The sequence below is a fragment of the Laspinema palackyanum D2c genome, assembly GCF_025370875.1.
Taxonomy (GTDB): Bacteria; Cyanobacteriota; Cyanobacteriia; order Cyanobacteriales; family Laspinemataceae; genus Laspinema; species Laspinema palackyanum.
This window is the reverse complement of sequence record NZ_JAMXFD010000014.1, coordinates 57,672-115,342: the sequence shown is the minus strand read 5'-3', so window position 1 is coordinate 115,342 and position 57,671 is coordinate 57,672. Positions and strand designations below refer to the sequence as shown.

The 57,671-nt window shown below is 47.8% G+C and carries 43 protein-coding genes and 1 pseudogene (1 of these 44 only partly in view); 25 read left to right on the top strand and 19 right to left on the bottom strand.

Annotated elements, in window-relative coordinates; all coding sequences use genetic code 11:
• Nucleotides 1–221 precede the first annotated feature (221 nt).
• The 5 genes from nuoH (at nt 222) to NG795_RS16975 (ending at nt 4,474) form a co-directional block, all read left to right on the top strand.
• Nucleotides 222–1,340: an NADH-quinone oxidoreductase subunit NuoH gene (gene nuoH / locus NG795_RS16995; protein WP_367289835.1), complete on the top strand. Its 1,119-nt coding sequence runs from the start codon at nt 222–224 to the stop codon at nt 1,338–1,340.
• A 110-nt stretch (nt 1,341–1,450) separates the two neighbouring features.
• A complete protein-coding gene (gene ndhI, locus NG795_RS16990; protein WP_367289834.1) occupies nt 1,451–2,062 on the top strand; it encodes an NAD(P)H-quinone oxidoreductase subunit I in 612 nt (203 codons plus the stop codon).
• A gap of 123 nt (nt 2,063–2,185) precedes the next feature.
• Nucleotides 2,186–2,812 (top strand): NADH-quinone oxidoreductase subunit J, encoded by a 627-nt coding sequence (locus tag NG795_RS16985; protein ID WP_367289833.1) that lies wholly within the window; start codon nt 2,186–2,188, stop codon nt 2,810–2,812.
• Between the two features lie 110 nt (nt 2,813–2,922).
• Nucleotides 2,923–3,228, top strand: coding sequence for an NADH-quinone oxidoreductase subunit NuoK (nuoK, locus tag NG795_RS16980; RefSeq protein ID WP_198017903.1), 306 nt, complete (start codon nt 2,923–2,925; stop codon nt 3,226–3,228).
• Nucleotides 3,229–3,553: 325 nt separating this feature from the next.
• Nucleotides 3,554–4,474: an NAD(+) kinase gene (locus NG795_RS16975; protein WP_261204739.1), complete on the top strand. Its 921-nt coding sequence runs from the start codon at nt 3,554–3,556 to the stop codon at nt 4,472–4,474.
• Between the two features lie 420 nt (nt 4,475–4,894).
• Here the strand turns inward: NG795_RS16975 and NG795_RS16970 are convergent, their stop codons facing one another.
• The gene (locus NG795_RS16970) at nt 4,895–5,086 is read right to left on the bottom strand and encodes a hypothetical protein (protein WP_367289832.1); all 192 of its coding nucleotides are present in this window, start codon (nt 5,084–5,086) and stop codon (nt 4,895–4,897) included.
• A 1,202-nt stretch (nt 5,087–6,288) separates the two neighbouring features.
• On the opposite strand from NG795_RS16970, the gene NG795_RS16965 reads away from it, so the two are divergent.
• On the top strand, nt 6,289–6,870 hold the full coding sequence (locus NG795_RS16965; protein WP_367289831.1) for a slr1658 family protein: 582 nt from the start codon (nt 6,289–6,291) through the stop codon (nt 6,868–6,870).
• 183 nt (nt 6,871–7,053) lie between these two features.
• On the opposite strand, the gene NG795_RS16960 is transcribed toward NG795_RS16965, so the two are convergent.
• Both NG795_RS16960 and psb27 read right to left on the bottom strand, forming a co-directional pair.
• Nucleotides 7,054–8,568 carry a glycoside hydrolase family protein gene (locus tag NG795_RS16960; protein WP_367289830.1) on the bottom strand — a complete coding sequence of 505 codons (1,515 nt, stop codon included), beginning with the start codon at nt 8,566–8,568 and terminating at the stop codon, nt 7,054–7,056.
• A gap of 318 nt (nt 8,569–8,886) precedes the next feature.
• The gene (gene psb27 / locus NG795_RS16955; RefSeq protein WP_367289829.1) at nt 8,887–9,291 is read right to left on the bottom strand and encodes a photosystem II protein Psb27; all 405 of its coding nucleotides are present in this window, start codon (nt 9,289–9,291) and stop codon (nt 8,887–8,889) included.
• 641 nt (nt 9,292–9,932) lie between these two features.
• On the opposite strand from psb27, the gene gpmI reads away from it, so the two are divergent.
• From gpmI to NG795_RS16935, 4 genes are all read left to right on the top strand, one after another.
• A complete protein-coding gene (gpmI, locus tag NG795_RS16950; RefSeq protein WP_367289828.1) occupies nt 9,933–11,531 on the top strand; it encodes a 2,3-bisphosphoglycerate-independent phosphoglycerate mutase in 1,599 nt (532 codons plus the stop codon).
• Between the two features lie 129 nt (nt 11,532–11,660).
• On the top strand, nt 11,661–11,894 hold the full coding sequence (gene secG / locus NG795_RS16945) for a preprotein translocase subunit SecG (protein WP_367289827.1): 234 nt from the start codon (nt 11,661–11,663) through the stop codon (nt 11,892–11,894).
• A gap of 327 nt (nt 11,895–12,221) precedes the next feature.
• Nucleotides 12,222–13,592 carry an MATE family efflux transporter gene (locus NG795_RS16940; protein ID WP_367289826.1) on the top strand — a complete coding sequence of 457 codons (1,371 nt, stop codon included), beginning with the start codon at nt 12,222–12,224 and terminating at the stop codon, nt 13,590–13,592.
• A 117-nt stretch (nt 13,593–13,709) separates the two neighbouring features.
• Entirely contained in the window at nt 13,710–14,180 is a 471-nt protein-coding gene (locus NG795_RS16935) for a tetratricopeptide repeat protein (protein ID WP_367289825.1), read from the top strand.
• A 240-nt stretch (nt 14,181–14,420) separates the two neighbouring features.
• On the opposite strand, the gene NG795_RS16930 is transcribed toward NG795_RS16935, so the two are convergent.
• Nucleotides 14,421–14,621 carry a hypothetical protein gene (locus NG795_RS16930; protein WP_367289824.1) on the bottom strand — a complete coding sequence of 67 codons (201 nt, stop codon included), beginning with the start codon at nt 14,619–14,621 and terminating at the stop codon, nt 14,421–14,423.
• Between the two features lie 312 nt (nt 14,622–14,933).
• Here NG795_RS16930 and NG795_RS16925 point away from each other — a divergent pair, with 312 nt between their 5' ends.
• Together NG795_RS16925 and NG795_RS16920 are read left to right on the top strand one after the other, a co-directional pair.
• Nucleotides 14,934–15,080, top strand: a complete 147-nt coding sequence (locus tag NG795_RS16925; protein ID WP_367289823.1) for a hypothetical protein — start codon at nt 14,934–14,936, stop codon at nt 15,078–15,080.
• A gap of 90 nt (nt 15,081–15,170) precedes the next feature.
• A complete protein-coding gene (locus tag NG795_RS16920) occupies nt 15,171–16,904 on the top strand; it encodes a glycoside hydrolase family 10-like protein (RefSeq protein ID WP_367289822.1) in 1,734 nt (577 codons plus the stop codon).
• 70 nt (nt 16,905–16,974) lie between these two features.
• On the opposite strand, the gene NG795_RS16915 is transcribed toward NG795_RS16920, so the two are convergent.
• From NG795_RS16915 to NG795_RS16905, 3 genes are read right to left on the bottom strand one after another with little or no spacing between them, the layout of a single operon-like run.
• On the bottom strand, nt 16,975–18,492 hold the full coding sequence (locus tag NG795_RS16915) for a hypothetical protein (RefSeq protein ID WP_367289821.1): 1,518 nt from the start codon (nt 18,490–18,492) through the stop codon (nt 16,975–16,977).
• A complete protein-coding gene (locus tag NG795_RS16910) occupies nt 18,470–18,925 on the bottom strand; it encodes a hypothetical protein (protein ID WP_367289820.1) in 456 nt (151 codons plus the stop codon). Before NG795_RS16910 ends, NG795_RS16915 begins: the two co-directional genes overlap by 23 nt.
• A 3-nt stretch (nt 18,926–18,928) precedes the next feature.
• Nucleotides 18,929–23,446 (bottom strand): HEAT repeat domain-containing protein, encoded by a 4,518-nt coding sequence (locus NG795_RS16905; RefSeq protein WP_367289819.1) that lies wholly within the window; start codon nt 23,444–23,446, stop codon nt 18,929–18,931.
• 208 nt (nt 23,447–23,654) lie between these two features.
• Here NG795_RS16905 and NG795_RS16900 point away from each other — a divergent pair, with 208 nt between their 5' ends.
• On the top strand, nt 23,655–24,158 hold the full coding sequence (locus tag NG795_RS16900) for a tetratricopeptide repeat protein (protein ID WP_367289818.1): 504 nt from the start codon (nt 23,655–23,657) through the stop codon (nt 24,156–24,158).
• A 71-nt stretch (nt 24,159–24,229) separates the two neighbouring features.
• Here NG795_RS16900 and NG795_RS16895 read toward each other — a convergent pair whose 3' ends face one another.
• Nucleotides 24,230–25,696, bottom strand: coding sequence for a DUF3370 domain-containing protein (locus NG795_RS16895; RefSeq protein ID WP_367289817.1), 1,467 nt, complete (start codon nt 25,694–25,696; stop codon nt 24,230–24,232).
• Between the two features lie 341 nt (nt 25,697–26,037).
• Nucleotides 26,038–26,403, bottom strand: coding sequence for a hypothetical protein (locus NG795_RS16890; RefSeq protein ID WP_367289816.1), 366 nt, complete (start codon nt 26,401–26,403; stop codon nt 26,038–26,040).
• Nucleotides 26,404–26,934: 531 nt separating this feature from the next.
• On the opposite strand from NG795_RS16890, the gene NG795_RS16885 reads away from it, so the two are divergent.
• From NG795_RS16885 to ftsZ, 3 genes are all read left to right on the top strand, one after another.
• A complete protein-coding gene (locus NG795_RS16885; RefSeq protein WP_367289815.1) occupies nt 26,935–27,573 on the top strand; it encodes an HAD-IA family hydrolase in 639 nt (212 codons plus the stop codon).
• A 292-nt stretch (nt 27,574–27,865) separates the two neighbouring features.
• On the top strand, nt 27,866–30,385 hold the full coding sequence (locus tag NG795_RS16880) for an AAA-type ATPase lid domain-containing protein (protein ID WP_367289814.1): 2,520 nt from the start codon (nt 27,866–27,868) through the stop codon (nt 30,383–30,385).
• Between the two features lie 45 nt (nt 30,386–30,430).
• Nucleotides 30,431–31,546 carry a cell division protein FtsZ gene (ftsZ, locus tag NG795_RS16875; protein WP_367289868.1) on the top strand — a complete coding sequence of 372 codons (1,116 nt, stop codon included), beginning with the start codon at nt 30,431–30,433 and terminating at the stop codon, nt 31,544–31,546.
• A gap of 570 nt (nt 31,547–32,116) precedes the next feature.
• Here ftsZ and NG795_RS16870 read toward each other — a convergent pair.
• A complete protein-coding gene (locus NG795_RS16870) occupies nt 32,117–32,842 on the bottom strand; it encodes a DUF928 domain-containing protein (RefSeq protein ID WP_367289813.1) in 726 nt (241 codons plus the stop codon).
• Between the two features lie 442 nt (nt 32,843–33,284).
• Between NG795_RS16870 and NG795_RS16865 the strand changes: the two genes are divergently transcribed.
• The gene (locus NG795_RS16865) at nt 33,285–34,595 is read left to right on the top strand and encodes an efflux RND transporter periplasmic adaptor subunit (protein ID WP_367289812.1); all 1,311 of its coding nucleotides are present in this window, start codon (nt 33,285–33,287) and stop codon (nt 34,593–34,595) included.
• Between the two features lie 153 nt (nt 34,596–34,748).
• Nucleotides 34,749–37,991 carry an efflux RND transporter permease subunit gene (locus NG795_RS16860; RefSeq protein ID WP_367289811.1) on the top strand — a complete coding sequence of 1,081 codons (3,243 nt, stop codon included), beginning with the start codon at nt 34,749–34,751 and terminating at the stop codon, nt 37,989–37,991.
• 264 nt (nt 37,992–38,255) lie between these two features.
• Here the strand turns inward: NG795_RS16860 and NG795_RS16855 are convergent, their stop codons facing one another.
• Nucleotides 38,256–38,957, bottom strand: coding sequence for a pirin family protein (locus tag NG795_RS16855; RefSeq protein ID WP_367289810.1), 702 nt, complete (start codon nt 38,955–38,957; stop codon nt 38,256–38,258).
• Nucleotides 38,958–39,086: 129 nt separating this feature from the next.
• Here NG795_RS16855 and NG795_RS16850 point away from each other — a divergent pair, with 129 nt between their 5' ends.
• Entirely contained in the window at nt 39,087–39,422 is a 336-nt protein-coding gene (locus NG795_RS16850; protein WP_367289809.1) for a winged helix-turn-helix transcriptional regulator, read from the top strand.
• On the opposite strand, the gene NG795_RS16845 is transcribed toward NG795_RS16850, so the two are convergent.
• Nucleotides 39,423–41,885: a diguanylate cyclase domain-containing protein gene (locus tag NG795_RS16845; protein ID WP_367289808.1), complete on the bottom strand. Its 2,463-nt coding sequence runs from the start codon at nt 41,883–41,885 to the stop codon at nt 39,423–39,425.
• A 388-nt stretch (nt 41,886–42,273) separates the two neighbouring features.
• On the opposite strand from NG795_RS16845, the gene NG795_RS16840 reads away from it, so the two are divergent.
• The 3 genes from NG795_RS16840 (at nt 42,274) to NG795_RS16830 (ending at nt 46,263) form a co-directional block, all read left to right on the top strand.
• Nucleotides 42,274–43,191: a hypothetical protein gene (locus NG795_RS16840; protein ID WP_367289807.1), complete on the top strand. Its 918-nt coding sequence runs from the start codon at nt 42,274–42,276 to the stop codon at nt 43,189–43,191.
• Between the two features lie 85 nt (nt 43,192–43,276).
• Nucleotides 43,277–43,735 carry a hypothetical protein gene (locus tag NG795_RS16835; protein WP_367289806.1) on the top strand — a complete coding sequence of 153 codons (459 nt, stop codon included), beginning with the start codon at nt 43,277–43,279 and terminating at the stop codon, nt 43,733–43,735.
• A 305-nt stretch (nt 43,736–44,040) separates the two neighbouring features.
• Nucleotides 44,041–46,263, top strand: a complete 2,223-nt coding sequence (locus NG795_RS16830) for an AAA family ATPase (RefSeq protein ID WP_367289805.1) — start codon at nt 44,041–44,043, stop codon at nt 46,261–46,263.
• A gap of 50 nt (nt 46,264–46,313) precedes the next feature.
• Here the strand turns inward: NG795_RS16830 and NG795_RS16825 are convergent, their stop codons facing one another.
• The 4 genes and pseudogenes from NG795_RS16825 to NG795_RS16810 all read right to left on the bottom strand — a co-directional run.
• A complete protein-coding gene (locus NG795_RS16825) occupies nt 46,314–47,252 on the bottom strand; it encodes a glycosyltransferase family 2 protein (protein ID WP_367289804.1) in 939 nt (312 codons plus the stop codon).
• A gap of 63 nt (nt 47,253–47,315) precedes the next feature.
• Complete coding sequence (locus NG795_RS16820) at nt 47,316–48,257, bottom strand: glycosyltransferase family 2 protein (protein ID WP_367289803.1); 942 nt, start codon at nt 48,255–48,257, stop codon at nt 47,316–47,318.
• A gap of 36 nt (nt 48,258–48,293) precedes the next feature.
• Nucleotides 48,294–49,568, bottom strand: a complete 1,275-nt coding sequence (locus NG795_RS16815; RefSeq protein WP_367289802.1) for a lipopolysaccharide biosynthesis protein — start codon at nt 49,566–49,568, stop codon at nt 48,294–48,296.
• An 89-nt stretch (nt 49,569–49,657) separates the two neighbouring features.
• A pseudogene (locus tag NG795_RS16810) lies at nt 49,658–50,557 on the bottom strand (glycosyltransferase); the annotation flags it as partial.
• A 539-nt stretch (nt 50,558–51,096) separates the two neighbouring features.
• Between NG795_RS16810 and NG795_RS16805 the strand changes: the two are divergent.
• Nucleotides 51,097–52,662: a metallophosphoesterase family protein gene (locus NG795_RS16805; protein ID WP_367289801.1), complete on the top strand. Its 1,566-nt coding sequence runs from the start codon at nt 51,097–51,099 to the stop codon at nt 52,660–52,662.
• Here NG795_RS16805 and NG795_RS16800 read toward each other — a convergent pair.
• The 3 genes from NG795_RS16800 to NG795_RS16790 form a co-directional block, all read right to left on the bottom strand.
• A complete protein-coding gene (locus NG795_RS16800; protein WP_367289800.1) occupies nt 52,659–53,567 on the bottom strand; it encodes a DsbA family protein in 909 nt (302 codons plus the stop codon). The two genes, NG795_RS16805 and NG795_RS16800, sit on opposite strands and share 4 nt — an antisense overlap.
• Before the next feature lie 640 nt (nt 53,568–54,207).
• Nucleotides 54,208–55,188: a manganese catalase family protein gene (locus NG795_RS16795; protein WP_367289799.1), complete on the bottom strand. Its 981-nt coding sequence runs from the start codon at nt 55,186–55,188 to the stop codon at nt 54,208–54,210.
• An 821-nt stretch (nt 55,189–56,009) separates the two neighbouring features.
• Complete coding sequence (locus NG795_RS16790; RefSeq protein ID WP_367289798.1) at nt 56,010–56,201, bottom strand: hypothetical protein; 192 nt, start codon at nt 56,199–56,201, stop codon at nt 56,010–56,012.
• Between the two features lie 185 nt (nt 56,202–56,386).
• Here NG795_RS16790 and NG795_RS16785 point away from each other — a divergent pair, with 185 nt between their 5' ends.
• Together NG795_RS16785 and NG795_RS16780 are read left to right on the top strand one after the other, a co-directional pair.
• Nucleotides 56,387–57,070, top strand: coding sequence for a Crp/Fnr family transcriptional regulator (locus NG795_RS16785; protein WP_367289797.1), 684 nt, complete (start codon nt 56,387–56,389; stop codon nt 57,068–57,070).
• Nucleotides 57,071–57,244: 174 nt separating this feature from the next.
• Nucleotides 57,245–57,671, top strand: the start of a protein-coding gene (locus NG795_RS16780; RefSeq protein WP_367289796.1) for a M61 family metallopeptidase. Its footprint extends 1,367 nt past the window's final position; the window shows 427 of its 1,794 coding nt (coding positions 1–427); the start codon lies at nt 57,245–57,247; the stop codon falls past the right edge of the window.

The following is a 57,671-nucleotide window of genomic DNA, read 5'->3' as shown; positions in this document are numbered from 1 at the left end:
TCCGTGAAAAGACATTCATTCCTTATACCTCCCTCTCCTTGTAGGAGAGGGCCTGATCAGAGGTGGTAAGGGGGCTGGGGAGTTAGGTCTCTTCAAAAAATGGAGATGCTCCCTAAACACTGAAACTCAAGCCTCTCCCAGAGTTCTGGCGTCCATCGAGCGTTATACTGTTATTGCATTTAACCGAGTCGTAAGAAATCTTCACACTCTCAATAGGAAGCATGAACCCAGGTATAGACCTACAAGGAAGTTTTATAAAAGCGCTCGCAGATTTGGGCCTTCCGGCGGGAGCAGCAAAAGCCATCTGGATGCCAATTCCTATGGTGCTCATGCTAGTTGTTGCCACAATTGGCGTGCTTGTAACCGTCTGGCTAGAGCGAAAAATTTCTGCTGCGGTCCAACAGCGCATCGGCCCAGAATACATCGGCCCCTTGGGAATCTTAGCCCCTGCCGCCGATGGTCTCAAACTCTTGTTCAAAGAGGATATCCTCCCAGCGAAAGCTGACCCCATCCTCTTTACCCTCGGGCCCGTCCTGGTGGTAGTCCCCGTGTTCGCCTCCTTCCTGATCGTCCCCTTTGGACAAAATCTCATCATTAGCGATGTCGGGGTGGCCATCTTTTTATGGATTTCCCTTTCTAGCATTCAGCCGATCGGCTTACTGATGGCAGGTTATGCCTCCAATAACAAATACTCTCTGATCGGTGGCTTGCGCGCTGCCGCCCAGTCCATCAGTTATGAAATTCCCCTGGCCCTCAGTGTGCTGGCAGTCGTGATGATGTCCAACAGCCTGAGCACCCTCGACATTGTGGAACAGCAATCCAGCTATGGCATTTTCGGTTGGAACATCTGGCGGCAACCCCTAGGCTTTATCATCTTCTGGATTGCGGCCCTCGCGGAATGCGAACGCTTACCCTTTGACCTCCCTGAAGCAGAAGAAGAAATCGTCGCCGGATATCAAACCGAATATTCTGGCATGAAATTCGCCCTGTTCTACTTGGGTTCCTACGTCAACCTCGTCCTCTCGGCACTCCTAATCGCCGTGCTCTATCTGGGTGGCTGGGAATCTCCGATCCCCGTAGAACTCCTAGGACAGTGGCTGGGTGTCAGCGAAACCACCCCTTGGCTGCAAGTGATTACCGGAACCCTCGGCATCACCATGACCCTGCTCAAGGCTTACTTCTTTGTTTTCCTCGCCATTCTGATGCGCTGGACCTTACCCCGCGTTCGCATTGACCAACTCCTCGATTTAGGGTGGAAATTCCTCCTGCCCGTTTCTCTGGTCAATCTGCTCTTAACTGCCGCCTTAAAGTTGGCCTTTCCCGTTGCCTTTGGTGGGTAAGCGGGCTTTTCTTTCGTTCAAAAACTGCCCAGTGATTGAGCGATCGCTTAACTTCATCTTGACTTCAGGTCACCACTCCCTATCACCTAGCAGTCATCGCCGAGAACACTATGCTCAAATTCCTTAACCAAGTTAGCAACTACGCCAAAGAAACCGTTCAAGCGGCCAAATATATCGGTCAAGGACTCTCCGTGACCTTTGACCATATGCGCCGCCGTCCGGTGACCGTGCAATATCCCTACGAAAAACTAATTCCTTCCGAACGCTATCGGGGTCGGATTCACTTTGAATTTGATAAGTGCATTTCCTGCGAAGTGTGCGTCCGTGTTTGTCCGATTAACCTGCCCGTGGTGGATTGGGAATTCAACAAAGAAACCAAAAAGAAACAGCTCAAACACTACAGTATTGACTTCGGCGTTTGTATTTTCTGCGCCAACTGTGTAGAATACTGTCCGACCAATTGTCTCTCCGCGACGGAAGAATACGAACTTTCCACTTACGATCGCCACGAATTGAATTTTGATAACGTGGCAATGGGACGCTTACCGTACAAGGTCACTGACGATCCAATGGTGACCCCCCTCAGAGAACTCGCCTATCTACCCAAAGGCGTGATCTCTCCCCATGATTTGCCCCCAAACTCTCGTCGTGCGGGTCTACGTCCCGAAGAAATTCGGGAACAAATGGAACAAGAACAATCCACAGAAAAAACAGAAAAATAGGGGAAATTTGTCAAAGAATCCTAGGGGATAGTTTCACTTAAAATGAAGAATGGTCCAAACCAATGACCCCAGACAAATGACCCCCGACAAAGCACAAAGGACAAAGAACAAAGGACAAATACAGTGAATTTAGCGGAAGGCGTTCAGATAGTTTCGTTTGGCCTGCTGGCCGTGATGATGATAGGAGCAGCCTTGGGTGTCGTCCTCCTGTCTCAGGTCGTTTATTCGGCCTTTCTATTAGGCGGTGTGTTTATCAGCATGGCCGGTTTGTATCTGTTGCTCAATGCTGATTTTGTAGCAGCGGCCCAGATTTTGATTTATGTCGGTGCCGTTAATGTGCTGATTTTGTTTGCCATCATGCTGGTCAACAAACAGGAGGATTTTACAAACCTTCCCAATTACTGGATCCGGCGGGGAGCAACAGCCCTCGTCGCTTTGGGATTATTCGCGTTGTTAAGCACGATGGTCCTCTCAACTCCTTGGGCCGTGACACCGACTGCGGCAACGGCAGAAAATACCGTTGTGCAGATTGGAGAACATTTATTCAGCGATTTTTTACTGCCGTTTGAATTAGCTTCTGTACTGTTGTTGATGGCAATGGTCGGCGCAATTATTTTGGCCCGTCGGGAGTTGATTCCGCCAGAGCGAAAAGCTCAAATCGATTCAGCGGAACTGGATTTGAAACTGCCGGAACGTCCCCGCACACCTGTCCCGGCTCTCCGGGGAAATCGGGTGGAAACCCAAGAATGAACGGGGTAAAAGGACATCCAAGGTTTTGAACTTTTACCGTTTTAAGGGGTGAATTTCATCGCCCCTTAATCATTCAAACGCTAGTAAGATACTGATGAGGATTAATGGAACTGCAACTCGAATACTTTTTAGTTTTGGCAGCCGCCTTGTTCTGCATTGGCATTTATGGCTTGATTACCAGTCGCAACGCTGTCCGGGTGTTGATGTCGATTGAGCTCTTGTTAAATGCCGTGAATTTGAATTTAATCGCCTTTTCTAATTTCCTGGACTCCGCTACAATTAAGGGTCAGGTTTTTGGGGTGTTTGTGATTACTGTGGCGGCGGCGGAAGCGGCAGTGGGTTTGGCGATCGTCCTGGCGATCTATCGGAACCGGGATACGGTGGATATGGAACAGTTCAATCTCCTGAAATGGTAAGAAGAGTCTGCTTCGCGAGGCTATGACTCTATTAAACCGGGTTTTTTAAAAGAGACCCGGTTTCTAATTTTTGGGTGAGGCTGTTTGGGACTGCCATTCAGTTTCGGTGGAATGGTGCAATCAGCATCCTCAAGGAGGATATTTTGAGGAGATTTAGAGGTGAGGGGTTCCGACAACCAGAGTCAGGAAGAGATCACCTGAATGGAGGATAAATCGATCGCTCCAGGGTGATAAACCGTAGGAATTCGTACAATAGCTCATGGGCTGACTGGATAAACTAATGAATGCCCAGAAAAAAATAAAACGGTTAGGGGGTTAGTCTCAAGTGCAGCTAAAAAATGCAATTATTGCTCATAAAGCCGGAGATGACCTATCTCGACGGTGGGCCGATCGATGCGCTCGGGAGTTGGAAAATCGCGGGTGTCATGTTTTAGTAGGACCCAGTGGGTCTAAGGATAATCCCTATCCCGTTTTTTTGGCTTCCTCGACCAGTCCAATTGATTTGGCTGTGGTGTTTGGGGGGGATGGGACGGCCCTAGCAGCGGCTCGACAACTGGCTCCGGAGGGAATTCCGATGTTGGCGGTTAATGTGGGCGGGCATCTGGGGTTTATTACGGAACACTTTGAGGAGTTTAAAGATACGGAACGAGTTTGGGATCGCTTGTTAGAAGACCGCTATGCGATTCAACGCCGAATGATGCTCCAAGGACGGGTTTATGAGGGTCATCATACGAATATGAAACCGGCGAGCGATCGCTTTTTGGCCTTAAATGAAATGTGTGTTAAACCGGCAGCAGCAGACCGGATGATCACCTCGATTCTGGAAATGGAAATTGATGGGGAGGTGGTGGATCAGTATCAGGGAGATGGTCTGATTGTGGCAACCCCTACGGGTTCAACCTGTTATACGGTTTCGGCAAATGGCCCGATTATGCATGATGGGATGGAGGCGATCGCCGTGACTCCCATTTGTCCCCTGAGTTTGTCCAGTCGTCCGATTGTGTTGCCCCCAGGAGCCGTGGTCAGTATTTGGCCTTTAGCAGACCCGGATTTGAGTACAAAATTGTGGATGGATGGGGTAATGGCTACTTCAATTTGGCCGGGACATCGGGTGGATGTCCGAATGGCAGATTGTCGGGCAAAGTTTATTATTTTACAGGAAAATTATTCCTATTATCAGACCTTACGGGAAAAGTTACAATGGGCAGGGGCGAGAATTAAATATAATAATAATCACCGCCATTAAAGGATTAAAGGATGCAAAAACCTAGGCGATCGCCTCAATAACCCTGGGAATGTAGGGGTTTTTCAAGAGGCGATCGCCTAGGTTTTTGAATAATCCAGATTCAGTTTTTCCAAAAGTTTGGACCGCCGGGAACTCTCAACCCAGAATCCTCAAAATGACTCGGGTTTATTACTCCGACGGGTTCTACAGCTTTCCAGCAGAATTTAGGGCCGAACTTGCAACGTTAAGGATGAAGCATCACCCCAAATTTCCATTCCCTCTAAGTGGGAGTCACTGTACCCAATTTATTGATCGTGCTTTTGACGTGCTTTGGCCGATGTAGAGGAGACTCCCCACTGGGGCGATCGCATTCGGTGATGGTCCTTTTTGGCTCACAACCCGGAAACCCTTGTTAAATCTAGCACTGAGCATTGGAACCCCCTAATTTTTCCGCGCCGAAGCGATCGCCTCGGACAACGGTGAGCAGACGAGTTCCGGGTGGCATCCGCTGGGGTCACTACAGACTGGAGGCACCTCATAATCACATAAAATTAAGGGTTGAGATTTAATTTGTACCGCCGCTATGAGGGTTGCAGATAAACCCATGATGCTAATCCAAAACAGCCGTTTCATAAACAGTTCACTCCATCGCAGATGACTCCCTGTTTATTCGGCTGCTGTAGATCCATTTCCGAAGGAAGCGATCGCCTTGATTTCAACAATCTACTCAGACTGTCCTCACCCTGGATCCAAACCGGGCTGTGCCAAAAAAACTGAATTTTGTATTTTAAGCTACAGCACCTCTTGGCAAGGTTAATTATATTCAACTTTTAAGATACTTAATAGAATTAGATAGGCCAGTAGGTCTTTTTAGTAAAGGGATATAAAACGCAATCCCGCCAGACTTGTGCTGGCGGGATTGTTGTTTTTGGCTGGGGAGGGTTAAATTCAGGAACCCAGTTTTTCCAAAAGTCCTGGATTCAGAGATGCTTTGTTCTGGACTCTAACAGAATTTTGGCGCATTTTCTGTAAAAAAGGAACCCCTGCATGGAGAAAGTGAGTGAGGCGTAGCAAAATATCCTTAACCCTATTCTTTCCGGGGTGAAACACGAGCGATCGCTTATTTTCTAGCACCCACTCCGAGTCTGTTAGATCCGAAGGACTCCGAGGTACTCTCTATAAAAGAAATATCGATAGCTAAGAGATCGTTACAGATGAAAGAGATTTCCCAGGCTCACCCCTCATCAGCACAACCCGCACCTCTTGAAATCAAGCATAGATTAGCCTCTTTAGTGAGTCTTAATCCTGCTGACAAGACCATTAATCCGTAGGAGCATCTTGCCTCCTATTGCTCATCGGTTGCCAGATCCTCCCCCGGATCAAAAGAGGGTCCAATTCCGTCAAGACTCGCTCTATCATAGCGGGTAGGCGCAACCCCGAATCTTCAGACAAGTGTTATAACAAAGGGTAGATTAATTTTTCCAATTGGGGAACTTTTCAAAGATAAATTGTATCAATGATTAGCTGCTAACTGGGAATCCTGTCAAAGGGAAAGGATGCAGATCCCATCAGGAGGTCGTTACAGGTAGATAATAGAATGTAGGGCATCAATAGATTCTATTATCGGAAGGGGAATCCGCCGGAACAGCAGGACCAAGGGAGATTTAAGTCTCAGGGGTCCGATCACAATGGAACCCACCCCTACACTTTGAGGGCAGCAGATGAATAATCGGCTCCCTGACCAGGGTAATTTAGAGTTTAGAGTTGTCGAGTAGCAATGGGTATGTTTTTTTCTATATTGTCCCATCCCCTCAATGAACACAGACCCCCATACTATGATTGAGATATTCGGAGATTTCATTCCAAATCCGCCTCTGGGCACCGAGTATTTAATTCTGGGATTCTCCCCCAGTTCGGCTTCTATTAAAAAGCGATGGCGAAATAATGGCTTATCAGCGGACTTTGTAGCTAATTACTTATCTACATTTTTTGGAGAAAATGGAAACCCGGAGAATCCCTGTCATAAAAAAGCAGAAAGCGCTGAGAGCGTGAACTATATCGCCAATGAATTGTTAGAAAACGCTATGAAATTTAGTGATTCTACATTGCCCCATCCCACCACCCTTCAAATTCATTTATATGAAGATTCGATTATCCTAATGACCAAGAATGGTATAAATGGACAACAGGCGGCTGATTTGCGGGCCTTCATTGAACGATTAAGTGTCGGCGACCCTGAACAGTTGTATCTGGAACAGTTGGAAAAGAATGCAGAGGCTGACGACCGGAGCAATTCAAGCTTGGGTTATTTAACGATTCTCAATGATTATCAAGGAAAAATCGGGTGGCAATTGGAGAGATTTACGGATGAATCTCAAGGCACCTCTTTGACCACGATGGTGAAATTATTTTTATAGATATAAATTATTAGGTAATAGGCTCGTAGTTTCCTTTGGGGAGAGGGGAGGAAGGTGAAGTGGAGTCATGGGAGCGGCTTGATTTTATTTGATGCACTTAAAACATAAAAACCCGGAGCTAAACAACCGGGTTTTTATGTTTTGAGGGAGTCAGGCGGGGATTGCCAAGAAGTTCGTTACAACTTAATTGAGTTGACAGAACTTGCGATCGCGGTCCGATTCTGGTTCTTGCCAAGAATAGGCAAAGTGACTGACGGAGTTAATCCGGGAAGAATAGCGCCGTAAGGCATACATTTGGTCTTCTAAAGGCGGGCGATTGGTGACGGAAACGCCCCAATCGCCCGCTAAAGCTGGGATGACCTGAGTGCCTTCAGGAGCCATGCTTAAAACCCGCTCAACTTCTTCCATAATACAATCAGGTTTTTGGCAATTGGCATAAGACATTGGATGCCATTCCATCTCTGGCAAAAAGCGATCCCAAGCTTGTAACCTCGAATCAAATCCCCCTTGACCAACAGGACGGTTACCCCCGGGGAAAAATACCGCACCGGAAGGGATCCCTTGAGGTCGAACTTGGTCTACTGCCAGGTGCACAAAATCAATAATTCCTTGCACAGCATGAGCGACACTAAGATACCAGAGTTGCCATTGCAGGAGGGGCAGACGTTCCCCAGGGGTTCCCATTGTTTTAGCGCCAGGGGGGACATTCCGCCCTTGCCACATGGGTTCTGCCTCATTGGGATAGAGTGCATCGACCGCAGCAATATCGTTCGCTGTAATTGAGCCTTGGGTAACGTAGCGCCGGATTAATTCCTGACCTTTCTGGTTAAGACCCCGTTGCACGAGGGTTTGCTGGGATGCTTCACTGTAGATCCAGAGGTCCGAGGGCTTGGTGACGACGGAAGCAGGGCCGACGCCGCGTAGATAGCGGACATAATCAAATAACATCCCGTCCGGTTTGCGCTTGAGGATTTCCCGGATTACCCCCGCATAGTCTTGACGCGCTTGAGGACTGTAGGGGTCGATAAAAGCGTGATTGGCAAAGCTTTGACCAGCCTGTTCATGCAAACTGGGGTCCTGCATGGCGGTGAGGGTGGTCTGCCCTTGCCCATTTCGGGCGAGGGCCCCTTGGCGGTCCGGCAGTTGGGCGTAGCTATAGCCAAAATTTATGGTGAATAACCAGGCATAGACCTTGAGCCCGCGTTCTTGGCCTTTTTGGATGCCTTGGGCTAGGAGATCGGCATTTTCATAGCCAGGGACCCGGACGACGGAAGGCCAAACGGTGTTATTTTCGGCCTGGGGTAGAAGGGCTTGGCCGTCATAAAAGGCTTCGAGATAGACTTGGTTGTAGCCCTTGTTAACGATTCTATCCATGAGAGCATCTAAGGCTCCGGGTTGAAGATCGCAGGGATACAGTCGTAACCAGAGGGCTTGATTTTGGGGCCAAGTTTGGTTGCGACAGTCCTGTAAGCGTTCGGCTTCTTTGACGAGAAAGGCTTGATAGCGATCGCGAGCAGCCTGATCACCTTCTAGGGTGGCTTGGCGCAGTTGTTCTTTTTCGGCAATATCTGCTGGAGAAGCCAGACAAGACCCTTGAACTTGGGAGTGGGCCGCTTGGCTCCAGAATGTGGGACTCACGATCGCGGTGAGAAGCGCTGCCAGGAAACCGCGATAAAAATGCTGCCAGTCAAGCGTCATCGCTGTTTTAGGTTTAAAAATTTTTTTGAGACGATTAGACATCAGGTACCCGTACAGAATCCACGCAGAAGTTTCTCAGCACTGTTCAGTTCTATCTGAGTTTTTCAGCATGATTGCCAGCCTTTGATTAGATTGGAGTTGGCAACGACCTCTAAGCGCCAAGCCTTCCATATCATACATTTACCCCTCAACAGGGGGGACTAATAGATTGACTCATTGTTTTGGGCGAGGGCAATGTTGCGATCGCCCAAAAAAGACCCGCACAAGAGGATCTCACTCTAAACTGAGCAATCTTTACCCGGATGGGAAATTACTGGGTTAAGTTCCTCGACTTAGAGCTGATTCTACCTGTTTAAACTCCTGTTCAAGACGGTCTTTCAACTTTTTGGGGACCGGACGGTTGGGATAGGAATTATAATGTCCAGCTAACCCATTCAATGCGGTTTGCATGGTGGTAAATGAGGCCAGCTTCGCCACGGACTCGTCCCGACGATAGCGGGCAAAAAATTCGTTGATTCTTAGACGAGCATCGGCTTGGGCCGAGGATTTCTCTGGGGAATCTTCCGGCAGTTCGATCGCCGTTCTCATACTATTAACCAAGGACAGGGTATCTTGGCGATAATCGCCGGTGAGCAGTCCATTACCTGAACAGCCCACCAAGGCGATCGTCATCACCAAAACTAGGGCCAGGAGGCGGGACCAATATTGTTTTAGGGAGATCATACAAACCAATCGTGCTATCAAAATTAACGTCTATCGTATCTTGAATCGTATCTTGAATTGAGGAGTGGCGATCCCATCTAGGATTAGAATTTTTTGGGGCATTCATCAACTCAACCCCGGTCATAAGGATCCACCTTGGGTGCGATCGCCAGCCAGAACAATCCCCTCAATTCTTCTGGCTTCATCCTTCCCACCCGTAAGCGTTTGAGAAAGTTGTCCTCGATTGTAACAGATTGTTAAGAACAGTCCTCACTGGACTCCCGATGACCGGGGAACGAAAATGGGGAGCAGATGGCCAAGACAATGCCCTGAACACCCGGTCAAACGTTGCCTGACAGATTAAGCGTTACAATAGAACCATTAACTGAACGTGGCTCGCCCAAATCCACCAGACATTGCCAGAGTTCCAATCAAAGGGTGATCTGCGATGGCAGAATTTTTAGTACCCTGGGTTACAGGGGAATAGAAAATACCTGTAGAGTCGAAGCGACAAGGATGCCGGTAACGGAATCGAGTCCACAGGCTATGAAGCAGGAACTCCGGCTCAGAAATCCGGAGAATCTCCATCTCCATTGCATAGCAGTGGGAAGGAGAGCAGTCAAATGATTAAACAGAAATAACGAATCAAAGGGTCAATGAATATGGCACAAGAGCCTGTTTCTCCAGTGGTGCTAGTCATTTTAGATGGTTGGGGAGTCAGCGAATTAACCACAGGAAATGCTATTGCTGCTGCCAAAACACCCGTGATGGACAGCCTTCAATCTGCCTATCCGAATACAACCATTCGCACATCCGGGAAAGCAGTGGGGCTGCCGGAAGGTCAAATGGGCAATTCTGAAGTCGGTCACATGAATATCGGTGCCGGTCGAATTGTCAAACAAGAACTCCTGCGGATCACCGATGCAGTAGAAGATGGCTCCATCTTAAGTAACCCGGCACTGGTTAAAGTTTGCCAAGAAATTAAAGCAAGAGGTGGAAAACTCCATCTCATGGGGCTTTGCTCCGAGGGAGGGGTCCACTCCCACCAAAATCATTTAATTGGACTACTCAGCCTCGCCAAAGCCCAAGGTCTGACGAATGTTTGTATTCACGCTATCACCGATGGCCGGGATACCTCTCCCAGAGACGGAGCAGAAGCCCTGAGAAAAATAGAAGCAGCCGCCCAGGAAATTGGCGTGGGTCGCATCGTTACTCTCAGCGGTCGGTATTATGCAATGGATCGCGATAACCGCTGGAATCGGGTAGAAATGGCCTATAAAGTCATGACCACCGATGGACCCGGTGACGGTCGTTCGGTCATCGAACATTTACAAGAATCTTACCTCCAGGACCTAAGCGATGAATTTGTCCTGCCGGTTCGGATTGCACCGGGAGCCGTAGAATCGGGAGATGGGGTGATCTTTTTTAACTTCCGGCCCGATCGCTCCAGACAACTCACCAGCGCCTTTGTAGACCCCAATTTTCGAGGATTTGAGCGGGAGAAAATTGAACCGCTCTCCTTTGCCACCTTTACTCAGTACGATTCAGAACTCCCCGTTTTGGTGGCCTTTGAACCCCAAAACCTCAGCAATATTTTCGGAGAAGTCGTCTCCAATCACGGGTTGCGGCAGTTGAGAGCGGCAGAAACCGAAAAGTATGCTCATGTCACCTATTTCTTTAACGGGGGGTTAGAGGAACCCTTCGAGGGGGAGGACCGGGAATTAGTGCAGTCCCCGATGGTGGCAACCTATGACAAAGCGCCGGAAATGTCTGCCGAAGCGGTCACCGATGTGGTGGTTGCCGCTGTCAAAAAACGGATTTACTCCCTGGTGGTGGTTAACTACGCTAATCCGGATATGGTCGGTCATACGGGCAATATTGACGCCACCATTACCGCGATCCAAACCGTAGACCGCTGTTTGGGGCGCTTGCTGGATGCGATCGGTCGAGCCGGAGGCACCACCTTAATCATCGCCGATCACGGCAATGCCGAATATATGATCGATGAACAAGGTAACCCCTGGACTGCTCATACCACCAATCCAGTTCCCTTAATCCTCGTAGAAGGAGAAGGTCGGAAAATTCCCGGACATGGGACTGAAGTCAAACTGCGGACTGATGCCTGTTTAGCCGATATCGCTCCCACGCTCCTAGAAATTTTACAACTGCCTCAACCGGAGGAAATGACCGGACGTTCTGCCATTGAGTCTCCCGTCTTCAACCTTCAGTCCTCTCGTGAACCCCTGCGAATTCCGGTCTAGGAAGCGCCGGGTTATCCACTGCGGTTTGTTCAAAGTCATTTTTTAATTAAATTGACAAATGACCTAGAACAAATCAGAGTAAATAAACAAGCCTTCAATTTCAACGATTTACCCAGGTATCGCTGTCCCATGAATATCTCAACCCTCGTCCAACTCATTTGGCTATTTTCCGCCATCAGTTTAATTATTTTAGTCCTACTCCATAGCCCGAAAGGAGATGGAATTGGTGGGATTGGAGGACAAGCTCAACTGTTTACCAGTGCTAAAAGTGCAGAAACCACTCTCAATCGCATTACTTGGGCATTGACGATTATTTTTATGGGCCTAACGGTCATTTTAAGTGCCGGATGGCTTCCTCGTTAAAACCCGATCGCCCCTTGCACAATTCACTCCAATTTAACCCGGTTTCCCCTCAGAAGCCGGGTAATTTTTCACGGATTTTCCACCGTTCCCAGCACTCTAGTCCGGTGAGGTCGTCTGTAGTCGTTATCGTTCTCTTAAGTTAGTAGTAACGACTTCAGTCGTTCTCTTAAGTTCGTAGTAACGACTTCAGTCGTTCTTAATTGTTCGTAGTAACGACTTCAGTCGTTCTCTTAAGTTCGTAGTAACGACTTGCTGTTGTTATCCCCCACCCCAACATTCCTACCTCATAACAACATCTTTTACTTGTTGTTCCTCCTCATCCCATCCATGAAATTCTTCAAACCGAGTCTAACCAATGCTCAGACCCTAACAGAATCGATCGCCATTGGACGTGCCGTTCTCCAATTAGCCACCCCAGCGATCGCTCAACTGCTGCTACAAGCCTTAGTTTTCCTCGCCGATCGCGCCATGTTGGGTCACTACAGCAGCACCGCCTTAGCCTCCATGCGAATTAGTGGTCCCCTGCATTGGTGTCTCTATAGCACCCTTTCCGCCTTTTCCGTCGGCACGATCGCCCTCGTCGGACGCGCCGTAGGTGCCCAAGACAAATCCCTCAGTAACGCCACCCTGCGCGCCAGTCTGCTGCTGGCATTAGGGACCGGACTGGCGATCGCCCTCGGTAGCACCCTCGGTTTAAATCCCCTCCTGGCGCATCTTCCCTTCGGAACCCCACAAGTGCAACAATCTGCCCAAGATTACCTCCAGATTATCTTCCTGGGAATGCCGCTGCAATTGCTCTCCATTGTTGCTGCTGCCGCATTGCAAGCATCAGGCAATACTAAAATTCCCTTTCTTGTGGGACTGGTTGCCAATGGGGTCAATATTTTCCTCAACTACTGCCTGATTTTCGGCAATTGGGGGGCACCTCAGTTGGGAATAGCCGGTGCAGCGATCGCCAGTGTGACGGCAATGGCAATTAACACCCTGATTTTAGGGATAATTTTGTATCGGGGAACTCAGCGCTTAACCTTACGCGATCGCGGGGGGGAACTTAAAGCCTTGCGGCGATTATTCCGCGTCTCAGTCCCTACTTTCAACGAACGCCTGTTTCGGAGTTTAGGGTATTTGGGGTTTAGTGCAGCGATCGCCACCTTGGGAACCGAGGCAATGGCAGCTTATGAGATTACCTTGGGAATTGAGGAAATCTGCTACTACATTGCCGAAGGATTTGGCATTGCCACAGCGGCGATCGTTGCCCAACAATTAGGGGCAAATCGAGGGGATCAAGCCACCACCAGCAGCATTATTGCCACCGGATTAGCCGTGTGCTGTTTGAGTCTGGGTAGCCTGTTATTTTTGGGAATTCCCGAGGTATTGTTGGGAATTTTTTCCAAAGATAGGGAGATTATTGCGGCTGCTGTGCCTTGTTTATATATAGCGGCAGTGGCGCAACCGTTTATGGCGATGAGTATGGCGATCGAACAAGCACTCCGAGGTGCTGGAAATACGAAAACCGCTTTTTATGTCTCAGCGATCGGTTGGCTTGGGGTGCGGTTGGTGGCGACTTATCTCTTTGCATTTGTGTTGAATTGGGGATTAGTTGGGGTGTGGATCGGTTCTACCTGTGATTGGATGATCCGGGCGCTGATCCTGGCGACGGTGTTTTGGCGCGGCAACTGGCGTGAGGTGACAGTGTAGGGGAAGCATCCTGGCGATCGCCCCCATCGATTTCTGGCCTCCTAGACGGTAACCCGAGGCGGCATAATAGAAATGAGCCTCTGCTAGTCCACCTTCAGTGCTTTGAGCGCAGCTTTTATGGATAGATCCTCAATAGAACCGTTACTGGAAGACCTGAAAAACCCAACGGAGAGAGTCCGCGAGCGCGCCACTCAAGAGCTTTGGCGAATCTGGTTCCACCAAAAAGGCGTCTATGGGTTGGACTTTCTCCAGCGAGCTCAAGTGCTGCTCGATCGCGGCAGTTTGAAAGAGGCAGAGGGGGTGCTAACGGAACTGATTGAAGATCAGCCGGATTTTGCCGAAGCTTGGAATCGACGGGCGGTTTTGTATTACAGTATGGGCGATTATTACAAAGCTATAGAGGATTGCCGCGTGGCGATCGAACTCAATCCGGTTCATTTTGGAGCGCTACATGGACTGGGATTATGTTATGCCACCCTAGGAAAGTACCGAGAAGCAATTCAGGCATTCCAACAAGCCCTCGCTATTCAGCCTTTTGCCCTGATTAATCAACGCTTAATCCTGGAATGCACGGCCCGATTGAGCTAGGGTCATGGGTCATGGATCATTGGTCCTTTGTCGCTTGAACCCTGAACTCTAAAAAAAAACTACACGAAAATCGTGTAGTTTGAACCCAAATATCTCACTAAATTGTTAATTTAAGAAGGAATTTAAAGTTGAATTGATGAGTGAATTTAATGTTTGAATCGAGAGATAAGACGGTCAGAGTTTAAATTTTGAGTTGTTTTTAGAAAGTATCAGGGGAGCAAAGGTTGAGGGTTCGGTTGATTACTCGGTGACTTTAATCCATCCCCGGCGCACGGCGTGCTGCAGACGGTCGATCGCCGCATAGTCTTCAGAATTGAGGGTATGTTCTACAAGGGCAGCCATCAAACCTTCCCGTTGATTGACCGTTAGGGAACCGGCATTCCAGGCTTGACCGAAGACTTCAGCAATCAGGGAGGTGGAGTAAAGGGTAGGTACTTGCATGGCGAGGTGTGGTTGAACTCTACCCTTTTAATATCGCCTGAAACTCAAGCTTTTACAGCGATCGCAAGGGTGGGTAGCTCGTGATAATCGTCAAAGTGGGCGGTGATTTAAAGCCCAGGGCAACAGGGGATCGGATCAGATGTCGGTTGTGATCTGCATCACCGGAAACCGAGAAGCCGCCCCCGAATGAGAGCCCGTTATCATCCCCCAGAGGCCAAACAGCGGGAAACGCTTTAAATTCTCAAGGGAGTCAATTCTAGGAAAAGATCGGGATAGACTGACTGTTCTGGCGTATTGCTAATCCAGACGAGAATGCCACCGAACCTAGAGAATCGCGATCGCCAGGGAGAATCACTGGATTTTTTCTGGCGATCGCAATCCCGACAGGGGAACGGTAAGCAACACCTGGAACTGCTGCCCAGTGGGTTCGGTCAGCGTCTCGAATCTCTCAGAATTTAGAGTAGATCCCGGGATGATAGAATTCCCAATCTACGCTAACGTTATTAAGATTGTTGATGCAACGCGGGGTATCCAGCGGGATAGATAAAGATGAAATTGATGCGCTTAGTATTCCGAATTTTCCAGCCCAGACAACCAATGCGCCGAAGCGGTGCGACAGGCAATCTATCAACAGACCTGTGGTCCCTATATCGGCGCATCGTGCGGACTTTTTTCACGGGAAATCCACTCAAAATCCAGTTTGCAGTCTGGGGTTGTTTACTCTTGTTATTGCTCAACATTCCACCGGGGACCGCACAGTATCCCCGCCCGGTGATGCCCCCTGCGGTTGCACCCCCCACTGCAGTCCCTGCACCCATCAACAACCCTGGAGTTGAGCGGAACTCCCCTGAAATGACCCAACTGCAATTTCCACTGCAAGGGGATGATCGCGTTCAAAAACTCGTCAGCGTCGGCCATCAGCATGAGTTTCGAGGGGTCTGGGTGGCATCGGTAGCGAACATTGACTGGCCCTCCGCCAGTAATCTGTCCGTAGACCAACAAAAAGCGGAACTGGTGCAAATCCTGGACCAGATGCAATCTTTAAATTTGAATGCTCTGGTCCTCCAAATTCGCCCCAATGGAGACGCCTTTTATGCGTCGCAAATTGAACCTTGGAGTGGATGGCTGACGGGAACTCAGGGACAAGCGCCCCAACCTTTTTATGACCCCTTGGAGTTTGCGATCGCTGAAAGTCACAAGCGCAATATCGAGCTTCATGCCTGGTTTAACCCTTACCGCGCTAAAATGCCCGGAGAAAAATATGGCCTGAGTTCCAACCACATGGCTTCCATGTTTCCCCAATATGCCTACCAATATGGGGATTTACTGTGGATGGACCCCGGGGCTAAAGAAGTCCAAGACCGGGCTTATAACGTGATTATGGATGTAGTCCGTCGCTATGATGTCGATGGCATTCATATTGATGACTATTTCTACCCCTATCCACAAGAAGGGGTGCGCTTCCCCGATAACGCCACTTATGCCGCCTATCAAAGCAGTGGCGGAACGCTTTCTCTAGCCGATTGGCGTAGAAAAAACGTCAATGATGCGATCGAACGGATTTGGAATGGGATTAAAACCGAAAAACCCTACGTTAAATTTGGGATTAGCCCCTTTGGTATTTATCGTCCTGGAAAAGTTCAGGGAATTGTTGGGTTTGACCAATTTGATGGACTCTATGCCGACGTTAAAAAATGGCTAGATGAAGGGTGGCTCGATTATCTGGCTCCTCAACTCTATTGGCGGATTGACCCCCCCCAACAAAGCTATCCGGTGTTATTAAACTGGTGGAGTGAAAATAATCCCCTGCGTCGTCATATTTATGCCGGAAACTATCTGAGCAAACTCGATGGCAGTGGTTGGCCGATTTCTGAGTTTGAAAGACAGGTAGAAATTTCTCGCCAAGAAGTGGATAAACTGTCCTTGGGCAATATTTTCTTTAGCATGAAAGTGTTTAAGGAAAATTGGTTAGGAATTAACGAGCGTTTCAGAGCAGCAGTTTATCCAACCCAAGCACTGCCTCCGACGATGCCTTGGTTAGATGCAGTTCCACCGGCAGTCCCAACAGGTGTGCGTGCCAGTGATAATGCGATCGCCTGGAATTCGGGTAATAATGACGTTCGCTACTGGACGGTTTATCGTCGCAACGGCAATCAATGGCAACTGGTCAAAGTGCTGAATTCCGGAACCAATTCCATCACCGGATTGCAACCCGGAAGCTATGCCGTTTGTAGCGTAGACCGCATGGCGAATGAAAGCCCTGGAGTGGTCGTTTCTTTGTAACTTACAATTAGCATAAAAAAAGCCCCACCCCTTAAACGGTGGGGCTTTTTCATTGTTCTTAGTAACGACTTCAGTCGTTTCTTCCATCCCGCTGTAAGATAATTGTTCGTAGTAACGACTTCAGTCGTTTCTTCCATCGCCGTTGGGTAGTTTCATCTGATTTTGGCTGGGTAAACCATCGGTAAACGAATCGACTCACCACCCAACCGGATGAGATGCTTAAAAAAATTGTCACAAACGCTCCCACCCATAAGCTAGTCACGGAGGGGTCCTGGGATGGATCTTTGTCGATATACTGGGAAAGGCTGAGGGTGATAGCTGGAGTCAGGATTTGTCCGACGGCGATCGCTGCACAAGACCCGGTGAGCAACTGACCTAACTTTTGTTGCTGGTCACTCTGTTGTTTTTGGATTCTTTCATCATCAATACTCACTTGAGTTTGCACACTCAACATCAGTTTATCATACAATTGCAAACCCGGACTCATAAATCCGATAGTGGTTTGAATCTGCTCTAAATAATGCTCCGCATCCTTGACAAACTCAGCCATAAATCCCGATAATTTCTCTCCCGTCTCTTTTTCGATTTGTTCAAGATATCCTCGATAATTATGTAAATTTACCCGGATAGTTTTCTTTTGGTCGGAGAGGAAAGAGAGTTTTTTATAGTATTCTAAGGACTCGTGGGGTAGCTGTTTGAGAGATTCTTTATCCCATTTGGTTTCTGCGTATTTTTTAGTTAGCTGTTCAATGTCTTGATATTGATGACTGATTAGCTGTTTCAAAGCACGACTTTGGGAGTAGAAAAAATTGATTTTATGATAGCTGAGGAGCATATATTGCAGAATATTATAAAACTTATTCGCTTTTTTTTCGGCTTCAACATCTGGGTAGAGAATCACTCCCATGAGATGGGTGGATTGAACCGGAAAATCATTCAAGGTCTTGGCTGCCACCGGAAGGGGATAAAGATAGAAAGGACTCCCCAGAAAATTATTCTTAATTAAATGAGGCGAGATGATTTCTGCGTCTTGTCCGCAGTATTGGCTTAAGCATTGAGCAGCAATGTCACTACTTAGTTTGTCTTGATCCTTATTTAGTGGTAGAATTCCCGCTAGAATTGCCGTCTGTCCCAGTTCAATCGGCATATTACAAAGATGGTCGCGGAGATCGAGATAGTCAAAAGTTTCTATGTCTTGAGGACCTTTTTCGGATGGAATATACCTGGTAAAGCGCAGTAAATAGGTATCATTCAAGCGCCAGACTCCAAGGCGACTGGTATAATTCCCGGTTGGTAAATATAGCTTATCATTTTCTTTTTTACATTCCTCGGGAATTTCCTCCAACGTCAAATCCAGCAAACTTCCCTCCGGGTGCCCATCTTCTTCCGGGGGAATTAAGCGGACGAACTCCCCCGCATTTTTCTTATTTTTGCTAATTAGACGAGAGGTGATTTCATACAAATTTTTAGTAAAAAAATCACGACGAGCTTTTAATTGCTCATCAGAATCATTCAGGCCATTTCGCAGCACATAATGATAAAAGTGGAGGGTGGGACAGGTAATTTTAGGAAGCTGGCTTGTTGTCATCTTCAGTTGCTCTCTTTGTTTTTTGCTTCATCTCAGTTTCCCACTTTTGCAGGTCTTGGCAAGCATCTCTACCTTCGTTCTCTAACATTTGTTTCGTGATAGAGGGGCCATCCGCTTCATCGTCAGGGTCGCCAGTTTTTTTGACTACATATTGAATATGTTCGGAATTTATGGTTTTATAAGTTTGCAAATAAAACTCTTTGAAAACTTCATGACCTTCTTGATAAACATAGGAACTTATATGCTGAAACATTGCCATCGGATTTAACTTGTCTTCTGGAGGAATATTGCTTAAAAAATTGGCAATCTCCAAAAAACCTTCCTCTCCAATCCGGTTAGAGAAATCGTTAGGAGGATTTTTGAGCAGTTCTTTAAATGCCCGTAAACTTAAAAATTGTCGAAGGTTGATTTCCTGATTATTTTCATGATTCATGGTTTAACATCCCGTTAGAATAAATGGACTCCAAAAATAAGGATTCTCAAACGGAGTATCCGGTAATTCTCGGAGACTGGCATCCAAAGCAATTCTGTCTTCCCGTTCTAGTTTGTTTTCCCGTTCTAGTTTACTCAAATCCCACTCATTTGACCGCTGTATCAACTCATCTGCCGTGCGAGTTCGCAACCAGTTTTGAGCATTTTGCAGCGCCACGGCTTTATCTGGGGTCTGTTCTAGCTGACGGTAGAATTCATCCAGGAGAAAGGCAGTGGCGATGGAATTGACTTTCCACAGACTGCTGACAACCGCTTTCGCACCCGCCAGGAGGAACCCGGTAGCAATCCCCAAACACTCATCCGTGGGTTGAAAGGCATCCACCACCCCGGTACAGCAGGCGGAAAGGGTCACTAAGTCAGCGTCGGGGAGGTGCAAGTCGGCAAACAGGTTACTCAGGGTGAGGTCCTCCTGGTGGTCTTTGCGGTCTTTCGATAGCATCAGATAGGAGTCTAGGGGATTCTTAAAATTGTACTCTGCATGACCGGAAAAGTGGAAACAATGGTAATTTTTTGCCTCCTCCAGAATTTCAGATTTTTTGACTTGGGCATTGGGGCGGGGTAAAACCTTGTACTTTCCCCTAAAGTTGGGACGCTGGCAAATACTAGCAATTTCCGCTTTAGCAAAGATTAAATCCTTGTCCTGCGTGGGGTTTTCAATACCCAGAAACGAATCGCGAGACCTTTGGCGGTTTTGACAAATTTTCCAGATTTGCAGGTTGGGGAAATAGCGAACTGAAAAACGGTCAATCAGGCGCTGAGTTGGATTCAAGGGGACCGCGTGAATGGGAAACAGATGTAAACTGTTATTGGGAACGATGATTAACTGCTGAATCTGGCGCGGGAGGTATTTCTCTAACTCACTGAAATTGAGCAATTCTCCCAGATGGTCAATGCGCCTGGGTAACTCTTCCAGAGTCGTCTGGATTGCGTCGTTTTTAGATTTGCTTTTGTCCTTTAAATCTTCCTCCCAGGCTCGCGCCAACCGTTCTAAAGGATTCTGGGGTTTGAGATTGACTCGCAGTTGTTCAGGAATTAAGGGGGATTCGTGTCCGGGGAGAATCAGCAGAGTGATGAGTTCGTTTTCCGTGAAGAAAAACTCAATAATTGCTGTGTCTGAGGGCAGGAAATCTTGAACTTCCTGGAAAGAAATGGGGTAAACTTTGGTTTTTGCGATAAATTCCGGTTCAATTTCCGCAACTTGGTGGTAAAGGTTTTCTAAGATTTCTTTAGCATTTTCCCAGACCAGACTGAGGGCTGCTAATTCCAATTCTGAGAGATGCTTATTCATGCCGTCCGTATAGGCTTGTAAGGTTTGGCGTTCTCTTTGTTTGGCGATGTTGATGTTTTGGGCGAGTTGCTTGGAGATAGTAGCAGGGAAGGGGGTATCTTGTTGGGCGATGCGTTCTACCAAATAGCGGTTTCTGAAGATTTCTGTGTAGAAAAATGCTCGATTAAAGTCTTTGTTCTGTAAAGCAAATTTTACTAAACTTTGATGAATTTCCAAGCAGGAGTTTATCAAAATTCGACGACTTTTAATGTCTTGCCCTTGCTGCATTTTATCAATATAATTGAAAATACTATCGCCAAATATAGTTTTCACAGAATATTCTGAACGTAATCCTTTGACTAATCTTTGATTAAAAGGTTTTAAAATTAGCCTTTCTAGGGGATCAAGTTTCTTTTGAAGATTCAAAATTGCCGATTGAATCGATGGAACTCTATTACTTTTTAATTTTTGGCGAATTTGGATGACGTTTGAAAAATAAAGAACCTTAAAATTCTCCAACTCTTCTAAAGACTGCCATCGGATAAATTCATTAGATGTAGTCTCGATAAATTTGATAATGGCCGTGAGTGCCTTTCTGTTATTGTTTCCAATATTTCCTAAACTTTTGATGGCCTGCCACTGGATAAATTCATTTTTGTTGGCTCTCAAAGTCTTAATCAATGCTACAATTGCAGGTTTGCTGCCATTGGCAACTAATTTCAAATTTTTTATTGCTTGCAATTGTACAAATTCATCTTGGCTATGGGTGAGTATCTGAGTATAATAAATAATAATTTTCCTCTTAATTTTTTGTTGATTAAGCCACGGGAAAAATGTCTTTTCTAGATAAACATAAGTTTTTCTTATTGACCAAGACTTGGAAATTAAAAAAACTAGACACAAAAAATGTATATAAACAAGAAGCCACCCACTTGTATTGATTAATAACAGAACGAAATAGTTTTGCCATATAGGAAAAATATAGTATGTCCCCATAAGCGAGCCAAGGAAGCCAAAGATTATGGCGCATATTGGCCAGATAAAGTGTAGCCACTGTCTTTTATCGATAACAGACGATGCAATCTGATCTGGCCTGAACAAAAGATGAGACGAGATACCTACAATTTCACCTAAGCTGTATGTTGCGTGTCTGCCGATATTCTTATCGGTAGTTGTTACTAGAAGATTGACTAAGGCCGAAATAGCGGTTTCGTTACCTTTGCCGATTTGAACTAAGCTGTAGGCCGCGTGTCTACGGGTATTCTCATGGATAGTAGTTTCTAGAAGATTGACTAACGCTGAAATTGCCGTTTCGTTACCTTTGCCAATTTGAACCAAACTTTCTGCCGCTTGTCTGCGGGGAAAATCATCATAATAGTTAGTAGTTTCCAGAAGATTGACTAACGCCGAAATTGCCGTTTTGTTACCCGGATCGATTTGACCTAAGCTGTATGCCGCTTGTATGCGTGTGAACTCATCATTAGTAGTTTTCAGAAGATTGGCTAACGCCGAAATTACCGTTTCGTTACATGGGTCGATTTGACCTAAGCTGTGTGCCGCTAGTATGCTGGTCCGCTCATCGGTAGTAGTTTCTAGAAGATTGACTAACGCCGAAATTGCCGTTTTGTTACCCGGATCGATTTGACCTAAGCTTTCTGCCGCGTGTCTACGGGTATTCTCATCAGTAGAGGTTTCTAGAAGATTGACTAATGCCGAAATTGCCGTTTCGTTACCTTTGCCAATTTGAACTAAGCTTTCTGCCGCGTGTCTACGGGTATTCTCATGGATAGTAGCTTCTAGAAGATTGACTAATGCCGAAATTGCCGTTTCGTTACCTTTGCCAATTTGAACTAAGCTTTCTGCCGCGTGTCTACGGGTATTCTCCTCGGTAGTAGTTTCTAGAAGATTGACTAATGCCGAAATTGCCGTTTCGTTACCTTTGCCAATTTGACCTAAGCTTTCTGCTGCTCGTCTGTGGGTATCCTCATCAGTAGTAGTTTCCAGAAGCTTGACTAAAGCCGAAATTGCCGTTTCGTTACCTTTGCCAATTTGAACTAAGCTTTCTGCCGCTTGTCTACGGGTATTCTCCTCGGTAGTAGTTTCCAGAAGATTGACGAACGCCGAAATTGCCGTTTCGTTACCTTTGCCAATTTGAACTAAGCTTTCTACCGCTTGTCTGCGGGTAGTCTCATCAGTAGAGGTTTCCAGAAGATTGACTAACGCCGAAATTACCGTTTCTTTATCTTTGACGAACGTAGAAATTGCCGTTTCGTTACCTTTGCCAATTTGAACTAAGCTTTCTGCCGCTTGTCTGCGGATATCCTCATTGTGAGTAGTTTCCAGAAGATTGACTAACGCCGAAATTGCCGTTTCGTTACCTTTGCCAATTTGAACTAAGCTTTCTGCCGCTTGTCTGCGAGGAAACTCATATTTAGTAGTTTCCAGAAGATTGACTAACACCGAAATTACCCTTTTGTTACCTGGGTCTATTTGAGCTAAGCTTTCTGCCGCTTGTATGCGGGTAAAGTCATAGATAGTAGTTTCCAGAAGATTGGCTAACGCCGAAATTGCGGTTTCGTTACCTTGGCCGATTTTACCTAAGCTATATGCTGCGTATCTGCGGGTATTCTCAGGGATAGTAGTTTCTAGAAGATTGACTAACGCCGAAATTGCCGTTTTGTTACCTTGGCCGATTTGAACTAAGCTTTCTGCCGCGTGTCTACGGGTATTCTCATGGATAGTAGTTTCTAGAAGATTGACTAACGCCGAAATTGCCGTTTCGTTACCTTTACCGATTTGAACTAAGCTGTATGTCGCTTGGATGCGGGTAGACTCATAGTTAGTAGTTTTCAGAAGATTGACTAACGCTGAAATTGCCGTTTCGTTACCTTTGCCAATTTGAACCAAACTTTCTGCCGCTTGTCTGCGGGGAAACTCATAGTTAGTAGTTTCCAGAAGATTGACTAAGGCCGAAATTGCCGTTTTGTTACCCGGATCGATTTGACCTAAGCTGTATGCCGCTTGTATGCGTGTGAGCTCATCATTAGTAGTTTTTAGAAGATGGACTAACGCTGAAATTGCCGTTTCGTTACCTTTGCCGATTTGACCTAATCTTTCTGCCGCTAGTCTGCGGATAAACTCATCACTAAAGGTTTCCAGAATATCAATTAACTCATCAATGCTCTTATTTTTCATCTGGATTCAAACAAGTTGAAGGTAGACACTAAGATACGGGAAAACATCAAAAAGCTGTCAGCAGTCGGGTTAGGGGACTCCTCGGGCAATATCTCTGTTAACTTGCGGTATGCTGATTATACCCTGGACAACGACTTTAGGCAGGACTTCCCCCTGGGGATGTGTTGGTAGAACCGCAGACAAAAGACTTGGCAGGAGTTAAAGAATTATGACAAAAGCCCCCGACTGCGAAATCTGGTTTGAGCAAGGGATGGTATGCCAAGAGCAGGAGAACTATGCTCAGGCTTTGGATTGTTTTCAAAAAGCGATTGGCTGTAACCCTAATTTTATTCCCGCTTGGGTGTACAAAGGCATTATTTTGGAGCAATTAGAAGACTATGAAGCGGCAATCCGTTGTTATGAAGAAGCGATAAAAATTAATCCGGATGTGGCAGATTTATGGTATAATAAAGGGGCTTGTTTCTGTCATTCCTATCGGTATGAAGAGGGGCTGGCTTGTTTCAATCGCGTCTTGGAACTTGAACCAAACCATGCCCTCTGTAAGACGACTCGCGCTCTCACCCTGGCGGCAATTCCGAACCCGATAAAGTTGCCGAAAATGCGGACAATTGAGGCTGAAAAACCACCCCTAGAAGCAGAGGCAACGGTCCAAATCTGCTTAACCCGGGAACGGGAAATGGGTGGGGAAGTGGGGGAGATGGAATTGGATTAGGAATCACGACGCCGGGGTAGGGCTGTTTCATTCTCATCCCGAATCCGGTTGTGAAAGACTTACTTTATGCTTCAGTCTGGGTCGGGGTTTATAGCCTGTGTCCGGATTGTCAAGACTTGAGGCGGGACGGAATCCGGAGGATAGAGAAAATCAACCTGGACTTGGCGCACCTCATTCGGGGCTAAATTTAAGGTCACCAAGGGATCGAGAAGCTGTCCCCGGCGATGCCATAAATGCAGGTAACGGGTGATGGATTCTCCGTTATCGTCGGTGTATTGTAAGCGGACCGTTGAGCGGAAAAAGGGATAATCCCAAGGGGGTTGACGAAAGATTAATCCGCCTTTGGATAAGCGTTCCTCTTTCATGGGAGTTTCCAGGGTAACGGCTACCTGTTGCGCGCGATCGCTCTCGTTTCGCAGGGGTAAAGTTAAATCATAATGCACCCCATAATTCGCATGGGATTCATAGGCAGTATCCGGATAGCGAACTAACAGTTTGGCCGCTTGACTTTGACCTGTTCCTAATGTCCCGGCGCGTAAGGTACTAATCACATAAGAAACGGCTTTTTCCGGTTGAGGAAGCGCTAAATACTCACTCCCTTCATCCACTAAATTTGCCTGCCATTTCGACCCTTCCTGAACTCCCGCCACCCGACTATAAATCAGTTGACCACTGGTTTGTTCCGGTGGACTGGGGGTTTTGTCTCGGGGTAACGCTAAATTTCCGGTGGTTAGAAGTTGCTGCCATTCTGTCAAATTGGGGGCGCGTTCGGTGCCATTGGCATCGGTTTTAGCATAGAGGGCTAAAGAGGCTAAATATACCGGCCCATTACTCTGTAATCGCAGAAAGGTGGAACGACCATTAATCGGTTTTTCTAAGTCTTTGACTGGAATCGGATGATTCATCAACATCCGATTTTCTCCCGGAGGAATGACTAAGGTTTCCGGTAAATCTGCTTGTCTGATTCCCCGCAATACGTTATCGACGGCGCGAATTCCCGGACCTGAATAAATTTCCCCATTGGGATTTTCACTCATGGTGGGTTTTTCTTTGAAGGGAGCATCGGGTTCTAATAAATAACTTGCGCCTTCGGGGACGGTTATTGTAACAGGTTCCGCGCCGGGATTATTGACTAGAATTCCGATATAAAGGGTTTGTAAATTGGGGGGAGTATGGGTAAAATGGTGAGCAAATAGCTCAAATTTATCGTTAAACGCAAAGTTGAGATGGGCGGCTGGGACTTGTTTGCCTTCTGGGGGGAAGGTGGAGAGTAAAATGCCTTCAACTTTGACCCATTCGGGGCTGTTACTATTAAACATGGGGACTTGATCTAATCCCCCGGGAAGCGATCGCACGACGTTGGATTGGACAATTTCTTGAGGGGATGCCGCTTGTGCAGAGTTGGGGGGTTTGCCATCGGGAATTCCTGCATCAATTCCCGGTGGGTTGGGGTCAACCTTCGTCTCACAGCCGCCTGTAAATAGCACTAACAGCCCACAGAACCCTATAGCACTCAACCGGCTGACCGCAGTCTGCATAAAATTTTACGCTTAGTATTAGTCTTTCTATTATAGAGGATTAAAAAAATAAAATTCCTCTGACAATGAACCCATTGTAGGCCCTTCGACTCTTCGCCCAGCTCAGAGCTCAGGAGGCAATGCCCACCTGCACAGAAAGGTGGGCAATGCCCACCCTACTCTGACCGAAGTATTAGTCTTTCTATTAGAGAGTATTAAAAAAATAAAATTCGTCTGATAATGAAGAAGGTTACACCAATGACATTTAATGATGCAGTTTTATGTAACCGGGTTGACTCATCAAACTGATGAGGAATCCAAATAGATAGAGCAGTTTCAAGGACAACCCGGTTGGGATGGTATTAGCGGACTAAGGTTAGCTCTTTTTCTTCCGCCACCGATGCCTGGGGTTCAGTGACTTCCGTGGGGAACACTTCCGATGCCAGAATCAACTCATCCGTTGAGGAAAATTCGGGATGTTCGGGACTGCGATCGCCTGCCAGACGACGGATTGCCAAAATACTAGCACCGGCTGCTAATACTGCACCGCCTAGAAAAGCGGCTTTCGTCGTTCCGGTAGGATGGGAGAGATTTTGAGTCGATTGACCTAATCCTTTAGATCCTTTAGCAAAGGGACAGCCAACTGCCTGCGCCTCTGAGGTAATTAAGATGCCGCTGGCAACAGCCGCAGTAGAAAGAATTCCGGCTAAAACGTGCTTAAGTTTCATCAGCAATTTTTTAAAAGAAAGGACAACGCTTTTCCCTATTATGTACAAAATTTTTAAAATGGCAAGGGCGGTCAGGGAACCCCTGATTTCTGAGTTTTACACAGTGGGCTAACTCCCGTTCAGAGCTGCTTGCGGTGACCCCTCATTAAGTTACCTCGGGTAGCAGCAACGAGATGGATCTCGTGTCATTTTAAGAATGCCTCTGTCTATAGGTAGATTTTAGGATAAGTTTCCCCAGTTGTCAGTGGGGGGCATTATCTAACGTAAAATTAAAATCACGGGAGAAAACCCGGTGGTGTTCCATGTCCGTTAGGATGCCACCCCTGATGATTTTATTCCGTGGGGGGGATGTTTCGGGAGTGGATAGACAGGGGTTGGATCTTCCCGATGAGCGATGGGGCGCTTTAAGAGGTGAAAAAGTCAGTATTTAAGGGTTTTCATCACTGCAATTGCCCAAGTTTTGCCTGATTCGAGAGTTTTACCTCGTCAAGTAGAGTTAGATAGAGTGTAGAAAAATGATAGAGGAAGTCGATGAGAGCGAGAATAATTTTGTTTGATTTTGATGGGACCATTGCGGATAGCCTAGATTCTATTGTAAAAATCACTAATCGCTTGTCGGGAGAATTTGGATATAAAAAAACTACCCAAGAAGATGTGGAAAACCTGAGAAACATGAATTCATTGCAAATCATTAAAACTTCAGGAGTACCGATTTTTAAAATTCCTTTTTTGTTGCAAATGGTTAAACTAGAGTTAAATCATGAAATTCAAAATTTAAAACCCACTGCGGGAATTTTAGAATCCTTGCATACCCTGAAGCAGAAAGAGCATAAACTCGGAATCGTCACTTCTAATTCCCTGGAAAATGTTAAGGCATTTTTGGAAAGGAATGAAATGACTAAATTGTTTAGCTTTATTCATGCCGGTTCTACCTTGTTCGGCAAGAACAAAGCGATTAGAAGGTTTTTAAAAAAAGAAGGGGTTTCTCCAGAATCCGTCATTTATGTCGGAGATGAAACCCGCGATATAGAAGCGGCTAAAAAAGCTCGAATTAAAGTGATTGCCGTGACTTGGGGATTTAATTCTAAAATGGTTTTGGCTCAACATAACCCAGACTTAGCAATTGACAAACCCCAAGACTTGATTGCGGCGATCGAACGCTTGCAGTAACCCAGCCAACTCTATAATTTAGACTCTTATAGAATGCCTTTTAAAAATCCAAATTTTGGCGCAATTCCCCAATCCAACTGGCCCCCCTGATGGAGACCGGAGGGGAAGTCTAAAAAATTAACTTTTCTCTTCAATACCCCTCAAGACAAGGGAAGGTCTGGTCCCGACGGTTAACGGAACAACTTTTGTTCGGGAAATCCCTAGCAGTCCTTGGGTTCCGTTGTGTCAGAGTTACAAGGGGGATAGGGAGATTGCTAAAATTAAGACAGATGGTGCAGAAAACGGAGAATTTATGACAGAAATCAATCCGGTGACCTGGTTGCAGGAAAGAACGGCGTTGAGTCGTTTATCCGAGGCATCCTTAAGGGCGATCGCCTCCGTCATCCAAGAACAAATCTTACCGGCAAACCAGGCGATCGCCGAACCGGGAAAATCCCCCACCGGATTCTACATCCTTCTTCAAGGACAGTTACAAACTTCCTTGAAAAATGCCCCCCGTTCCTCTGGTGAATTGGGTCCGGGTTGCACGATTAACCTCCGAGAATTACTCTTAGACCAACCGTCAGAACAGCGGATTTCTACCGTCACCGAATCTAAATTCTGGTTTGTCCCCGGGGACCAAGTTCAAGAATTAGTCCGGCAATACCCAGAAATCACCCAAACTCTGAACCGACAACTCGCCCAAGAACTTGCCGAGGTGTCGAGTGCGCTAACTTATGAACAAGAACGACAAGATGCTTTACGCCCCTATCTTGTTACCAAAGCAAAACGGGGAATTGTGGGCAGAAGTCGCTATGCCAAACGTCTCAGGCAGCAGATTAGAGAGGCGGGTTCTGATAGGCGATCGGTCTATATTTTCGGGGAACCCGGATTAGAAAAAGATAATATTGCCGCCCTGATTCACTATGGTTCCCCTCACCGTCGGCAACCAATTGTCAAAATCAACTGTGGAATTCTCCAAAAAGGGGGGGCCGAACTTTTTGGACGGGTGGGCGGGAAACCGGGACTGATCGAATGGTTGGGGGAAGGAACCCTCGTTTTAAACAACATTGACGAACTGCCGGAGGAACTGGTTGAGGCGATCGCCACCCTGTTAAAAACCTCCACTTATACACCCGTCACCCGAGAAGGGGACAGTCCCGCCCCGCCTAAATCCACCCCCGCCAAAATTCTAGCGATCGCAGAAAAACAGCTTCCGGCGATCGCCCCTCATCTGGACCAAACCCTCAAAGTTCCTCCCCTGCGAGTCCGAAAAGCCGACATTAGCGCTCAAGTCGAGTATTATATTAGCTTGTACTGTCGCGCCAAAGGTCTGAGCAAACCCCAACTCACCCCAGAAGCTCTCCGTCGTCTGCAATCTTATGATTTCCCCGGGAATATTCGGGAGTTGGAAAGCTTAGTAGAACGCGCGATCGTCCAGTCGGATTGCGCCCGAGAATTAACGGAAGAAATTTTCTGGCCCGCCCAAGGGAAGAAAAAGCAATTTCGCTTCAATTTACTGAATGCTTACCCCAAATTACGCCATTTTCTGCGTAGTCCTTGGTGGCCCGATCGCATTAATTATGGCTTTACCGTCGTTGCCTTTGCCCTGGTGATTGCCATCTTATTTCTCGGTCCGCAAACCCGCGATCAAAACTTTGCCCTCAACTTCTTTTGGGCCTGGTGGTGGCCATTAGTCTTATTCGCCTTTCCCTTTGTCGGTCGCTTGTGGTGTGCAGTGTGTCCTTTCATGATTTATGGAGAAATTACCCAAAAAATCTCCGAAAAGTTATTAAAACATAACCTCAAACCCTGGCCCCGACAGCAAGCGGAAAAATGGGGAGGCTGGTTTCTGTTTGGCTTATTTACCCTAATTTTCCTCTGGGAAGAACTCTGGAAATTGGAAAATACTGCCTATCTTTCCGCCTGGTTACTCCTCTTAATCACCGCCGGAGCAATGATTTGTTCCGCCATCTTTGAACGGCGGTTTTGGTGTCGATATCTCTGTCCCATTGGCGGCATGAATGGGCTGTTTGCCAAACTCTCCATGACCGAATTAAGAGCACAACAGGGAACCTGTTCTGCCGAATGCACCACCTATCAATGTTATAAAGGAGGTCCGCAAAAAGGGGAAGGAATGGCAACCAATGGCTGTCCTCTCTATTCTCATCCTGCCCAATTAGAAGATAACCGGGATTGTGTCTTATGCATGACCTGTTTAAAAGCCTGTCCCCATCGGTCCGTAGAATTCAACTTACGACCGCCGGGAATTGATTTGTGGACCACTCATCAGCCTCGTAGCTATGAAGTCGCCTTGTTGCTGTTACTTTTAGGGGGAATCTTTCTGCATCGGTTGCCCGAGATTAATGCCGTCTTAGGATTAGGGATTGATTTAAGCCAATTTTGGACCCATTTGGGATTCTCCCTGGCGGCATTAGGGGTTCCTGCCGCTGTTGTGTTACTTGCCGGGGTGGCGATCGCCCAACTGAACCGCACCTTCAAATCCAAACCCTTTGTCCAATTAGCCTATGGATATTTACCCTTAGTTTTAGGGGGAAGTTTGGCTCATTATTTGCGCTTGGGATTGGGAGAAGCGGGACGGATTTTACCTGTTACCTTTGCCACCTTTGGGTTGAGTGGGGAAGGGTTGCCGGTGTGGATTGCCCATCCAGCAGTGATTGCCTTTTTGCAGGGAACCACCCTCATTGCTGCCGTAGGGTTCAGCATTCTGTTAACCCAAAAAATTGCCAAAGAGTCCCTGCGATCGCTGATTCCCCAACATTTAGCCACCCTCGGATTAGCTTTGGGGATGTGGGTTATTATCGTTGGGTAAAAAAGATGGAGATGCGTTCGCACCCCCCTCTGGAATCAGAATCAAATCAGGAGTAACGAGATCGTGCTCGATAGTCTCATTAAAATTACCGTGATCGGCGTCGGGGGTGGCGGGTGTAATGCCATCAACCGGATGATTGCCAGCGATCTGTCTGGGGTAGAATTTGTCGGGATCAACACCGATGCTAGAGCGTTAGCCCAATGCCGTGCCGATCGCCGCATTCAAATCGGGCAGAAACTCACCCAAGGGTTAGGAACCGGGGGCAATCCTATCATCGGACAAAAAGCGGCAGAAGATGCGCGCAGTCAAATTGCCGCAGCGATGGAAGGGAGTGATTTAGTCTTTATTACCGCAGGCATGGGCGGGGGAACCGGCACTGGGGCCACTCCAATTGTCGCGGAAATTGCCAAACAACAAGGGGCACTCACCATTGGGGTCTTGACTCGTCCCTTTGCCTTCGAGGGGAAACGGCGCAGTCATCTTGCCGAGGAAGCGATTACAGCATTACAGACTCGCTTGGATACAGCGATCGCCGTTCCCAATGAGAAATTGTTGTCCGTGATTTCTGACAATATGCCGGTTCAGGATGCCTTTGGGGTGGCGGATGATATTCTGCGCCAGGGGGTACAGGGGATTTCCGATTTAATTGTTATTCCCGGGGTGGTGAATGTGGATTTTGCCGACGTGCGATCGGTGATGAGTCGCGCCGGAACTGCTTTACTGGGGATAGGAATTGGTCAAGGACAATCTCGCGCTAGACAGGCGGCGATTTCAGCCATGTCTTCTCCCTTCTTAGATTCTTCGATTAATGGTGCTAAAGGGGTTGTTTTTAACATTACCTGCGGCATGGATCTCACCTTACATGAAGTAAATGTGGCAGCGGCAGAAGTCTATAACGTGGTGGATCCGGATGCCAATATTATTTTTGGTGCGGTGATTGACGATCGCCTGCATGGAGAAATGAGAATGACCTTAATCGCCACCGGATTTTCCAATGAACCGCAGGTTTCTCTCCCTCAAACCCGGGTAGTTCCGACTCCCACACCTCAATCGCGGGTTGCCAAACCTCCAACTCCCACACCTCAACCGGAAATACCGCCTCCAAGTTGGCCCGGATTGGACCTTCCTGATTTTTTCCCCCCTCGGCGATCGCCTAGGTAGTTTGTTATTTGTCATAGGTTGATGGGGGAGATGGGGAGGATGGGGTTCATGTTTGTAGTAACGACTTTAGTCGTTGCTCTGCGGTGATGGCGTAAGACATAACAGGAGCAATCCGAGGGTCTAGCGCCTGCTTCGGAACTGGAGGAGGAGCCTCAGTCGTTACTACAAACAAAAGAGGAGAACGACTAGGGTTCCTGTTCGTAGTAACGACTTTAGTCGTTGCTCTGCTGTGATGGCGTCAGCCATAACAGGAGCAATCCGAGGGTCTAGCGCCTGCTTCGGAACTGGAGGACGAGCCTCAGTTGAGGGCGTTACTTGGCTTAAAGCCAAGTAACGCGGTAACGACTGAAGTCGTTACTACAAACAAAAGAGGAGAACGACTAGGGTTCATGTTTGTAGTAACGACTTTAGTCGTTGCTCTGCGGTGATGGCGTCAGCCATAACAGGAGCAATCCGAGGGTCTAGCGCCTGCTTCGGAACTGGAGGAGGAGCCTCAGTCGTTACTACAAACAAAAGAGGAGAACGACTGAAGTCGGGACGTTGAACATCCCCCCATCTCCTCCATCCTTCCTATCTCCCCCCGGATTCCAAGGCATCCAACTTTTCTAATCCCATCAATTCCAATAGGGTTTCCAATTCTTCTTGATTAGATCGATCCTCAAGGGGGAGTTGACTGACGTCAGCTAAACTGCTGAAGGCATCCATCCACAGTCCCGCTTCAGCATAAATTTGGGGATGACGACTGGGGGCGGAATTTTGTAACTGAGTTGCCAGATTCCCCGAGAGTGGCACGCGCTCAACGGTCCCAGTTAAGGTTAAATTCTGGGATGGAGAGATCGGATTACAAATCATTGAAAATGACCAAGGATAGATTTTTTGAATTTCTAGGGGTTCTAGGTTGATAAAACCGGGGAGTTGCAGGAGAATTATCCCGGGATTTCCAGTGATAGCAAATCGGAGTTTATAAAGGATTTGATTTCTGTCATTTAATAAGATAAATTCAGCAGTTTGGGCCGAAGTTTCCGGGATGTGAAATAAAAAAGCGGGTAGCCCTTTGACCGTTGAAATTTGACTCTGATTGGGGGGCAGTAATGCCATCAAGGGAGCCGTTGGGGTCGCCCCTGGGTTACAGGCATTCGGTTCTTGTTCTGGAGCACTTTGAGCAAGGGTTTCAGGGGAAATCACTCCACCCGGTTTGGTAGAAATTGCTCTCGTCGGGAATTGAGAAGCCCCTAAGATTAAAAACGACACCAGAGAAGTCACCCCGATCATTCTGCAAAGCGGTGTCTGCAACATAGTGGTTATTTAAGAAAAGCGTTACAACAACGGGAGATGGATTGATTCTCAGTCCTCAGTCGGATGGCATGGATTGGCCCCCCAGACTATAACGGATTCTGGTTAAATTGGAGTCCTCCTGATATTGTAGCAACGGATAACGTTTGGGGAGTGAACCGTTTTTCATCGAACCCCGTCAAAATTATAAGGAGTCCGGCATCCTTGTCGAAAGAACACATTTTTATCGATCTCCTGCATCCTTAAGATATTTGAATTAACTTCGGCTTAAACAATTACGGTCTGCTAACCGATCATTATGCGGTCTCAATCTCCCCCATCCATTCGTCAAGGGTCCCAGCAGCAGTGGGATAGTCCAACAGGAGTTACGCAATCTATAACATTGAGTCCCAAATGTAGAGGCGATTCCCGAATCGCCTCTACATTTAGGTTTTGCCCTCCAAAAATGCTTAAATCCTGTCCAATTCAGCGCAACCGAGGGAACCGATCGCTCTTAATCTCCTTGAGAAACGGGCGGCTGTTCTTCTGCATGGCGATCGCGGTGGGATTAGTTGGATGTCCCAGCATTTTTAACCGAGAGGCGGAAGGTCAACCCGCCACCCCGGGTGGGTCCAGAGAACGACAACGGGGACCCAGTTCCCCCAGTGTCGAGGTGGCCATCGCCCGTACAGATACCTTACGCGAACCCCTGGTTTATAGCGGCAATACAGAACCTTTTCGAGAGGTCTCTGTCCGCGCCCAAACCGAAGGACGGTTACTGGATATGACCGTAGACCTAGGCGATCGCGTTGAAGAAGGCGAAATCCTCGCCCAACTCGATGGCACCCTGCTAGAAATCTCCCTCTCAGAAGCCGAAGCCGAATTAGCCGCCCGGGAATCTGATGTGGTCCGAGCCCGCAATGAGGTCAGAAATGCCCAAGTCCAGTTGGATCAAGCCGTGGTGGAACTCCAACAAGCTCAAAAAGATGCAGAACGGTTCCTCAATTTAGCGGCTGAAGGGGCCGTTTCTCGTCAACAGGGAGAACTCGCCCAAACCGAAGCTGACGTGGCGGCGCAAACGGTGCGATCGGCCCGAGAACAGATTCTCATCGAACAAGAATCCGTCAGTAGTGCTGAACAACGGGTGAAGGCCCAACGGTCTGTAGTCGCCCAAGCCCGAGAACGTCGGTCTTATGCCTTTTTGCGGTCCCCGATTACCGGCGTTGTTCTCGATCGCCTGACGGAACCGGGAAACCTCGTGCAACCGGGGGGCGATGTTTTAAAACTTGGCGATTTTAGCCAGGTAAAGGCGATCGTTCCTGTGGCAGAACTCGCCTTAGCTCAGATTCGAGTCGGACAACCCGTTACCGTCACTTTAGATGCCTTAGGCGGGGAAGTGGTCGAAGGTCGAGTCAGTCGCATTTCTCCCGTCTCCAATGTGGCAACGCGCCAAATTCCCGTAGAAGTGACCATTCCGAACCCCGATGGCCGGATTGGGAGTGGGTTGCTCGTCCGGGTTACCTTTGACACCCAAACCACGGAACGCGTCGTGATTCCAGAAAACGCCTTGCAAGGGGAAGAGGAGAATACCCTGTTTGTGCTTCGGGAGGGAGAGGGGACCCCCACCGTGGAAGCGCGCACGGTCCAAATTGGGGAACGCTTGAATAATCAAGTGGAAATTCTCTCAGGACTTGGACCGGGGGAACGCTATGTCATTCGTAGCAGTCGCCCCCTGTCAAATGGGGATGAGGTGCGCTTGAGTGCCTTGTCAGAATAATAAATTGGGCTTTGGTTTCCGGCGCAATGCTGGGGAATTGAGGCGATCGCCTGGAATATGCTGCCCCCCTTGTTTCATCCCAATTTTCAATCATCAATATGCCCGTGAATCTCTCTCCCACGGGCTAAATGTTCACCGTTAGAACCCGAAAATATGAATGGATTCAGCATCAGTGCAACCGCAATTCGCCAGCATATTGGCACTTTGGCCCTCACCGCCACGGCGATCGTTCTGGGGGTGTTCTTTCTCACCTCGATTCAAGTGGATCTGCTTCCGGCGATTACCTATCCTCGGATTGGACTGCGCCTGAATTCCCCGGGAATCTCCCCGGAAGTCGCGATTGAAGAGATTACGAAACCTTTAGAACAAGCCCTGAGTACCACGGAAGGGGTGGTTCAGGTTTACTCCCAAACCCGGGAAGGTCGAGTCAGTGTGGATTTATTCTTTGAACCCGGGGGAGATGTGGATCTGGCCCTGAATGAAGCAACCGCTGCCTTTAACCGCGCCCAAGGACGTCTCCCGGATACGGTGGACTCCCCGCGATTGTTTAAGGTAGACCCCTCTCAGTCTCCGGTTTATGAGTTTGCCTTACAGTCCCCCTCCCTACAAGATGTGGAGTTGCGGGTGTTTGCCGATGAGGAGTTAGTCCGAGAGTTAGGGGTTGTCCCCGGTGTGGCGTCGGTGGAGGTCTCCGGAGGCATCACGGAAGAGATTCAGGTTCGCATTGACCCGGTGCGATTGCAATCCTATGGACTAGGGTTAACCCAGGTTTTAAATGAGTTGCGCGATCGCAATGTTGATGTAGCCGGGGGTCGCTTATCCGGAGGCAGTGAAGAACCGCTCACTCGGGCCCGGGGACAATTTGAATCCGCTGATGAGATTGCCAATCTTTCGTTTGAAATTCCCAATCAAGGCCGAGTCTATCTCCGGGACTTTGCGGACATCATCGATGGTACTGCTGAACGACTGGTGTTAGTCACCCTGAATGGCGAACCTGCTGTAAAAGTTAGCATTCAAAAACAAGGAGATGCGAATACGATTACGGCAGTAGAGGGGGTTAAACAGCGAATAGAACAGTTGCGTCAGTCCGGGTTAATTCCCCCAGATATGGAAATTTATCCGACTTTAGATGAGTCGGTTTTTATTAGGAATTCGATTTCTAATGTGGCAATTTCCGGGTTAACCGGGGCCGGACTCGCGGCCCTGGCGGTGTTACTGTTTTTGGGTTCAATTCGCCAAACCATCATTATTGTCCTGGCGATTCCCTTGGCAACCCTGAGTTCAATTGCCTTAATGCAAGTTTTTGGTCTCTCCCTGAATGTGTTTAGTTTAGGGGGATTGGCCCTGGGAGTGGGGATTGTGGTAGACAATGCGATCGTCATGTTGGAAACCATCGCCGAAGGGGTGGGGATGACCCCGGGGAAAAGTCAGCAAAAGAAGCGCCTGACCTCTTCCAAGGCGATCGCTCAAGCGGAAGCCAGCAGTCGGTCTATTGAGTCCGCCTTACTCGCCTCCACCACCACCAACCTCGTCTCCGTCTTACCCTTCTTACTGATTGGTGGCCTATTTTCTCTACTCTTTAGCGAACTCATTTTAACCATTAGTTTTGCCGTCGCCTCCTCCTTACTGATTGCCTTAACCGTGGTTCCGATGTTGACCTCCCGCTTATTAGCCATTCCCTATACCAGCGGATTAAGTCAATTCTTTCTTTTAAGGGGATTTAATGCAGGATTCAATGGATTCAGTCGCATTTATCAATGGATTTTAAAATGGGTTTTACGCCTGCGCTTAGTCGTAATTCCCCTCACCATTGTTGTTTTAGGCGGCGGGAGTTTTTTGTTAGCGGGAGGACTTCCCCAGGAAATTTTACCCCGAATTAATACAGGACAAGCTCGCTTATTTGCCCAGTTTCCTCCGAATACCACCGTCGCTCAAAACCTGCAAATCATGGCAAAGGTGGATGAGATTTTACTGGAACAACCGGAAACTTTGAATGCCTTTACCACTGCTGGAGGCTTTCTTTTTGGTACCAGTGTCTCCCCGAATCCTCTCCGGGGTTCGAGTACCATTGGCTTGAAACCGGGTACGGATATTGACGCTTTTATTACCCGAGTCAATAAAGAATTTGAAAAACTCAATCTCGTGGATGCTCGTTTACGAATGAGTCCCGAAAGTGTCCGGGGGATTATCTTAACAAACTCCCCAGTTCGCGCTGAGTTGGATGTTACGTTACAAGGGACCGATGTTCGGGCATTGGAACAAGCGGGGGAAGAAGTCCTCGCGGCATTAGATGAACAAGCCACTTTGGCAAGTTTTCGTCCCGATGCCGACCCGCAACAAACGGAGTTACAAATTCGCCCAGATTGGTTGCGGGCTGGTGAATATGGGTTGTCGGTGAATGATATTGGGTCAGCGATTCAAACGGCAATTCAAGGGGCTGTTCCTACGCAACTCCAACGGGGCGATCGCCTGGTTGATATTCGCGTTACCTTACCTGATAATGTGGTCCAACGGGTCACTCAGTTAGAACAATTACCCCTGTTAGTGGGAAATAATCGGTCAATTCGCTTGCGGGATGTGGCAACGGTAGAACGTGGACAAGCACCTGGAGAAATTCAACGAATTAATCAGCGTCAGGTGTTTATTATTGGCGGTTCTTTGAACGAAGGGGCAACCCTGGGACAGGCAAATGAACAGATTGCTGAGGTCCTGGCGGGTATCGATTTTCCTCCAGGGGTGAGTGTGGTTCCTTCTTCTTCCGCGCAAACCAATAAAGAGTTACAAGACTCTCTCAAATTGTTAGGAGGATTAGCCGCCTTTCTCGTATTTGTGGTGATGGCAGTCCAGTACAATTCCTTAGTTGACCCCTTGGTGATTATGCTAACGGTTCCTTTAGCCTTAGCGGGGGGAATTGTCGGACTGTATGTGACGGAAACCCCGGTGGGGGCAACGGTATTAGTCGGGGCGATTCTGTTAGTGGGGATTGTGGTGAATAATGCAATTCTTATGGTGGAGTTTGCCAACCAAATTTATAAAGAGGACGGGATTAACCGACGGCAAGCGATGTTGAAAGCCGCCCCCCAACGCTTGCGTCCAATTTTGATGACCACCATCACCACGGTGTTGGGAATGTTGCCCCTGGCGGCAGGGGTCGGGGAAGGGTCCGAGTTTTTACAACCTTTGGGGGTGGTGGTGTTCTCGGGGTTATCCTTAGCGACGTTTCTCACCTTATTTATTATCCCCTGTTTTTATACGTTGCTGCATGACATCTTCGGAGGCAGACGTCCGCCTTTAAGCCCGGATCAACTGGAAACGGTGTTTCAGGAGTCTCCAGATTTGGACAATGTGCCATCGCCTTCAGGGGTGGAGTGGCGATCGCCTGAACCGGAGATGTAAGAGATGTAAGTGGCAACACCAGGCGGGGGTTAAAACGATTCGCGGCCTAATAGCAACAAACGGCGGGGGATAAATCCCCCGCCTAACAGCTAAAGTCGTCTAAAGACGACTGAAAAAACCGACTGAAAGTCTTATCCCCTGGTGTTTTTAGTCGGTTTTCAACCGACTTTAGCTATTAGCTGGGGGTTTTAACCCCCAGCGGTTGTTGATTGGGTAGAACCCAGTCACGCTCTCCCGGAGGCTTTGCCTCCAGTCCCTCGGCCCTTAAGCCAAGTCAAACAACAGCACTTCAGCCTCTTCCTCAGACCCAACTAGGGTAAGGGTTTCCGGGGCGGAACAGGCGACCCCATCCCCGGTTTTTAGGGGCAGGTTGTTCAGGATAAGCCTACCCCGGGCGACTTGTATCCAAGCATGACGGTTCGGAGGAATCTCATACACCACGCGATCGCCCTCATGCAGGATGGTGGCATACAGATTCAAATCCTGATGAATGGTGACGGAACCCTCCCGCCCATCTGAGGACCCGATTAACCGCAATTTGCCGCGTTTTTCCGCCTCGGAATAGTGTTTCTGTTCATAGGAGGGAGGGAGTCCTTGTTGGCCGGGTAACATCCAAATTTGCAACAGATGCACGGATTCGGTTGGGGAAGGGTTAAACTCACTATGTGCAACTCCCGTCCCGGCACTCATCCGTTGGACTTCCCCGGGAAGGATGACGGATGTGTTTCCCATGCTATCTTTATGTTCTAACGCCCCTTCTAGGATATAGGTGACGATTTCCATATCGCGGTGAGAATGGGTGGGAAAGCCGCCCCCGCCACTCACCCAGTCCTGGTTAATCACCCGCAGTGCACGAAATCCCATGTACTGAGGGTCATAATAGTTGGCAAAGGAAAAGCTATAAGAGGTTTTGAGCCAGCCATAGTTGCCTTGTCCCCGTTCTTCTGCTTTGCGTAGGGTTAACATGGGTTCCTCCAATGCGATCGCGACAGGTTTTATGGAATTTAGATACTTTACTTATGACTTACTTTAGAATGGGTAAGGTCGATTTGTAAAGTATGCACTTTTAAGTGGGTTAGTTCCCAAAAAGTAACAATGGAAGCAAAAGCGGAAGGCAAAAAACAAGTGGGATGTCCAGTGGAAACAACTTTAGCGATTATTGGGGGACGATGGAAAGTCTTGATTTTGCAAGAGCTATTTTCTGGAGTAAAACGGTTTGGAGAACTGCATCGCGCCTTGGCTGGAATTACTCAAAAAATGCTGACTCAGCAACTGCGGGAACTGGAACGGGATGGGATTATTAACCGGATGGTTTATGCCCAGGTTCCCCCCAAAGTCGAGTATTCTTTAACGGAATTTGGGATGACTCTCAGACCGATTCTGGAGACGATGCACGAGTGGGGGGTGCGATTTGAGAAAGAACATCCCTGATTAAGCGCAAACAACTCGATTGCGTCCTTCCGCTTTAGCCACATAGAGGGCTCCGTCGGCATTGGCAATCAGTTGGGTGGGAGTGGTTTCGGAACTGGGGGTGAGGGTTGCTACCCCTAAACTCATGGTGATGTAAGAACTTACTTGAGATTGAGCATGAGGAATCTGTAATTCAGCCACTTGCATCCTAATTCGTTCGGCGAGTTCTAAGGCATTTTTCAGGTCGGTATTGGGCAAAATGGCAGCAAATTCCTCTCCGCCATATCGGGCGATCAGTTCGCTTTTGGGGTTGATACATTGACCCAGGGCTGCTGCCACTTGTTGGAGGCACTCGTCACCGGCTTGATGTCCGTAGGTATCGTTATAGGGTTTGAAGTAGTCAATATCGCACAAAATTAGGGAGAGGGGATCCGGTGGGCTTCGTCGCCATGCCTGAAGAAGAAATTCATCAAAACAACGACGGTTGGCGACTTGAGTTAAGCCATCGAGAGAGGCAAGGCGATGTAATTCTTGATTTGCCGCTTGCAATTGTTCAAAGAGGGTGGATTGTTGGATGGCGATCGCCACCTGGGTGGCTAATTGTTGGAGAAACTCCGTTTCCCAATTCTGCCACTGCCTGGGACCTTGGCAGTGATGAGCAATCAGCAATCCCCAGAGTTGATTGTTCTCGCCGGGGGAATGTTCTACTAATTCTTCTTCTGAATTGGGGCTAAAGTCTTCATTTAATAAAATCGGCACGACTAAATTAGCTTTAACTTGAAACTGGGCTAATAAATTGCGATGACAGGGACTGATGGGGGCGCTATAAATATCCGAGGTGGCTTTGAGGCGTCCTTTTTGATAAAGTTGGGCATGAGTTTTCCCAAAGCAAGGGTCGAGAATCGTGAGGTTGAGAATTTCTCGGGTTCCATTGCCACAAGATTCTACGACAACTTTGCCACTCCAATCGGGGTGAAAACGATAAATAATCACGCGATCGGTATTTAAAAAGGGTCGAACTTCGGCAACGGTGGTGTTGAGAATTTCTTTAAGATTGAGAGAAGAACGAATGCGATCGCGCATGGCAGACATGACTCGTTCTCGTTCCAGTTGCAATTGCAGGGCTTCTTGGGCCGCAACTCGGCTGGTAATATCGCGTAAAATGACCGTAAACAGCCGTTCGGAACCGACTTCTAATTTGGAAATCGAGGCTTCTGCGGGAAATTTGCTCCCATCTTTGCGGCGTCCGAAGACTTGCGATCGCGTCCCCATTGTCCGGGATACTTCCGGGGTGTCGCGGAAGTTTTTAATATACTGGCGATGCTTCTGACGCAGATTTTCCGGTATCAGGAGATCTAGGGGTTGTCCCATCACCTCGGCTGCACTGTAACCAAAGATTTTCTCGGCCCCTTGGTTAAACAGTTGAATGCGGTGAGTTTCGTCAATGGAAATAATCGCATCGTCGGCACTATCGAGGATTCCCGCCAAACGCGCTTGGGACAAAAGCAGGGCTGCTTCTGTATGTTGGCGTTCTAAAATTTCCCGTCGTAATTGCTCATTCGCCTGTTGGAGTTCGGTGGTGCGTTCTTCGACTAACCCCTGCAATGCGGCGATCGCTGCATCCATCTCAATCGGTGTACATCCTTGCAGTAAACTGGTTTGGGTGATGATTCCCTGTAACGAATCCCCCTCATCGGCAACGACCAGTCGTCGGACTCGATACTCCCGCATTAACCGATGAGCAGTCCATAGACAATCTGTCGGTTGCACCAGCAGCAGGGGCGAACTCATCACCTCGGCAGCGGTCAGTTTTCTCAGATTGAGTTCTAATGCCTGTAGTTGCAGGATATCCCGTTCTGTGACAATTCCGATCGGGATTGGCATGGGGGGCACTTCTGGGGTCTGCATTGCATTATCCCGGTGGCGATTCTGGGCGATCGCCACGCAACTGACCCGATGGATGCTCATCAAGGTGGCTAATTCCAACACCGATGCCGACGGGGATGCCGTAATCACGTTCGGGTTCATCACTTCCACCACTCGTCTCAAGCGCATCCAATCTGCCGGTTGGATAATTTCCCGAATGCTCTGGTAAGTAATCGTTCCTACTAATTTCTCATCAGGATCCACGATGGGCACATGGCGAATCTGTTTTTGACGCAACAAATCCAAGAGGGTGACGAGATTCGGAAGATGCTCCTCCTGTAAAATAAACGGCCTAGAGGTCATTAATGCAGAAATCGGTTGTTTACTAAACGCTTTGGTGAATGAGTCGATGTTGAGATCGCCAGTCTGTGCCGTCAATTTCACCACATCCCTTTCCGTAAATATACCCAGGATTTTATCGGCTGCAACCACGATCGCGCAGCTCGATTGTACCTGGCTCATCAGCACGATCGCCGAGCTAACTGGAGTATCTGGCGTGACGGTTAACGGATGGCGGTCAATGGCTAACTGTACAGAAAAAGCGGTACTTTCAAGCATAAATTAAAGGCATTTAATAATTCGGCGCAGTGTCTTCCTCAATTGCAGGGTTTATCTTGACTTATCCTGGGTTGTTTGGGAAGGCTTGCGAAAATTGAGGTCTAATCTCTTCATTCTCTAGTGATATTGTATTACTCCGGAGGTACCTTTCTGCCCTAGGGCTGTCATCTTGTGGGTTGTCCCATCAGAACTCTAGGTCGGTTTATAGAGTCTAGTCCCTCAAAGCTCAATCGCTTAATGGGGTAAATTTCCCCCCGGATACCACTATCCCGGGTTGTTCATCCCACCGGGGATAGGTCCAACTCTGGGATTTTCCCCGGGTGCAATCGGCGATCGCCTTCATCCTAACCACCCCTCACGGGAAATACTATCGTTGGAGAGGTTTCAAATGCGTAAAGTTCCGCCCTTCTTCCTCGCTGCTGCCACCACAGTTCTGGTTTTTTTAATCGCACTGCTGTCCGCCTCGGCACAGTGGCGTCCCGTTAAAACGGGCATTCTTTTTGGCATTAGTGGCATCGCCTTAGTTGAAAACTCTCTTGAGGAGATGGGATGTCCCCCAGCCACTTGCTTTGTGATCGTCCATGACAATAAAATAGAGAGCGACGGTCGTATCGCTATTTTAACGGTTCGCGGACAAGATTCTTTAGATTATTTACCCCTGCAGTGGCCTGATGGCGAAGAATGGCCGATCGATTTAGAGGCGATCGCCCTTGTCCCCGGCACTCAGGACTCCGCTTTTATGGCAGTCACCAGTTTCGGACGAGTCTATCATTTCACCCTCGATTCCACTGGAACAATTCAACTGCGCCAAATCTTTTCTCTTCCAGATTTGCCGGAAAATACTAATTTAGAAGGCTTTGATTTACACCTGATTAATGGGCAATTGTTAGCCGTTTGGGGTCATCGCGGTAGTCCCGATGATTCAGGGGTACTTTATTGGGGCTGGTTTGACTGGAACGGATATCAAATCTCGGTTCAAGGATCGGCTGCGATTACCGTTCCTTGGCCCGAGGAATCTGTTCGTCACATTAGTGACATCAAAGTTAATAATGCGGGCATTCTCTATATCACTTCCTCTGGCGACCCCGGAGATGATGGACCTTTTGATTCCGCTGTTTACGCCGCTGGCTTGTTCTCGATGAACGGCAACGCGATTGAATTTCGTCCGGCTTCTTCTCTAGCTCCTCTCTATCGCCTTAATGGTCATAAAATAGAAGCCTTAGAATTTTTACCCGGTCTTTCTGGCGGCAAAATTTTCGGGACCGATGATGAAAATCAAGGGTCATCCATTTACATCAAACGCTAAGGTTTTCTAAGGGCTAATCTGGGAATTCCCAGAAACTTTATGCTAAAATAAGAACAGGGATAAGATGAACTCCCCCTGAACTATTATGGCTATCACTCTGAGCAAAGAACAGTTGATCCACGAGATAGCAGTCATCCATCGCCGTCAAAAAGGCACGGTATTTTCTCCTGGCATCATTGGAAAAATTTTGGGCAATCCCCAATCTTGGAGAAGCCTCAAAAAAGAGGAACTCATTGCAGTTTTAGAGGCTTGGCATCATCTGTTACAGTCCTGTCCTAAAACTGCCAATTGGAAAACGGTCGAGAGGGGCGATCGCCGGGTCTCTTTACTCGCCGACGGACAACCCTGGGTGGACTATTTTGGCTTTCCTTCTCTCAAGAGTGCGGAAACATTTTTAAACGAAGTTTTACCCCATTGTGACTGGGCGATCGTGCGTTCCAGTGGGAAGCGGGTTAATGCCAGTTTTGAGTGCAAAGTCTGGGGATTAACTCAGGATTACTTTCCGGCAATTGGTCCTCAACGGTTAGCCGTTTGTACCCGATGAACTCTGATTATCGGGGTTGATATTTTGCAACTTGCAGGATTCTTGTGCCGGAAACGACTGAAGTCGTTACTACGAACGAAGAGAACGACTTCAGTCGTGAAATATTCTAAAAAGCCGATTGGCGTTTTTAAGGGGGGTTGGGGGGATCAAAGGGGTATTGTGCAAGAGAACGACTGAAGTCGTTACTACGAACTTAAGGGAACGACTGAAGTCGTTACTACGAACTTAAGGGAACGACTGAAGTCGTTACTACGAACTTAAGAGAATGACTTTATTTGGTGTTTTTATTGGTTTTAATTGGGATAATGAAATTTAAGACAAAAACACAACCAAATCTTGAGAAAGATGCACCATTAGCGGCGCGGATGCGACCCCGGGTTTTGGAGGAATTTATTGGACAGGACCATATTTTGGGAGAAGGACGGTTGTTGCGTCGGGCAATTCAGGCGGATCAACTTTCTTCTTTGATTTTTTATGGTCCTCCCGGGACGGGAAAAACTACATTAGCGCGGGTGATTGCTAATAGTACCCAAGCTCAGTTTATTGCGATTAATGCGGTGCTTTCTGGGGTGAAAGAGATTCGGGAGGCGATCGCAACTGCCCAACAGCATCGCCAGGAATCGTCCCAACGGACAATTTTATTTGTCGATGAGGTGCATCGGTTTAATAAATCCCAACAGGATGCGCTTTTACCTTGGGTAGAAAACGGTACGGTTATTTTGATTGGGGCAACCACAGAAAACCCCTATTTTGAAGTCAATAAAGCCTTAGTTAGTCGATCGCGGATTTTTCAACTGACTCCCCTGACTCCCAAGGATTTACAGCAGATTTGTCAGCAAACTTTAAGGGATAGCGATCGCGGATATGGACATCTCCAGGTCCATCTGGATCCAGAGGCAACAGCTCATCTGGTTGATGTTGCCAATGGCGATGCGCGATCGCTGTTGAATGCCTTAGAATTGGCGGTGGAAACCACGCCCCCCGATGACACCGGAAAGATTCACATCACCTTGCAGGTGGCGGAAGAATCCATCCAGAAACGGGCGGTTTTATATGACAAAGAAGGCGATGCTCACTTTGATACCATCAGTGCTTTTATTAAAAGTTTACGCGGTTCTGACCCGGATGCAGCCCTGTACTGGTTAGCAAAAATGGTCTATGCTGGGGAAGATCCGCGTTTTATCTTCCGGCGGATGTTGATTTTAGCCAGTGAGGATATTGGACTGGCGGATCCGAATGCCGTGGTGATAGTGAATGCTTGTGCAGAAAGCTTCGATCGCGTGGGAATGCCAGAAGGACGGTATCATTTAGCCCAAGCGGCATTATACTTAGCTACTGCCCCTAAATCAAACAGTATTATGGCCTTTTTTGATGCCTTAGCAACCGTGGAAAAAGAACGAGAGGCAGAGGTTCCCAGCCATTTAAAGGATGCGAATCGGGATAAAAAGGGGTTTGGACATGGTGCCGGATATTTGTATCCTCACGCCTATCGAGATCATTGGGTGGAACAGCAATATTTACCCCAAAGTTTGCAGGGACAGGTGTTTTATCAACCGTCTAATCAGGGGAAGGAGGCAGAAATTGCCACCCAGGTGGCGCGACGGAGGGAAGCGCAGTTGGCGGCAATGGTGGAAGGGGTGGGGGTGGCCCCGGCAGAAGTTCTCACTTATGGTCCTGGCGATCGCACTGCCGATCGCTGGTTGCAGCGCACGTTGGGACAAGTCGGCAGTCGCCTCACAGAGGTGCGCGATCGCCTATTTGAGATGGCACAACCCCAACGGCATCATCTGATTCTGGATTTGAACGCCCAAAGTGGGTTACTCACTTGGGAGGCAGTTCGACGAGTCCCAGAAGGGGGAGTTTATGCGATCGCCCGTCAGGAATCGGAAGTGAGAGCGTTAATCGAACAATCTGCATCCCTGCCGGAATTAATGCGTCCGATGGTGATGGCAGCGTCTTCATCTCACATCCGGGAAACCCTGGACAAACAAGCCTCTGGGGTCAAATTTGACCGCATCCTGGGCCGAAATGCCTTGGTTCGAGAAGGGGATAAACGGGCGATCGCCGGGAGTTTGGTGTCTTTGTTGTCGGAGTCGTCCGGGTTAGTGTTAGGGGAAACCCTGCCACGTTATACTCAGCGTTTATATCGGTTGTTAGGAGGGAAAGGACTCAAGGGAAATTTAGGCGATCGCCTGATGGCAGCAGAAGAGGCAATTTATCAAGATTCTACGGACCCGATGGTGAATTGGGATGCCGCAGATTTGCAACGGGATTTAGAATCTGTAGGGTTTCAGGTGCAGTTGCAAATCGAGCGATCGCACCAGGAATTACAGATTACTTCTGCCATGCTTGAGCGCTGGTTTACTCCCTCCAAGTCGGAAAAACCCAGCTATGGGGACCGATTGGCACAGATGCTCTCAGGGAGTGAGGTGCAGGCAGTGGCGGAAGCATTCCAGCGTCATCTTCTCCATCAAACGGTGCAATGGGAAAGTGCGATCGCCTTCCTCTGTGCCAACCTGGAGTTTTAAGTCAATGATATCACATGAGGTGGTCATCGGGGGTGGGTTTTTCTGGACTGTTAGGATAAAATTGACGGTTTGGGACGGGGGGAAATGCGAGTGACAATCCACCGCTTCACCAACCATCGGACGAGCGATCGGTTATAGTCATTAAAAAAAACTGGAGGATGTAGGCGAATGGCTTTGGTTAATTTCTGGACTGCTTGATCTACATCGGTGCGATCGCGTTCATATTCCAAATATTTGTGAGCGCAATATTGATACACCGAGGCTAAACTTTGAGGTTGTAGGCGATGATATTCCACAGGAGAAATTGTGGTAAAATGTTTGTCAAACATCTTCAAAAGTTGGTGTTCGATATCATCCACTTTGGAAGACATTGACCCAGAAGATTGGCGATAGAAAACTTGATGTTTGGGAACCACCACAAACGGCCATTCATCAGCGAGACGGAGATAATAGTCCCAGTCGGCACAGTGGGGGAAGGCGGAATCAAACTCTCCCACCGAGGCGATCGCTTCTCGGGTAATTAAGGGATTGGAACCATTTGCCAAAAAATTAGTGAGTAATAAATCCGCATAAACATTCCCTTCAAAATGGAGGGGAATACTCGGATATCGCTGGTTTCGTTCCGGGTTAAAATACACCACCCAACTATACGCAACTCCAGCCTGGGGATTGTTTTTTAAGGCGGCTAATTGTAGCTCTAATTTATCCTCGGTCCATAAATCATCGGCATCCAGAAAAGCAATATACTCTCCCGTTGCATGAGTAATACCCCGATTTCGAGCCATAGAAACTCCCCCGTTGGGATAGGAAAAGACTTGAATCCGGGGGTCTTGAATTTCCTTGAGGAGGTTGAGGGTATTATCAGTCGAACCATCATCAATGGCGATAAGTTCCCAATCGGAATAGGTTTGAGTTTGAACAGACTCTATGGTTTCGATGAGGGTTTGTTCGGCATTGTAGGCAGGGAGGATGATGGAAATTGTTGACATAGTTTTTAAATTGAATTCAAAAGTTACAGTGGGTTTAGTAAAAAATGGAAGGAGTAGGGTCCCTTAAAATTTAGCCGGTTTGAGAAAACCGAGTCGTTTTTGGAGTTTTTCTATAAAGCGGTCCATAATTCCTTTTGCCATATACTGAGTGTACTCATCCCCAAAATGAGGGGGATAAAAAAGAACGGCTTTCATCAAATTTTTTGCCACTAATTGCAATTGAGTAAAAGTGATATTTTTTCGGGTAAAATAGTGATGCGCCACATATTTATAAACCCAGGAGATGCTTTGTTTTTTCAACGGCTTTAATTCTTGAGGGACTGATTCAAAGGTGCGATTGATTAACAGCAACAGATAATCCTCCATGACTTCAATATTAGAACTAACGGAATCGGAAGATTGTCGATAGATCACTTGGACTTTTGGGACTAAAACAAAGGGCCAGTTGCGGGCCAGTCGTAAATAATAGTCCCAATCTTCACAAGATTTGATGGTGGGGTCAAAGAGTCCCACCGAGGCGATCGCTTCTTTTCTTACTAAAGGGTTTGACCCATTTTGAAGAAAGTTTTTAATCAACAAATCTGCATAAACGTTGCCTTCAAACCTTTGGGAAATATCCGCATAAGAATCCGATGGATTTTCATACTGGTAATAATTCCAACTATAGGCAACTCCTGCCTCGGGATGGTCTTGTAAAGCCCTCAGTTGCAGTTCTAATTTATCGGGAATCCATAAATCATCGGCATCCAGAAAGGCAATATAGTCTCCGGTTGCCTTCATAAGTCCTTGATTTCGGGCCATCGCTACCCCAGCATTGGGATAGGAAAATACCTGAATTCTCGGGTCGTTCATTCCATTGACAATCTGCCTGGTGCAATCGGTAGAACCATCATCTATGACAATCGCTTCCCAATCCAAAAAGGTCTGATTTTGAACCGAATTTAAAGTTTCTAAAATAGTTGTTTCGGCGTTATAAGCCGGGATGATGATGGAAATTATTGGCATTTTTGAAGCCTCCAATTAAAGGGACTATTCATGGACTTATGAGGGGGAGTTGGAAGCCTTAACCTGGTTTTTAAATACATAGTTAAGACACCACATCATGAAAGGAGGAACTGTTACAAACTGATACAGCAACACCGCCACAGCGACCCAGACAATTCCCCCTTGAACTGCCACTAAAATAAACAGGGCAAACAAGAGGGTGAATCCGATATTCCAGTACAGGCTAATATGCGGTCTACCTGTGGCATTGAGGAGATAAAAACACGAAATTGCTAAGGATAAAGGCAGGGCTGATAAGCATATTAGGATTAAAATGGGAATAGCGGGTTTCCATTGTTCTCCAAAAATGATGGGAACATAAAAGGGGGCTAAACTGGCCTGTAATAGAATCAAAGGGGTGATCACGAGATAAGTTTTTTTGAGACTACTCCAAAAGCGGTGTTTCAGTTGAGCCAGTTGAGTTTGAACTTGACAAAAATAAGGGAAAAGTGCGGAATTAAAGGCATTGATAACATTTAGGCTAATGCCTAATCCCGCATTAAAGGCAAAATAGTAGAGTCCCAAGGCATCGATGCCCAGGAAGTGTCCAATAATTAGGTAATCGAGGCTTCCCCTCACCCGTCCCAAGAGTTCAATGCCTAACAGATTGCCGCCAAAGGTAGTAATTTCTTGCCACTGGGTGAGTTTAAAAGAGGTCGGAGGCCGCCATGATTGATATTTCCAGCTTATGATAATCCAGACGGGGGTGGTTAAAACCATTGGCCAGACGATCGCCCAGATTCCAAACCCCATTAAAGCTAAAGTTACGGTAATAATATTTGACAAGAAGGATTGGATACCATTACATAAGGCAATGATTTTGAGACGATTTTGGCGTTGAATCAGGGCAGAATGAATTAAATAAAGCGGCATCATGAGATAAATGATGCCTGCGGTGGTGACGGGTAAAATTAAGCGGTCATTGTGGTACAATTTAGAAATAACAAAAGCCCCGATCGCCTGGGCAAAAAAGATGAAAATACATAACATCCAGTTTAGCCAGTAGGAGGTATTGCTAATCACTTGGATATCTTGGCGATCGGCTTGAATAATTTTCGCCCCAATCCCTTGCCGCAGGGTAAAGACATTGGCTAATTCGACCACACTATAAACGATCGCCATCAGTCCATAGTCTTCTGTACTAAAGGTCCGCGCTAGGGTAACCGTTGTGGCTAAACGAAAGACGCGATTGCACAATTCGGCTCCCCCCAACCAGCCGACATTTCGGATATATTCTCCTGAAAATATAGACTTTATTTTTTTGGAAATCATACACCAATTAATTCTTATTTTTTTTTTGGGGGTAACAAATATCCTCTAAAAAATCGGATAATTGTAGGCTAGTCTTCCCAGAATTGAGTTTAAGACGAGGATGTTAACCTAGGGTCTGATATCGTCAGAGATTTTCGGATGGACTGCAACAGGTAATTAGCTAGGGACTGGGGGAATATTTGTTTAATCAGCAAACGCATAGCCAGTCTTTGGGTTGAGCGTTCCCCGAAAATTTTGGGTTGGATGGAAATCGCTTCTTGTAAATGCTGGCGAGCTTTCTGAACAGCCTGCTCATCATTGATTTGCTCTAAATAAAGTTCTGCAAAATATTTATGAAAATTAGTCAAAGTTTCTCTTTTAAGGGGTTTTAATTCTGGGGGTGCTGCTTCATACGCTTTGTCCAGTGTCAGTAAAGATTCTCGTTTGATCCGTTCCACATCCGATGACATTGATCCAGGTCTTCGCCGATACAGAATTTGGTATTTTGGCACGGCAACAAAGGGCCAATTATTCGCCAGTCGTAGCCAATAGTCCCAGTCCGCAGAACTAGCACAGGCGATATCAAATTCACCCACGGAGGCGATCGCCTCTCGACGAATTAAAGGATTAGATCCGCTATGAATAAAATTCTGCACTCATAACTTTTCATACACTCTCCCCCCCCATTCCGCTGTCCCTGTCGGATGAAAGGTAGGAAACCCTTGATGAGAATTCATATTCATCAAACAAGTGGAACTATAAGCCACACCTGCTTGGGAATTTTCCTGGAGGGCCGCCCATTGCAGTTCTAACTTATCTCGGGTCCATAAGTCATCGGCATCAAGAAAAGCAATATATTTTCCCTTTGCCAGGGAAATTCCCCGATTTCTGGCAGTACAAACGCCACCATTGGGATAGGTAAAAACCTGTACACGCGGGTCGGGAATAGCCTCTACCAAGGTTTGGGTGCGATCTAGCGATCCATCATTAATCAGGAGGATTTCAAAATCAGTAAACGTTTGCTGTCAAACTGATTCAATTGTTTCTATAATGGTCGATTCCGCATTATAGGCAGGAATAATAATAGAAATCTCCGGCATGGTTTAACCTCTTCATGGATTCGCTACAGGGATAAGTCATCTGAACTTACGGATTCCATCGTTTGTTGGACACTGGGGAGGCCCTCCCTGCCCAAGTTTTCCACGCTTCACTATTATGCTTGTATCCGAGAGTTTCAAGTGCTGTCAACTATCTAAAGGAATAGACAAGGGGAGGGTCTCTCCTTGAGGACAGCCCCCAACGCCAAGAGAGTCGGTTTGAACGGCGTACTTATTTGCATCACATCGGGCTCACTGGCCCAAGTGACTAACACCGCTCATTGTGAGCCTAGTTTCTGTCCCACTTAAGGGCGATTCGGGGTGGCCTGCGAATACCCGCAACTTAGGCGATCGGATGCCTGCTTCTATATTTCGGTAGATGTGCTTTGTCTGTGGGTAGGGCTACGATCGAAACCGCAGAAAAAATATAAATCCACAGGAATTAAGGAGTTATGAAATTCGTCTCGGATCCCACGACGGCGGTTAAAATAGAGAAAATGAAAACCCGATTGCGATCGCAACATCCCCTGCCGCTGTCTAAAGGGATCGATCGCACCCGCTTTGAGCTCGATGACGGGAAATCAGGCGATCGCGAGTTTTCCTTTTTGGTCATTGGGGATAGCGGATCCGGACGCCACATCAAAAACAACCCCCAACGCCAACTCGCCAAACAGATGCTCCAACACCAGGACAACTGCCGCTTTATTCTCCATACCGGCGATGTGATTTATCTCGTAGGTTCTAGCGAATATTACCCCCAAAACTTCATCGAACCCTATCGGGAATTTATCGTAGGTGGAGAACATCCCGATCGCATTGCCTACAACAAAATGGTGTTCAAACTGCCGATTCTCCCCGTCCCGGGTAACCACGATTACTACGACATCCCCCTATTGTACGGGGCGATCGCCCAAGCGGCCCAACCCTTGCGCCATCTGCTGCGAGGCCACTTCAATCTCGATGTGGGATGGCATGGTTCTGAGCAAGGTAAAGCTTACGCCCGAGCCTTTCTCGACTACCTCAAGGACATTCCCGACTTCCAACTCGGCGCTCATTTTGATCGCCATTACACCGCCCAAACCGACACCGGACGCTGTTTACGATATCAACCCGGCGAGTTTACCCGATTACCGAATCGCTATTATACCTTTCGCTATGGTGGCATCGACTTTTTTGCCCTAGACTCCAATACCTTTAATGAACCACCCCCCCTTCCTGACACCAAAGAAGGGCATCAATACCGGCAATTGCTGGAAAAACGCCGGGATGAATTGGAACAGCAGGAGGTCGAACTCACCACGCGATCGAAAGAATTTAACCCCGATAATCCCCATCATGCCGAGCAACTCGATGATCTCGAAACGAAGTTAGAGCAGATCGAAGAAATGCAACTCGATATTGAGAAACAACTGGAATCCAATGAAAACACCGTCACCGATATTGAACAACTGAATTGGTTCAAACAACGGCTGATTCACTCTTGGAACACGGAGGAAGTGCGGGGACGAATCCTGTATTTCCACCATCCCCCCTATGTGACCGAGGAAACCAAATGGGACCAAGGTCAGACCCTTGCCATTCGCCGTCAACTCCGGTGGGTTTTAGATCAAGTGGCGCAGGAAGTGGGGGACAAAACCCAAGGACGACCCCTTGTGGACCTGGTACTGACGGGTCATGCTCACTGTCTGGAGTATTTACAAACGGGAGATACGGGACACGCAGACTCCCATATTAATTGGATTGTCTGTGGCGGTAGCGGATATAGTTTGCGCCGTCAGCGAGAGGAGGGTTCGGACTTAAAGGAGATGTTCCCCGAAAGTGAGGAGGAACGCCTGGTGGCCCGATCAAAATTGTTTCTCGGGCGCAAGGGTCGGGGTTCCCATAAGGAGCGCCCCTACTCCTTTTTGCGTGTTGATGTCCTGGAGGGGTCTCCCCTGAAGTTGCGGATACAACCCCTGATTTCCGAACGAACTCACCATCAATGGCACGATCGCCAGGGGGAAGCGTTTATGATTTAAGCCGGTCCCCCAGTGTTGCGATACAGGAACCCGGCTTTTTCCAGTTGTCCCCGGTGGACTGCTTCATCAAGCAGGATGGTTGCTGCTTCTATATTCAGATTAAGGGCAACGGCCAGCTCGGGAACGGTGATGGTTTCCCAATGGGTGAGATATGCGATCGCATCGGTGACCGATCGCTCAGGTTCGAGATCCGGTGCAATTTGGGCGATGGCATCTCGCAGGACGGAATAGGGTCGATATCCCATCATCAGCAGCGATCGTCCCGAGTTCGGGCGTAGCATGATGCTGGGAAACCGGGCAATCCCGCAATAGCGCATTTCTTTCAGGTCCTGGCGGAATGCTTCTACAGAATCGGGATGGTCCAAATCCCGCGCAAAGCGATCGCCATCAAACCCGAGTTCCGGCTTCAATTCCGCCCCCAATTCTAGCAGAATCTCCCTTTGAGCTATATTGCGGCCCTCTAACATCACCGCCTCGCGCAGTCGCCGCAAATAGGACTCTGCAACGCCGGGGCCTTGTTGTGAGGCCGCTTTCACCGCAATACAAGCGGGATAGGAGGAAGTCGGGGGGTTCTTGACCCAGATTTTCTCATCAATGGGCATTCCCGTCAGGTGTCGCACCTGGATCCAAACTGGACCCATCTGTATGGGACGGGAAATATGGTTGAGGGGGTCGCTAAATTGTTGCCAATCCCGGAGGAGTCCTCCCATTGAGTAACGATAGACCAGGCGATCGCCAAATTCGTAGCGCAAGCGTCGCCACTGGGGTTCCACGGCCCAACTCCAGGAACAGAGGGGGTCGGTATAGTAGGTGATTTCAATCGGTGCCACAGGGTTTAAGTTTTCGCCTAGGGTTTGGGGATCAGGTGCGTTCTCCAAGGGGGCGATCGGGGAATAAGTTTGCATGATTAATCAGGGTTTCTATAAATTAGGGTTTGAATTGAGGGGGGCGATCGGGATTTTGATAATTTCTGAAAGAGGCGATCGGCTGGTTAGCCCATGTTGTGTTCACATCCAGATCCGGCGGGGGACAAATCCCACGCCTGTAGGGGCGCTTCTTGAAGCGCCCCTACAGGCAGTTAAAAACCAACTAAAAACGTTACCCCATAAGCAAGACCGGGGGGGTTTAAAACGATGGGCGGCCTAACAGTTCTAGTCGTCTAAAGACGACTGCTCGTCTTATCGGATGGTGTTTTTAGTCGGTTTTAACTGACATCTTGCACCATTCTCAACACCTATAGGGGTTTGAACTTTTAGCCTGTAGAGGCGCTTTTGGAAGCGCCTCTACGGCGGGGGTTAAAACCCCCGCCTAATAGCTCAAGTCGTCTAAAGACGACTGCAAGCCTGATACAGTGGTGTTTTCAGTCGGTTTCAACCGACTTTAGCTGTTAGGCGGGGGTTTTAACCCCCGCCGGTTGTCGCAACCCGCCGGTTGTCTGCAAGCCTGATACAGTGGTGTTTTCAGTCGGTTTCAACCGACTTTAGCTGTTAGGCGGGGGTTTTAACCCCCGCCGGTTGTCTTACGGAACCATCCGCCCCCTGTTGCTTATATCGTCGGCGATTTCGGACTACTCAGCTCGGTTTGTGGGTAGGAAGACCACTGATTCGGTCCGTTCGGGCTGGCCGATTTCACCTCCGCAGAACGCTTCATACTCAGTTCTTGTTCCTTTTTGAACACCTGTTCTTCCGTCAGATTCGTTCCCTCACTGGTTTGATTGCGGGTCATTCCTTCTGTTTTCACCACATAATCGAGGGGGTCATCCACATACACCCAATTTTCCCCATCGGGCCAAGACCCTTGACCTTCATTCCAAGGTCCACGAGCACTGGTGCCATTGGACATATTAAAGTACAAATGACTGTAACGCGGGTCAGCTTGTAGCACTCCCGGTGGGAAATTCGGTTCGATGGTTTCTAAGGCTGCCGCGAACATTTTGTAGTGAGAAACTTCCCGCGTCATTAAGAAGCGCAGGGTATCTTTCACGTCCGGATCATCGGTAAATTGCATCAAATATTCATAGACAATTTTGGCCCGAGATTCAGCAGCCAAATCCGATCGCAAATCAACTGTCAAATCCCCATTCGCATTGACATAAGTTCCTGACCAAGGCACACCTTGGCTATTCGTGACCGTTGGACCCCCGCCAGATACTGCTAACAATTGCGGTCCCGTCATCGCCAGTTGATGGATCAGGTCCTCGCGTCCGCTCTTGTCTGTACCCAGAAATTGCATCATTTCGCTGTTTTCCGCCGCGTTTTTCAGGTCGCCATTGATGCCATCCAACAACATCGTCACCAAGGCACCGACAATCTCTAAATGGCTAAACTCTTCCGAGGCAATATCCATCAACATATCGTATTTGTCCGGATAAGCCTGCCTTGCTGCAAATGCCTGGACAAAATACTGCATCGCGGCCGCTAGTTCTCCGTTAGGACCGCCAAACTGTTCTAGCAGTAAGGTCGCAAAGCGGGGGTCGGGCTTGGATACCCGCGCATTAAATTGTAATTCTTTGACGTGATAAAACATTTGATTTCCTTGGGATGAAATTCTACTTCTTTAGGGGGAGGGCAGTTTTTTATTTGACCTTTTTATTAAATTCAACCACAACGCTAGGGTTAACTTGTGGGATCAATCCTCCTCACCTAAATAACCAGGTTAGCGACTGATTTATCCTTCAGTTTCTACCCAAGGGATGAACCTGGGTCATAAACCGTCTATTTTATCTAATCGAATCAAAATCTTCTCCCGCTAACCCAGAATTGTTTAATTAGACTGATGAATTTATGGGTGAATTAAGATGTGCCCATGCCCTCTATCTCTAAATGGAGAGTCTAGGAAGAAAATTCTTCATCTATTACAGTTCTCTGCTCTAAATATGAATAATTGGGTGAGGGGATTCTCTCTGAGGAGGGATGAGATTAATTTTAAAATAAAGTATCCTAGCACGGAGAAAATAAAGGGGGAGAATCTTAACCGGAATTCTGGAGTTCCAATGGAGATTGAGGTGCAGATGGTCCTCGAATAAACAAGTCGGAGGGATTGTTTGAAGGGGTCAAATCGGAGCAAACAGCGGGCTGAATGATTCCGGGAGAAGACGGAACCCTCATGGGGAGAGGGACCTCAAGGAGGGGGAAATTCCTGGGAAGAAAACTTGCCTTGGACCCTCTGGGGCAAATGAATCGGATCCGGACCCTAGTCCTCGGTGGATCCTAGACTCTGGCTTTTTGGGCGATCGCAAATCTGTCTCTCTCCTCCAAAGCCACCCCAAACATGAGAAAATATAATCCTCAGTCATAGAATAACCACAGCCTGCTTGAGTTGGACTGGACCTGAGTTCCCTGTGGGTTCTAACCCCGAGTCCCAATCAACCGGACAAATAGGGCAACAAGAGGATTCAGTCCTTTTGAAAACACCCGGGGCGATCGCCCTTCCCGCTTTCCCGGGATTGCTGCCAAATCGTCATGATCGCAGGTACAATCGGTAGAGTATCCATTCCCAGGAGCCAGACACTCCCATCGGAGGGTCTTTTTTGTAGTCATTGTTAATCCAGGAGCAACAAAGAAGCGTGTTTAATTCAGAAGCCAACCCTAAATCAGCATTCCCCAAGGGATTTACCCTCCAGGGTTAGCCCTGGAAAATAGGTCTCCTGTTGCCGGTTTTAACAAACTCAAATTCTCGACTCTGCGCTATTACTTATCCTCATTCCCTATCTTAAATATCTTTCATGCAGACCGAAGCCTTTAGTGAGCTTTTCCCGCTATTTAGTGCCGCCAATCCAGAAACCCTGGAATGGCTTTTGTCCGTTGCGGTTGAGCACGAGTATCCATCAGGCAGAGCAGTCTTAATGGAAGATGCCTGGGGCAATGCCGTTTACTTTATCGTCACGGGTTGGGTCAAAGTCCGACGCCTATATGGAGACAATGTAGTAACACTGGCGATTCTCGGGCGAGGTGACTTCTTCGGAGAAATGGCCATTCTGGATGAGTCGCCTCGTTCCACCGACGTGATTGCCCTCTCAACGGTACAACTCCTGAGCGTTTCCGCCCAGCGGTTTATCCAAACCCTGTTTAAAGACGCTCAACTCCATCATCGGATGCTCCAACTCATGGTCCGACGACTGCGACAAACCAATCTACGCTTTCAATTGCGGAATCGTCCCCCTGCGGTCAAACTTGCGAATACCTTAGTTTCTCTGGCGGAAAACTATGGACAGTCCACCGAAAAAGGGACAGAAATCTACAATATTCCCTATAAAGACTTAGCAGATGTCACCGATATTGGCGTCGAAGAAACCAGCAAAATCATGGAAAAATTGAACGCCAAAGGCTGGATTAAAATTGATGAATCTGCTGAATCTCTTTATTTGGTCAATCTCAAACAGTTAACCCACTTAGCGGGGCACGTTTGAACCCTTTTCACCGAAAATATCCAAGGTTAGGGGCATTCTAAACCACAGGGAAGGGGATTAAGGCGATCGCGCCTGAAGCACTCACCGCCATACCATCAACCGTGGCGAATCGACAGTCTAACATACTGCCCCTAACCGAGTCCAGATTAGCCGATAACCTAACAAAAATAACCGATGACTGAAGCAACAACAATTCCACCGAGTACGATGCCTCGAATCGCACCGGATATTTACTATCAGGTGGCGATGTATGAGCCAGAATCTCATCTGTTTGACGTGATGTTAAAGGTCCGGGGATGGCGCGCATCGGTCCTGGATTTGAAAATGCCCGTATGGACTCCCGGTTCCTATTTAGTGCGGGAGTATGCCAAACATCTCCAGGAATTCTCCGCTGAAGACGCCAACGAAATCGCCCTACCTTGGCGCAAACTCAGCAAAAATCACTGGCAAATCGAAACCCCCGAACTCTCAGAAATTATCGTTCGCTATCGCATCTATGCCCATGAACTCTCGGTGCGAACTAATCACCTAGATAGCACTCATGGCTATTTTAACGGTGCTGCCCTATTCTTTTATATCCCAGGCTTTGAAAAAAGCCCGA

Coding starts and splice junctions, on each gene's coding strand:
- NG795_RS16785 (WP_367289797.1), top strand. CDS start 56,387: ATGCAGACCGAAGCCTTTAGTGAGCTTTTCCCGCTATTTAGTGCCGCC.
- NG795_RS16880 (WP_367289814.1), top strand. CDS start 27,866: ATGACAGAAATCAATCCGGTGACCTGGTTGCAGGAAAGAACGGCGTTG.
- NG795_RS16930 (WP_367289824.1), bottom strand. CDS start 14,621: ATGCAAGTACCTACCCTTTACTCCACCTCCCTGATTGCTGAAGTCTTC.
- NG795_RS16920 (WP_367289822.1), top strand. CDS start 15,171: ATGAAATTGATGCGCTTAGTATTCCGAATTTTCCAGCCCAGACAACCA.
- NG795_RS16790 (WP_367289798.1), bottom strand. CDS start 56,201: ATGACTACAAAAAAGACCCTCCGATGGGAGTGTCTGGCTCCTGGGAAT.
- NG795_RS16960 (WP_367289830.1), bottom strand. CDS start 8,568: ATGACGCTTGACTGGCAGCATTTTTATCGCGGTTTCCTGGCAGCGCTT.
- NG795_RS16855 (WP_367289810.1), bottom strand. CDS start 38,957: ATGTTAACCCTACGCAAAGCAGAAGAACGGGGACAAGGCAACTATGGC.
- NG795_RS16805 (WP_367289801.1), top strand. CDS start 51,097: ATGAAATTCGTCTCGGATCCCACGACGGCGGTTAAAATAGAGAAAATG.
- NG795_RS16905 (WP_367289819.1), bottom strand. CDS start 23,446: ATGAAAAATAAGAGCATTGATGAGTTAATTGATATTCTGGAAACCTTT.
- NG795_RS16885 (WP_367289815.1), top strand. CDS start 26,935: ATGAGAGCGAGAATAATTTTGTTTGATTTTGATGGGACCATTGCGGAT.
- NG795_RS16915 (WP_367289821.1), bottom strand. CDS start 18,492: ATGACAACAAGCCAGCTTCCTAAAATTACCTGTCCCACCCTCCACTTT.
- NG795_RS16845 (WP_367289808.1), bottom strand. CDS start 41,885: ATGCTTGAAAGTACCGCTTTTTCTGTACAGTTAGCCATTGACCGCCAT.
- NG795_RS16895 (WP_367289817.1), bottom strand. CDS start 25,696: ATGCAGACTGCGGTCAGCCGGTTGAGTGCTATAGGGTTCTGTGGGCTG.
- NG795_RS16865 (WP_367289812.1), top strand. CDS start 33,285: ATGCTTAAATCCTGTCCAATTCAGCGCAACCGAGGGAACCGATCGCTC.
- NG795_RS16890 (WP_367289816.1), bottom strand. CDS start 26,403: ATGAAACTTAAGCACGTTTTAGCCGGAATTCTTTCTACTGCGGCTGTT.
- NG795_RS16970 (WP_367289832.1), bottom strand. CDS start 5,086: ATGAAACGGCTGTTTTGGATTAGCATCATGGGTTTATCTGCAACCCTC.
- NG795_RS16925 (WP_367289823.1), top strand. CDS start 14,934: ATGCCACCGAACCTAGAGAATCGCGATCGCCAGGGAGAATCACTGGAT.
- nuoH (WP_367289835.1), top strand. CDS start 222: ATGAACCCAGGTATAGACCTACAAGGAAGTTTTATAAAAGCGCTCGCA.
- NG795_RS16820 (WP_367289803.1), bottom strand. CDS start 48,257: ATGCCAATAATTTCCATCATCATCCCGGCTTATAACGCCGAAACAACT.
- NG795_RS16860 (WP_367289811.1), top strand. CDS start 34,749: ATGAATGGATTCAGCATCAGTGCAACCGCAATTCGCCAGCATATTGGC.
- ndhI (WP_367289834.1), top strand. CDS start 1,451: ATGCTCAAATTCCTTAACCAAGTTAGCAACTACGCCAAAGAAACCGTT.
- secG (WP_367289827.1), top strand. CDS start 11,661: ATGAATATCTCAACCCTCGTCCAACTCATTTGGCTATTTTCCGCCATC.
- NG795_RS16940 (WP_367289826.1), top strand. CDS start 12,222: ATGAAATTCTTCAAACCGAGTCTAACCAATGCTCAGACCCTAACAGAA.
- NG795_RS16850 (WP_367289809.1), top strand. CDS start 39,087: ATGGAAGCAAAAGCGGAAGGCAAAAAACAAGTGGGATGTCCAGTGGAA.
- NG795_RS16965 (WP_367289831.1), top strand. CDS start 6,289: ATGATTGAGATATTCGGAGATTTCATTCCAAATCCGCCTCTGGGCACC.
- NG795_RS16800 (WP_367289800.1), bottom strand. CDS start 53,567: ATGCAAACTTATTCCCCGATCGCCCCCTTGGAGAACGCACCTGATCCC.
- NG795_RS16815 (WP_367289802.1), bottom strand. CDS start 49,568: ATGATTTCCAAAAAAATAAAGTCTATATTTTCAGGAGAATATATCCGA.
- NG795_RS16795 (WP_367289799.1), bottom strand. CDS start 55,188: ATGTTTTATCACGTCAAAGAATTACAATTTAATGCGCGGGTATCCAAG.
- NG795_RS16910 (WP_367289820.1), bottom strand. CDS start 18,925: ATGAATCATGAAAATAATCAGGAAATCAACCTTCGACAATTTTTAAGT.
- NG795_RS16900 (WP_367289818.1), top strand. CDS start 23,655: ATGACAAAAGCCCCCGACTGCGAAATCTGGTTTGAGCAAGGGATGGTA.
- NG795_RS16835 (WP_367289806.1), top strand. CDS start 43,277: ATGGCTATCACTCTGAGCAAAGAACAGTTGATCCACGAGATAGCAGTC.
- NG795_RS16840 (WP_367289807.1), top strand. CDS start 42,274: ATGCGTAAAGTTCCGCCCTTCTTCCTCGCTGCTGCCACCACAGTTCTG.
- NG795_RS16935 (WP_367289825.1), top strand. CDS start 13,710: ATGGATAGATCCTCAATAGAACCGTTACTGGAAGACCTGAAAAACCCA.
- psb27 (WP_367289829.1), bottom strand. CDS start 9,291: ATGATCTCCCTAAAACAATATTGGTCCCGCCTCCTGGCCCTAGTTTTG.
- NG795_RS16830 (WP_367289805.1), top strand. CDS start 44,041: ATGAAATTTAAGACAAAAACACAACCAAATCTTGAGAAAGATGCACCA.
- NG795_RS16825 (WP_367289804.1), bottom strand. CDS start 47,252: ATGTCAACAATTTCCATCATCCTCCCTGCCTACAATGCCGAACAAACC.
- gpmI (WP_367289828.1), top strand. CDS start 9,933: ATGGCACAAGAGCCTGTTTCTCCAGTGGTGCTAGTCATTTTAGATGGT.
- NG795_RS16870 (WP_367289813.1), bottom strand. CDS start 32,842: ATGTTGCAGACACCGCTTTGCAGAATGATCGGGGTGACTTCTCTGGTG.